Origin of the sequence: Telmatobacter bradus (assembly GCF_048629425.1) — a bacterium.
Classification (GTDB): domain Bacteria; phylum Acidobacteriota; class Terriglobia; order Terriglobales; family Acidobacteriaceae; genus Telmatobacter; species Telmatobacter bradus.
The window spans coordinates 228869-286539 of sequence record NZ_CP184532.1; the positions used below are offsets into that span (position 1 = coordinate 228869).

Sequence of the window (57671 nt, forward strand, 5' to 3'; positions counted from 1 at the left end):
GTGTTCGCACGCAATGAGTTCATTGTGAGATTCAATCTGAAGAATCGTGGACATGGATCACCCTCGGCTGTTCAACTCGGCTTCCAGCTTCATTGCATGCGGAAAGAGTACATCGTTTTCCAAATGCACATGCTGCTTGAGGTCGGCTTCAAATTCGCTCAGGCCCGCAAAGAACGCGATGTGCGTGGCGCACGCCCACTCCGGTGTTACAAAGCCCTCGGTAAGAGAATGAAGTTCAGCCATGATTCGATTGGCCAACTCATGCTCCTGCTCCATCATGAAAATGGGATGCGATACCGAGCGAAAGCATGCGTGGGCCGGCGGATAGGCGACAATCGCCTCCTGATCCATCTGAGCGATGAACGGGAACAAGACGTTCTCTTCTTTCTGGATGTGGGCGAACATATCGGTACGCAACTCGTCGATCAACTGCGCGACCTTCTTCAGTTCGGGAGCCCGATCACCGCGCTTGTCTGCCAGTCTCTGCGCCATCTCGGCGAGTCGTGGCAGTTCCTGGCGAACGCACTGATGATGGACACGAACGATATGCTGGATCAGTCGCTCCATCGAAAGCGTCTCGGGATTTGCGAATGAGTTGCCATGCTCCTGCGCATCCGCATTTGCCAGCTTTTCGAGCACCTGGTCGACGGAGAGCTGCAACTCCGCACACGCTTTGTCGAGAGACTTCTCCGCCTGCGTGCACAGATCAATTTCAAAGCGCTCAAAGACTCTGGCGGCCGATGGCTGGGTTTGGACGATTTCGCGGATGGACTGTGTTGAGGTGGACATGATGCACTCTCCACCTGCAACTGTAGAGAGCGTCTTATCCATCAGCAGTAACTTATGTCACTCGCAGGTCACGATGTTGCTTCGAGCAGTGCGCTCAGGCCCTTCATATCCTTGACCACAATCTGCCGTGCATCCACATCCAACAGACCTTCAGCCTGAAGTCGCATGAGGTTTCTGGAGATCAACTCCCGAACGGTACCGAGCTGATTGGCTAATTCCTGGTGGGTCGCAGGCAGCTGAAACTCGATGCCGCGCGCAGTCTTCGTGCCTTCGCTCTGCGCAAGCTTCACCAACGCAGCAATCAAACGCTGTCGGATCGTGGTGAAAGACAACTCCTCGATGATTCCCACCAGCCGCCGCAGCCGGGCGCCCACAACCTGGAGCACCTTGAGCGCGACCTCGGGATGTTCCATACAATAAGCCTGAAAATCGCGCCGCGAAATGTACGCAATCTCTGTGTCTTCAATAGCGACCGCGGAAGCCGGGAATGGCCCTCCATCGAAAACGGGCACTTCGGCGACGGATTCTCCCGGCGTGTTCACTGCCAGAACCTGCTCCCGGCCGTTCACGGAAGTCTTGAAGATACGGACCTTGCCCCGTGCAATGATGTGCAAGCCATGGCAGGGTTCTCCTTCAGAAAAGAGCAGTTCCCCTGTGCTGAAGAGCTTGCGCACGGTGCGAGAGGCGAGCGTCTGCAACTCGGGCTGCGAAAGGCCCGAGAGCAACGCGGTTTTCCCGAGGACTCCGACCAGGTCGATGCGTTCAGCGGTCACTCGGAGATTGTAGCAGCGCGACTAAAGTCACTGCATCGGGTGCTTCTATTGCGGTTCCATAGGTGCATGAACCCGCAGATCAACACGACCGATTTTGATGAGCGCCCATTCATTGCCATCTGGGAAGTAACGCAGGCCTGTGACCTCGCGTGCGTGCATTGCCGCGCCTCCGCGCAACCGGATCGCGACCCGCTGGAACTCAGCACGGATGAGGGCACGCAACTTATCGATCAAATTGCCGCGATGAAGGTTCCGGTCTTTGTGCTCACGGGGGGCGATCCCATCAAGCGGCCGGATTTGTTTGAGTTGATCGCCCACTCGCGCTCGGTCGGGGTGCGCGTATCTCTAACGCCCAGTGCCACGCCCCTGCTGACAAGAGATATTGTTGTCCGGCTCAAGGAGGCGGGACTGGCGCGACTTGCCGTCAGCATGGATGGTGCGAGCGCCGCGACGCACGATGCGTTCCGGGGGCTGAGCGGCTCCTTTGCGCGGACACTCAACGCCGTGCGTTGGGCTAACGAGGTTGGGCTTCCGGTTCAGATCAACACGACCTTCAGCCGCAGAAACATTGCGGAGATCGATGCCATCGTCGCCCTCATGAAGAGCCTTAGCATCACCCTTTGGAGCGTCTTCTTCCTGGTCCCGACCGGGCGCGGCAAACTGAACGATCTGCTCAATGCGGACGAGTTTGAAGCGCTCTTTGGGAAGATCTACAGCCTGTCAAAAACGGCGGGGTTCGACATCAAGACTACCGAAGCGCAACATTACCGACGCTTCCTTCTACAGCAGCGAGTCGCCGAACGCCGAGATGGAACAGCTGTCGTCGAGGCGCAGGAGAAAGCGGCCGATGCGATCGGTCGCGCACCACGTGGTCTCAATGACGGTAAAGGCTTCGTCTTTATCTCTCATAGAGGAGAGGTCTTTCCCAGCGGCTTTATGCCCCTCTCCGCCGGCAGTATCCGCCAGCAGGATCTCGATCTCATCTATCGCGAATCACCTTTGTTTCAGGATCTGCGGAACACGTCGAAGCTCGAAGGCAAATGCGGCGCCTGTGAGTTCAAAGCGATCTGCGGCGGGTCGCGGTCTCGTGCCTACGCACTGACAGGAAACCCGTTTGCTGAAGAACCATGCTGTTCCTACGTCCCCAAGGGCTATATCCAACCTGCTCAGCGGGTAAAGAAAGCGACAACGCTGCACGTGCTTCAAGGCGCATGAAATCTGAATATCGGCGACAATCGAATCAAGCGAGTGAAGGAGAAATGACTTGGCCGTACAAATTGGTGCAAAACCGGACAGTGGGTTCGACGATCCAATCGGCATGCTCAAGGACTGCCATAGGAGGATTGAGAGCTTTCTTGGCATTCTCTGCGCGGTGGCTGGCCGTGCTCAGGGCCGAGGCCTCACCAGCGAAGAGCGCGATGCAGTGAAAGCTGCGTTGCAATACTTCCGTACGGGCGGACAACGCCACACGGCGGATGAAGAAGAATCGCTATTTCCGCGCCTACGTAAATCCGACGCTGGCTCCCTTGCCGAGATTGACAGACTGGAGAGCGACCATCGCGAGGCAAACGACCTGCACAGATCGGTTGAGCGGTTGTACTCGACTTGGATTGCCGCTGGCGAATTAACACCAACAGATGCGCTTCAATTGCAGTCTGAGACCGAGCGGCTAAAGCAGCTTTACTCTGACCATATCCACGTTGAAGAGACCATCGTCTTTGCGCGTGCGTCACAGGTACTGGACAGTGATGCTATCGCGGCGATCGGGACAGAGTTTCGATTCAGGCGCAAATAATCTCTCCCGTTCCCATGGCAAGCTGTTTCGTTCACGCTAGTGTCCTGAGTCATTAATTCGCTTACAATATCGAGCGACTGAATCGAGGATCTGGTCGGCGGTTTTGTGCCAGATGAAGGGTTTTGGGGCGCGGTTGTGGTCTTCAATAAAGTCGTTGATGGCCGCTTTCAGTTCTTTGGTTGAGCGATGAACGCCGCGTCGAAGTTGACGTTCGGTGAGCAGGGCGAACCAGCGTTCCACCAGGTTCAGCCATGAAGCAGAGGTGGGCGTGAAGTGGACATGGAAGCGGGGGCGTTTGGCCAGCCAGTCCTGAATCAGCTTTGTCTTGTGCGTTCCGTAGTTGTCCATGATGAGGTGAATGTCCAGTTCTTCGGGCACGTTCTTCTCGATGGTGTCGAGGAAGTTGCGAAACTCCACGCTACGATGGCGTTGCTGGTTCTGGCCGATGATATTACCGGTCCTGGTGTCCAGCGCGGCAAATAAACTCGTGGTTCCGTGCCGCGCATAGTCGTGTGTGCGGCGTTCAATCTGCCCCGGACGCATGAGCAACAGGGGCGCGGTTCTATCCAGAGCTTGTATCTGGCTCTTTTCATCCACGCATAAGAGCAGCGCGCGCTCCGGAGGGTTCATGTAAAGTCCCACGATGTCGCGAACCTTGTCGATAAACAACGGATCTTTGGATAACTTGAACGTCTCGGAGCGATGCGGGGCGAGCGAAAAAGCGCGCCAGATGCGGCTGATGGCGGTTTGGTTGATGCCCGAGGCTTCTGCCATGGTACGCGTTGACCAATGGGTGGCGGCGGGCGGCTTGCTCTCCAGCGTACGCACGATCACCTGTTCGATCTGTGCGTCGCTCAGCTTGCGTGGCTGGCCGGGACGCGGCTCGTCAAGCAAACCGTCCAATCCCTGTTCATCAAACCTGCGCCACCATTTACTGACCGTTTGAATACACGCATGCGTTTCTGAAGCGATGGCCGTAGCGGTCAGTCCCTCGGAGGCACGCAATACAATCCGCGCACGCATCGAAAGAGCCTGAGCGGTCTTCCTTCTCCGCATCCAGCCCTGCAACGTCGAGCGCTGCTCTTCGCTCAGTTTCAACTCCGGCAATCGGCGTCCTCTTCTCATGACCTCGCTCCTGTCATGTTAGACGCCGCTCGCTGTTATATGTTTAATTAATTAATGACTCATGACACTAGAGCGAAACCAGAGTTCTTGTGGCCTGATTAGCTCTTGTTCAGGGTCGCCGCTCCCTGTTGGTCGCGTCGACTTGAGTGTCGTGCCTTCGGGATACATCGACTAAGGTTTCGCTATAGGCGAGAGAGGCGCAAGGAAGGAATATGCGATCTGCCCTTGCGCCATTTAATTCTGGATTTGTCCCCGCAAACGCCCTTCCGGCCGCGAATCGATAGCCGTCGGCAGTAGGTAGAAACCGGGACACTGGGCGACCTACCGTTACCATTTCTCTTGCATAGCCGTCCTCGAGTTTTCAGGGACAGCTTGCTCGATCGGTGCGCGGCTCAGCCGCAGAATAAAGCCTTCTGATCGTACGAAAATGACCCAGATCTCAACGGTTCAAAAGTGGAGCAATCCAGGCATGGCTTCCAACCGGGTGTCTCTCCGCACTCTCTGAACACCGACCCGTCCAACGGGTTACGATGCAAACAGGAGCCGTCCATGCTCAACGAAACCGCCCCCCTCAAGCTCATCCTCACCGGAGCCACCGGCTTAGTCGGCGAAGGTGTGCTTTTGGAAGCAATCGAACACCCTGCCGTTGGTCAGATTCTTATGGTCAGCCGCAGGCCCTCCACCTTGGTCCACCCGAGGCTTAAAGAACTTCTTGTCCCCGACTTCATGCACATCGAGAACGTCACTGCCCAGCTTACCGGCTACGATGCCTGCCTCTACTGCGCGGGCATCAGCTCCGCTGGCATGAACGAGGCTGACTACACTCATATCACTCACGACATCACCATGCACTTCGCCGAGGCGCTCGTCGCCCTCAATCCTCAAATGATCTTTATTTACGTTTCCGGTTACCTGGCCGATAGCACCGAAAAGGGTCGTGTTATGTGGGCTCGTGTTAAAGGCCGCACCGAAAACGACCTAGGGAGACTCTGCACAAGTCCCAATACTGCATTCTGCTTGGATAAAATGATAAGTAGAGGGCAAGGGCGATGCGGCAACGAACACTGGCGTCACAAGCGAGTTTTGAGCAGTATGGTCGCAAGGGCAAGCGGGAGCTTTTTCTGGATCAGATGGAGCAAGTGGTGCCGTGGGCGGAGTTATTGGCGCTGGTTGAGCCTCATTATCCCAAGGCTGGCAACGGCCGCCAACCAGCAGGCTTGTCGATCATGCTCCGCACGTACTTCTTGCAGCAGTGGTTTGGTTTTTCAGACCCCGGAATGGAAGAAGCTTTCTATGATTCGCCCGCGTTGCGGCGCTTCGCCGGAGTTGATCTGGGCCGTGCCTCCGCGCCCGATGAAAGCACCATTCTGCGCTTCCGCCACCTGCTCGAAGAACATGAGTTATGCGGCCAGATACTCGATACGGTGAACCACTTTCTAGCCAGCCGGGGCATTCGCATCGGCACGGGAACCATCGTGGATGCAACGATTATCAACGCTCCGAGTTCGACGAAGAACTCGACCGGCAAGCGCGATCCTCAGATGCACCAGACCAGGAAGGGACAGCAATGGTACTTCGGCGCGAAAGCGCACCTTGGCGTTGATAGCAAGTCGGGCATTGTGCACTCAGTCGGCACCTCTGCGGCCAGCGTGGCGGACAAACATATGCTGCCTGACTTACTGCACGGCGCAGAGAAGAAAGTCTGGGGAGACGCAGACTATCAAGGACAAACCGAGGCAATTCATGCGGCCGCGCCCGGGGCGCAAGATATGACCAGCCGCCGCACCAAGTTCAAAAATTATGTAGACGAAGAAGCCAAGCGCAAAAATACGACCAAGGCCAGAGTTAGATCGAAGGTGGAGTGGTGCTTCCGCATTCTGAAGCGCGTTTTTGGATTTACCAAGGTGCGCTATCGTGGCTTAAGGAAGAACCACGAGTGGCTTTGCGCGGCCTTTGCCCTGGTTAACCTTTACCAAAATCGCAAACGGCTGGTCGCGCTGGGGGCGTAGTGTCTCTGGATGCCGGAAAACGGCCTCCAGAGACAAAAAACAACCACGTAGAGCCCGCGCCTGGATGCAACTGAACCCGCAATTCTGGCTATAACTGCTTCCGAACCCATTGCATTGTAATTACACCGCAAAATCGTGGGTTGTGCAGAGGCTCCTTAATGCGCTTGCCTTTTCAGCACGTCTACAGCTTCCGCCCCGGCTTCATGAAGCCTTTTCCGATGCAGCGCAACGTGAAGGGCTATTACAAGCTCATCACCTTGCTCTACCCCGTTCTCGACAAGCTATTTCCCAACTACGTCAGCACCATGCAGGAACTTGGCCTCGCAATGATCAAGTGCATTCTGCGTGGCTACCCGAAGCAGATTCTGGAAGTCAAAGATATTAACCAGCTAGCAAACTCCTGACTACCCTCCTGACTACCCTATTGACACTTCCCCTTTTCTGGCGCGAGGCAAGATACTCGAGTGTTGGTTGGTGTTCGCGTTGCCGTTTTCATGAGCATCTCAGCGCTTCTAGTAAATGATTTCACACCTCATAGCAAACGTCTGAAAGTTACGCCAGCTTTTCAAAGAGTTGTTTCGCCGCTTGCTCACTGACAGCCTCTTTAGCTGGCTTCGCCTCTTTGACAGGACCTATGAAGCCAAATTTTGACTGGAGCCACTGTATCCAGCCGGTTTACCGCTCACGCGCACGCTCCGTGGAGCGCACAGCGCGAGGCGGTGTGTGACGAATCCGGGCGACGCGCATGACCTTCCGCAGCGCCCCGTTGCCGATCGCCAGCGAACCGGCGAGCGGACCCCGGATGATCGCCGCCACGAGCAGGTCCGACCACAATCACACAGTTGAAATTCAACAGGTAAACTTTACAGAAAACTGTCGATTAGATTACTCTCTTGGTATGGCCAGAACGACACTGAGCAAGGACGCGGCATTTGCATCCACGCTGGCAGCAGAGTTGCGTACTACATTCGGAAATCTCAAGCGGAAGCTTCGACAGCAGGGGGAACAGAACGATTTCACCTCTTCTCAGATCGCAGTGATTCTGCGATTGGAAAAGGACGGTCCGGCGACGGTGTCGAGCCTTGCCAGGGCAGAGGGGATGCGTCCTCAGTCGATGAGCGCGGTTATCTTTCCGTTGGAAGAAACGGGGTTTGTGGCGGGAGCCGCCGACCCGAACGACGGGCGAAAAACGCTCATTTCCCTGACAAAAGCTTGCAAGAAGTGGATCGAGGACGGACGTGCCGCTCGTCAAGACTGGCTGACGCAAGCCATCCAGAAGAAACTCTCTCCACAAGAACAGAAGCAGGTGTCTTCAGCCATACACCTGCTTGCACGACTCACTGAAGACTGAACTGACTGCCGCGAACCGGGTTTATCTGGCACGGCTTTCAAAGGAGGATCTCTTGCCACTCACCATCCTTGACCCTCAAACTGCGCTGATCGTAGTGGATCTTCAGAGGGGCCTTCGGGACACACCGTCTCTCCATCCCATTGCCGGTGTCATAGACCACTCCTGTCAGCTTATTGAGGCTTTTCGCAAGCAGAAGCTGCCCGTGATTCTGGCTAATGTTGCGGGGGCCGCTCCGGGAAGGACAGAGGAGCCTCGACGGCACCGGGAGTTTCCCGCCAACTTCAGCGAACTGATTCCCGAACTGCATCCGCAACCCGACGACATCCTCATCACCAAACGCACCTGGGGCGCTTTTGCGAACACCGATCTGGAAGCTCAACTGAAAGCAAGGGGTGTGACGCAGGTTGTTCTCACGGGCGTAGCCACTGGTACGGGTGTGGAAGCGACGGCTCGCCAGGCGTACGAAGCGGGGTTCAATGTGACGCTCGCCACCGACGCCGTGACGGATGTGCGGGCTGAAGCGCACGAATACAGTCTCAAGCATGTCTTTCCTCGCCTGGGCGAGACCGGTTCTACGCAGGACGTGCTTGATTTACTCGCTAAAGGGAGCGCCTAACAATGAACTGGCTACATCTGGTGTCCTACTTCTTTGGAGGCATGTTCCTGGCCAACGCCATTCCGCACTTCGTCAGCGGCATTATGGGAGAACCATTTCAATCTCCGTTCGCAAAACCTTCCGGCAAAGGGCTTTCCTCGTCTACGGTGAACGTTCTGTGGGGCTTCCTCAACGCCGTCGTCGGCTACCTTCTAGTGGTGTGCGTTGGCAACTTCGATCTCAGATCGATAAGTGACGTTCTTGCTCTTGCGGTCGGCGCACTCCTCATCAGCTTGTTCTCGGCGCGTCACTTCGGTCAGTTCCACGGCGGCAATTCTCCCGGAGATGTTCGAGGGGCGCGGTGACAGACATTGCGTCAGGTCCGTCCAGCGCGAGTGATCGGCTCGATCCGGTTATTTGGAAGATCTCATCCGTCGTCGTGCTCGGCTCCTTTCTTGCTCAACTCGATGCGACGGTCGTGAATGTGTCCCTCTCGACCCTCGCCGTGGAACTGCACAGCAGCCTTGCGGCAATTCAGTGGGTGACGAGCGGTTATCTTTTGGCGCTGACGCTGATGCTTCCGTTGAATGGCTGGCTGGTGGACCGCATCGGGGCCAAGGCCGTTTATTTGTGGTGTTTCTCGGCATTTACGCTTTCATCGGCCCTGTGCGCATTTTCCTGGTCGGCTAACTCGCTTATCGGGTTCCGTGTGCTGCAAGGGATGAGCGGAGGATTGCTGGCTCCGATGGCGCAGATGATGATGGCGCGCCATGCGGGAAAGCACATGGTGCGCGTGATGGGCTATGCCGCTGTGCCGGTTCTCTTCGCGCCGATCCTCGGTCCGGTGATCGCCGGAGCGATTCTGCAATATGCTTCCTGGCGCTGGCTCTTTCTGGTCAATCTTCCGGTCGGAGTACTGGCAGTCGTGCTGGCTGTTTTCATCCTGCCCAAAGATCGTGCAGATCTGAGGCCACGCGACCTCGACATGGTCGGTCTAGCCCTGTTGTCTCCCGGTCTTGTGCTCTTCCTCTACGGGGCGGATCATCTGGGCGATCGTGCAGGTCTTGGGACTCTCATTGTCTCTATTGTTCTACTGGCAACATTTTTCTCGACCTCTGCAAAAAAAGGAGACAGAGCCCTGATCGACCTTCGCTTATTCAAGGGCAAAGTCTTCTCGGCCTCCGTTGTCACGCAGTTCATGGCAAATGGCATTGCGTTTGCCGGCCAGATGCTCATCCCAATCTATTTGATCCGCGCCTGCGGACTGTCTCCGAGCGCCACCGGCTGGCTACTGGCGCCTCTCGGCTTCGGAATGATGTGCTGCTATCCGCTGTTGGGAACCTTGACGAAGCGCTTCGGCATTCGCAGAGTGTCGGCCGGTGGCGCGCTTCTGGCATTTGCCGGGACGCTACCATTTCTCTATCTGGCAAGCCACGGACTGGTTCTCGGTATACTCGCGTCCGCTCTCTTCATCCGAGGCATGGGCTTGAGTGCAGTCGGAATGCCGTCGATAGCATCCGCATACGCTTCGGTCAAGCGAGAGGAATTGCCCATGGCGACCACAGCTCTCAATATCATTCAGCGCCTTGGTGGGCCAACTCTGACAACTCTGTGCGCGACGTTTCTGGGATGGAGATTGGCGGCAGTCCATGTTCATGAAACGGCGCTTGGTCCGTTTACCGCGGCCTTTCTTCTTCTTTGCGTTTTACACGCCCTCTTGTTTGCGGCTGCGATGAGACTTCCTCTATCGCTTCCCAAGGCGGCTGAGCCGCGAGTGAACGAAGTCGCCGATGTTTTGGAAAACATTTCGGAGTGATACAGAGAGCCGTCGATGGGAAAACAACTATAGGCTAGTTTGCCCCAGCGATCTCACCTGGTTCATATGCTGCCGTGGCGGAGTTCCAAACATCCTGTGATACTCGCGGCTGAACTGGGAGGGCGAACCGTAACCCACCTCATAACCAGCCGATGCCGCATCTGTGCTCTTTGAAACCATGATGTTTTGTGCTTCTTGCAGGCGAACTTGCTTTTGGTATTGGAGCGGGCTCATCGCGGTCACAGCTTTGAATTGCCGGTGAAGCGATGCGGGGCTCATACTCGCCAAGCGAGCAAGAGCTGCGATGTGCAGCGGCTTGGCATAGTTCTTTCGAATCCATCCGATGACCCGTAACACCTGTAGGAGTCGGCTCTCCTGCAATGCGATCTGACGCAGCATGGTGGCCTGTTCTCCAGTGAGGAGACGATAGTAAATCTCGCGTACGACGAGAGGTGCAAGTGGGACGATATCTGCAGGTGAATCGAGCAGGCGAACGAGTCTTACAAACGCCTCCAGCAACTCGGGAGAACCAGGGCTTACGGCGATTCCGCGACTCAGGCCCGTCTCCTTTCGGCTTTTCGGCAACTCCAGCAAAATTGTTGCCAGCAGCTTTGGGTCGAGTTCTAGGCCCAAGGCCAGATAGGGACGCTTCGGTGTGGCACTTTTGACCCAACCGGAAACCGGCAGATCGACTGAAGTGACCAGATAATTCCCGACGTCATAGTTGAGCGTGGCATTCCCTACGGTTACCTGCTTGTTGCCCTGTGCAATGATGCAGACCATGGGCGGGTAGACTGCGGCGACCATGCAAGTTGAAACGGCATCAGCGCGCATCAGGGTCAGGCCTGGAATTTGTGCCGATATGAGCGGCCCAGTGGCATGGCGCTGGAGCAATCCCTGTAGTTCTCCCAACATGTTCACCCGTAACTCTCCATTTCTGGTCTGCCGTACGCCCTATAAACGCCAAAGTCTGCACGTCCTGATTGAGAGGATCGTGCAAGGATTGTGGAGCTTCAGTCTACCGTGCCTATGGACTTTAGGCCTACCTTGAGTCCAGCACCTTGGGAGGGTGTGACCTTTGGCACAACGAACATGGTTCATCACAGGAGTTAACAGCGGCTTTGGCCTGGTCACGACCGAGCTACTTTTGAAGCGCGGCGATCGAGTCGCGGGTACAGCCCGCAAACTCCACCAACTTGACGGTCTCAAGGCACAGTATGGGGAACAGCTCTGGCTGGCATCGCTCGACGTAGAAGACACCCAGGCCATCCGCAACGTGGTCGATGCCGCATTCGAGCATTTCGGCCACATCGATGTGATCATGAACAATGCCGGTTACGCCCTAATCGGAGCCGCCGAGGAGCTAACGGATGAGCAAATCATCCACCAACTCAATACCAACCTGATGGGCTCCATCCAGGTGGTTCGCGCTGCATTGCCTCATCTGCGCACCCAGGGTGGCGGACGCATTCTTCAGGTGTCCAGTGTGGGAGCACAAATCGGCGTTCCGGGTATGTCGATTTATCACGCAAGCAAGTGGGGCATCGAAGGATTCTTCGAGGCAACGACACAAGAAATTGCTCCGTTCAACATTCAAACTACCATGATTGAACCGGGTGGTGGACGCACAGCGATTTTCAATGCGGGGCGCTTAGTGCACGGCTCAGCGCTGTCTGCTTATGCCGGGACTCCCGCCAGACAGACCGGAGAATTTCTTGAAAGTGGCACCTATGTTCCTCCGGGAGATCCGGTCAAAATGATGCAGGCCGTGATCGACAGCGTGGATTTAGCCGAGGCACCCAAACGTCTCGTACTGGGCAGCGATGCTTATTCCGCGATCCATGAGGCGCTCACAAAGCGCTTGACAGCCCTCGAAGCTCAAAAGCAAATTGCTCTTTCCACGGACGCAGATGCGTGACACAGGTCGGAATCCGAGGGATTTCGGAATGCTTCAGAAAGAGCCCCCAGACCCACAAGGGAGTTGCCCTGAGCAGACTCCCTTGCAAATATCCTGAAGGTCGGTAACGGTAAACGATAGATCCCTATCGAAACTGCCCCGACTAAAAATCCGGGGACAAATTAGCACTGTCGCGTCGGGGCAGTCCCAATAGGAATCTATCGTTTTTCAGGATCGATTCTGGAGGGTTCCCGAAACACGCGGGCCGTTCCCCTCTCGTTTACGGCGTTCAGCCCACCCTTCGCTAGGAAAAAGCGAAGGATGGGGCACCCGGCATATCCTCGATGAGTGCCTCGATTATGCACTCATCGAGATCCGCCACGCCCAATGAGCTTTGCTGGGCCTAAGCCACACTGTAGTCCATGTTGCGCAGGTCGGTCAGCAGGTCCGGCCCGGTGAAGTTCCAGCCCAGTTGTTGGCGCGTCAGCGCGCTAGATGCCGCAAGATCGATCTGGACGAGGGGCGCCAACGGGCCGAAGTACCCCGTTGCCTGCTCCGGTGAGAGCGACACGACCGGCATCTTCAATCCCGCACCGATTACTTCGCATATCTCGCGCAGGGCAACGCCCTCCTCAGCGACCGCATGGTAGCGCGCGCCTGCTTGGCCCTTCTCGAGCGCCAACCGAAAAAGCCGGACGGCGTCGGAGACATGCACGGCCGGCAAGCGGTTCTTGCCCTCGCCGACATACGCCACTCTGCCCTTTTGCCGCGCCAACAGGATATGCTGTGCGATCCGGCCCTGATGGCGCGTGTCATGCACCTGCGCAAGCCGCACCACGATAACGTGCCCACCCTTGGCGAAGAGGGCGTCACCCGCCTCCTCGGTAGCTGCGCGTGCGAACTCGGCCGAGGTCGCGTGATCATCGGTCTCTACCACCGCGCCGCCGGTCTTTGATTGGGCGAGGCCTGTACCGGAGGCGATGACGAGCGGCCGGTCTGAACCGGCCAGCACCTCGCCGAGCGTCTCAATGACCTTGCGGTCTTCCTCGCTGTGCTGCTTCAATTTGGAGAAGTCGTGGTTAAAGGCCGCGTGAATGACGCCGTCGGCCGTGTCCGCAGCGGTGCGCAGGCGGTCCAGGTCGTTCACGTCTCCGCGAAAGACCTCCGCCTCGGCACGGGTAAGCGCCTTTGCGCCCGCGTCGGAACGGCTAAGTCCTAGCACGTGATGGCCTGCGCTTATGAGTTCCGGAACGAGATAGGAACCGATAAAGCCGGTGGCGCCCGTAACAAATACTCGCATTGTTTTAACCTTTGCTCTGTGAACTCGCGGCGCACTGCACCCTGCTCACTCTTATATCAGTCAATTGGAGCCGTTACGAACCGCTCGGAACCAATCTAGAAGCTTCTGGCCTGACGACTCTCCCGCATAGTACCGCTCTGTTGTAGATGGGGCCTCGAAGTGTGTGGCACTCACGCACACAGCAAGCTACTGTGGGTGCTACCAAGGCACAGTGCGGCCTAGATAATCCAGGTACTCAAGACCGGCATTGCCTTGTTTTTTGAGCAGAACGTTCACCAGGTTTGGAACGCTTTCTTCAATGCTCAGGTGTGCATCCGGTCCACCCATATCCGTACGGACCCAGCCTGGAGCCATCAAGACCATCGCACGCTGCGTATCGGAGTTGCGGGCGGTATAGCTGCGCATGAACTGGTTCAAGGCTGCCTTGCTACCTCGATAAACCTCGCGCATGCCGGTGACGTTGTTTGCAACGCTCCCTTGCCCAGAGGACATCACACCGATCAGGCCGTTTGCGGAGACGAGATCTTGCAGCGATTCGACGACCCGCATGGGACTGAGCGAATTGGTGACCATCATGCGAATGAACTCATCTGTTGTGACATCGGCGATGCTGTCAGAAATTCCTATGCCCGCGTTCACAAAAAGTATGTCGAAGATGCGTCCTGACAAGCGCTGCCGTAGTGCGTCAACCTGGGATTGTTCGCAGATGTCCACGGTCTCAATTTCAAGCCGTCCTTGAAATTGATCAACGAGGTCGTGCAGCTCCGTTCGGCCAGATCCCGCTCGAACGGTGCCAACCACGTTCCATCCCTTCTCCAAGAATTCTTCTGCCATGGCAAGGCCAAGCCCGCGCGATGCAGCAATGAGAAGGATGGCGCCGGCCGATTGTTCCGAGGAGTTGAAGGTCATGTCGTTTCCCCTTTATCTTCGCTACCTTCGATTATGGGCAAGTCTGTAGGGAAGCGCCAGACGCATAAAGTACAAACAATAGTTGCAGTAGACGCTATGCCATGAAACGTAAAGGCGATATTCTCGATCCATGAAGGATGTGGACCTCAATCTCCTCCCAGCACTTGACGCACTGCTTAGGGAAGGCAGCGTAACGCGAGCGGCGCGTCGCCTTGGTCTGAGTTTCTCGGCAATGAGTCGTACGCTTTCTCGGCTGAGAGAAACGACTGGCGATCCGTTGCTCGTGCGGGCCGGGCGCAGACTTGTACCAACACCGCACGCCATCGCGCTGCGAGACCGTGTTCACCTGCTGACAGATCAGGTTCATGCTGTTCTTCAGCCGGCGACAACCGATCTGGATACCTCCTCGCTCGATCTGACATTCACGATTCGTGCAGGAGGAGGATTCGTCGAAATGCTCTCGACTGCTGTGGTCGAGGCCATTGCCCACGCCGCACCGCGCGTTCGCCTTCGCTTCACGCCCAGACTGGATGGAGACCCAATGCCGCTCAGGGAAGGACCCGTTGACCTGGAGATCAGCAAGCGCGGCACAACAGCGCCGGAAATGCGAAGACAGTTTCTCATGCGTGATAGATACATGGGCGTTGCCCGCAAAGGGCATCCGCTCGTCACAGGCGGCAAAGTAACCCCCAAACGCTATGCCGCCTGCAGGCATGTTGCGTCCTCGCATCTCGGAGATTTCTCCGAGGCAGTGGACGACGCTTTAGAGGAGCTTGGACTCAGTCGAGCGGTTCAAGTCGTGGTGCCCGGATATCCAGATGCCATGCAGGTGGCAGCAAACTCGGACCTGATAGCGTTAGTGCCGCGGTCAAGCCTGGGCAATGCGTTCATGAAAGATCGAGCTGCGTCCTTGGGCCTTTGTAGCTTCGATATCCCGGTCCGCATGCCTGAGATTCTGATTTCTGCGTTGTGGCACCCCCGAGTGGACGCCGACCCTGCACAGCGCTGGCTGAGGCAAGTGGTGATCTCGGTGTGCAAGAGCGCCTACCCGGAGACGTAAACAGGTCTCGGGCTGATCCGGGATCTCCAATAGGGGGCAGTGATCATGGCTAAGCTGCTCGCTTGAGCATCAATAGCGTGATTCGTCGTTTGCCTGCCGGTCTGTTTCTGCTTGGTCTTCGATTGTTGGCTCCAGGGCATAGCGCTCATCCTGCTTGAGTTGCGCGCCGAAGACCAAGTTGGCATCCGTAAACGCCCATCCGGGCGGAATATGCTGCCGACAAGGGCAACCAGAATCCCGGACACTTGGCGACTCTACAGGACCAAAGAAAGGCGGCGCATATCTTCTAACTTATGGCCGCCTTCTCTTTGGATTTTTTCGATACGCGATATCTACCAGGAGTAGACACCGTCTTTATGGATGAAGCTACCGGATGGACCATCGTCCGGCAGTTGGGCTAAGCGAACTATTGCGGTGGCTCCCTCTTCTACCGTCTGGTGTCCGGTATGGTTGTTCAAGTCGGTCGAGGTAAACCCGGGGCAGGCAGAGTTGACCTTGATAGTGGTCTCGCGCAGATCGTATGCCAAGTCGACAGTGAACATATTGAGCGCTGCCTTCGAGGCGTTGTAGGCAAGAACCTTGGCGTCGTAGTACGGAGTATTCGGATCGCTGTTGATTGCGATGGAACCCAGTCCGCTCGACACATTCACAATGCGCGCACTTGCCGCGGCGCGCAGCAGAGGCAACAGCGGCTGTGTGAACGCCACTGTGCCGAAGAAGTTCGTTTCAAAAGTGCTTCGCAGCGTTTCGATGCTGACATCGCTTGCGTGCCCATCGCCCTTTTCGAAGACTCCGGCGTTATTCACCAGCACATCCAAATGACCGAACTCTGCGCCGATTTGCTTGGCAAGCTCTGTCGCACTTCCGCCTGCGTTGTTGAGGTCCGCTGCAACGAAGCGCACATCGAGGCCCTCTTCTCGCAGCTTGCTCGCAGCCTCTTCTCCTCGCGAAGCGTCGCGCGCTCCTAGTAGCACCGTAAAGCCGGCATGTCCCAATTGACGTGCTACCTCAAGGCCGATGCCCTTGTTGGCTCCTGTGATCAGAACTACCTTTGCCATGAATTTCTCCTGCATGGTTAATTTGGAAGCGATCCTGAAGGTGTACACCGTTCACCATGGTTATGTACAACCTACATCCTGGACTGACTGTGCGTCAAGATGTACAGTGTGATTGATGGCGTATCCAGCAAAGACAGACCGAAAGAGCATTCTGGCCGCGGCGTTGGAACTGGTCGAAAGCGAGGGTCTTGAGAACCTTGCCATTCGATCCGTGGCTGGAAAGCTGGAACTGGCGCCGAATGCTCTCTACCGATACTTTGAGAATCTCTCCGCTCTAGAGTTTGCCGTAGCTGAAGAGGTCCGCTTCCAGATGCTTGAAGTCATACAGAAGGTGATCGGCCGAAAAGGCCCAACGGAGTCGATTCGCGCCACCTCTGAGGCGTACCTACACTTCGCCCACGAACGGCCTCGCGCTTTTGCGCTGTACTTAAAGAATTCGGATTCGCAAACTCCACAGTGCGCAAGGAACACCGAATTTTTCGTAAAACAGGTAGCGCGCGTCTACGGAGAAGACCGAGCGCAGATGGCGGCACATGCGCTTTGGGCTCAGATCCATGGTCTGGCCGTTTTGGTCGGCGCCGGCGTTCTCCCTTGGGAAGAGGCGCACGTGCGTCTTAAGTTCGGTCTCAAGATCTGGATCGACGGTGCGGCGGCTTCGTAAGAGGATTTGTACTGGGAAGCGCCGACTCCAACTGTGCTCCTTACCCGAAATATTGCCCAACTTCGCCGCAATGGTTACCGCTGAAATCTGCGCGATACTCGCAATGCCTGTAAGTCCTTGCCCATTTCCTGTGTGCCACAGAAACGTGCTCAGTCGATGCCGCGCACGCTGTTAATCCGGCTCGGCTACCTCGCGCGCCCGCCCCGGATTTAGGAGCATCTGTGCCACTGTCAGATCTCCGGATCGATGGCTGCGCGCCAGATTCAAGGCATCCCGCCGATTTCTTTTGAACCGTCGTCAGTTTTGACCGGAGCCAGTGTCAGCGCAATAACCTCAACTATTACTGTTGGTTGCAGCAAAAATAGAGAGCAACCCGATAACTCCCATTTATCATCCGATAAATACGAAGTATTGGACACATACGGACCTCTGCGCCACTCTAGGCGCTAGCCTGCATTTTCTCGATGCCGCGTGAATTCTTTGCCGTCTTTCGAGGTGACTCATGGCCGTATCCTCTGATGCTTCCTCCTCCCACCTGGAGCCATTCGTGAACGCCAGGGAGGCCAGCAAGTTCGTCCAATTGCACCCTGTCACGGTGCAGAGACTCGCGCGCGAAGGATTGCTCCCTGGCCACCCGGTGAGCAACGGTTCGCGCCGGCACTGGAGATTCCGTCTTTCTGAACTCGGTCGATGGCTGCAAGAGCGAGAGAGCGGCAACAATCGATGATTTCTTCCGAAAGCGCCCATTTCAGTTTGGCGACTACGCATGGCTTCACCTTCTGAACAGTGGTGTTTGAGAAGGCTTAACCTGAGCCGTTGCAACAGGTGCCGAGTGGTCGAAATCGGGGACAGGAATTGCTTTTTCGGTGATGCTGCACGGGAGTTATAGTGTCATTACCGATGCATTCTGCGCCCTCAGCGGAAGGAGGACTTTATGAGGAATGCGCGGAAGCAAAATGGCACGCTTTACCTGGACAAGAACGGCAGCCGATCTCCGGTTTGGATGTTTAGCTGGCAGCATATTCTTCCCAACGGTCAGCGCGCCAGAAAGAAGAGACAAGTTGGCTCCCTTGACCAGTACAAGACGGAGGCAGCCGCGGAAAGAGCGGTGCGAAGCTGGCGACTGGCCATCAACTCAAATCAGGTACACGCATTCAGTGGAATCACGGTGAACGATGTGATCGAACACTTCCGGCTGAAGGAACTTATCGACAAAGGCGAGAACGGTCGTGCGTGGGCGACACGCGACCGGTATGAGAGCTATCTCAACCGGTGGATCGCGCCTCGTTGGGGCAGGGAGGAACTTGATTCCATCAAGACTCCAATTGTCGAAGAGTGGCTGGAGGATTTGAAGTTCGATCCGAACTGGCGGCTGAAGAAACAATCTCGCTCTTCCCAGGGGATAGCTGCGAAGCGCTCCAGAAAGAGGGACGGGATGCAAGTGCTGTCTCCTGCCAGTAAGACCAGGATTCGCGATCTGATGAGTGTGCTTTTCAACCATGCGATCCGGTGGGGCTTCACTGATCGAAACCCGATCTCAGGACCGGTAAAGGGTTCGGGCGTCCGCCAGGGCTCCAAACGGCAGCGCATCCCGGACATTCTTGATGTCTCCGAGATGCAGGCGATCATCGACGAACTTCAGTTGCGGGAGCGCGTATTGCTGTTTTTGGATATGGTGACCGGACTGCGGCGCGGCGAATTGGCAGGTCTACAGTGGAGCGATATTGATTTTGGCGAAATGCAAATCAATGTCACTCGGTCGGTAGTGGATCAGGTTGTGGGCCACTGCAAGACCGAAAGCTCGCAGAAACCTGTGCCTATGGACGAGTACACGGCGCAGGACCTGCAAGAGTGGTATCGCCTGACCCCCTATCGCGAACCGAGCGATTGGGTCTTCGCCTCCGACAGCAGCCGGGCTGGAAAGAAACGCGGGAAGCAGCCGCTTTGGTTGTCGACCATCATGCGTTATCACATCCAGCCGGTGATCAAGCGACTCGGCATCGACAAGCGGGTTTCCTGGCACACCTTCCGGCGCACCTACACGACGCTTTTGCAGGCGAACCGGGAAGATGTCAAGGTAGTGCAGGAGTTGCTGCGGCACAGCTCGGTGAAGGTGACCATGGACATTTACGCGCAGGCGCAAATGCCCGCCAAGCGTGCGGCACAGCATAAGGTGGTGGAGATGATTCGACCGGAAATGCCCCAAATGATGTGCAAAATAGGGGCTTAAATGCTCCGCGAAATGCTCCGCGACGAAAACGGGTAATTTTAGCTAAGTAGTTGAATCTATTTGGCGTCCCCGACGGGATTTGAACCCGTGTTATCGCCGTGAAAGGGCGGTGTCCTAGGCCGGGCTAGACGACGGGGACGCTTCTGTGGACGATTTTGGCGACCCTGGCAGGCCACATACGTCCATTCAAAGAGTATCAAGGGTTCACTCTTCTGTCAAAGTCTGGCGTCCGAAGCGCGGCATTTTAGGCGATCTTCTCATGCGTTTTGTCATGGCGGTTTGCCCGGCAGGTGGAATTTTTCGCTTGTGCGGGAGTCGCGGGATGCTGAGCAGCGATGGAATGGAAGATTTGTCGTATGTTTGTGTACAGGGACTGGCTGCAGATACGGGCTGGAGTTCTGCTTATTCCCACTCTGATTTTTCTTGCACAGGATTTGCTACGGAAGAGTGTGCATTCGGCCGATTTTCTCTGTATCCAATATACGTAGGGCCTCCTTGTTTTTCCCGTGGGGCGCCCAGCGGAATTTTTTCTCACAAGAGGGAACTGCGAAACGGTTTGTTTCGTATTACGAATAGGAAGAGTTTGTCTGAACGGAACTCCGGCTGGCCTACGGGGCTAGGCGTGAATTTTCGCGAGGTCGCTGGCTCACCGCCACAAACAGGATCAAAGCGGGCAGGCAATGGCCCGAATCGAGGTTGATACACGCGTGAAAACGAACGCATTTAGTGTTGCAAACGGAGTAGTTCTGTTGGCGGCGGCTCTGTTGGCTGCCGGCTGTCACTCAAAGCAGGCCGCACCCACGGCTGGCGGACCGCAGGGCATGCCGGTGCAGACGGCCACGATTTCACTGCAACCGGTGGCGGATAGTAGTGAGTATGTGTCAACAATCAAGTCACGCCGCTCGGCCACGTTGCAGCCTCAGGTCAGCGGACAGCTGACCGGGATCCGGGTGAAGTCGGGCGACCATGTGCGCGCCGGGCAGGTGCTGATGGAGATCGACAGCCGCCAGCAGATTGCCACGGTCGAGTCGCAGCGAGCCACCGAGCGGCAGAAAAAAGCCCTCTCGGACTATGACACGATCGAGGTAGAACGCCAGCGCAAGTTGTTTGAGGCAGGCGTGACCAGCCGCGACAGCTTTGATCAGGCCAAGCAGTCTTACGAGAATGCCAAGGCCGACTACGAGTCGTCGATCAATGCGCGCAAGACGCAGGAACAGTTGCTGGCCTACTACACGGTGCGCGCTCCTTTTGACGGTATTGTGGGCGATGTGCCGGTGCATGTGGGCGATTACGCAACGCCGTCGCTCACGCTGACCACGGTGGACGAAAACCGCGACCTGGAAGCCTACATCTATATTCCCACCGAGCGCTCGACCGAGATCAAGCAGGGGCTGGGCGTGGAGTTGACCGACAACAACGGCAAGCTGCTTGATAAGACGGCCATCAACTTTGTGTCGCCGCAGGTGGACAGCACGACGCAGGGCGTTCTGGTGAAGGCGCCGGTGCATGGATCGCTGGAAGCGCTACGCAACGCGCAGATGATCAAGGCACGCGTGATTTGGCAGACCCGGCCGATGGCAGTGGTTCCGGTGCTGGCGGTGGTGCGGCAGAGCGGTCAGCCGTTCGTTTACGTGGCCAAGCAGCAGGGGCCGATGACGTTGGCCCAGCAGGTTTCGGTCACGCTCGGCGATACGGTGGGCAATCAGTATGCGGTGCGTTCGGGTCTGAATCCCGGCGATAAGGTGATCGTGTCGAGCACGCAGTTCCTGGTGAACAATATGCCGGTGATTCTGATCGGCGGCGGACGATAGACAGGCAGGCCGCGCCCATGCGCGGTCTCCCCGTAGTGGACCCAAGCAGAGAAAAAGAGGTTTGCCTTGTTTGTTGATTTCTTTATTCGCAGGCCGGTTTTTGCCACGGTGTGTGCGCTGCTCATCATCCTGAGCGGCGCGGTCTGCATCCCGAATCTACCCATTGCCATGTATCCGCAGCTGGCTCCGCCGCAGGTTTCGGTCAGTTGTACCTACACGGGCGCCGATGCTGAAACCGTCGAGAAGGCCGTGACGATTCCGCTGGAAGAGTCGATCAACGGCGTCGAGGGCATGCGTTACGTCAGCTCGACGAGCACCAACGACGGCGCGAGCTCAATCACCACTACCTTCAAGACCGGCTACGACCTGGACATTGCTGCCGTTGACGTGCAGAATCGCGTGGCTAGCGTGGAAGGCCGTCTGCCGTCGGCGGTGAATTCAACCGGCATCACGATTTCGAAGTCGAGCAACGACTTTGTCTTCGGAGCGGGTTTTTACACGCTGGATGGTCGCTATTCGAGCGAGTTCATCTCGAACTACCTGGACGTCTATGTAAAGGATGCGCTCAAGCGCGTGCCTGGCGTGGGCGATGTGCAAATCTTTGGCGAGCGCAAGTACGCCATGCGCGTCTGGCTTGATCCGGTGCGTCTGGCGGCGCATGGCCTGACCGCGACCGACGTGGTGAGCGCTCTGACCGAACAGAACGTCGAGATTCCCGCCGGTCAGCTTGGTCAGCCGCCGGCTGATTCGAAGCAGGCTTTTCAGATTCCGGTGCGCGTGGTGGGCCGTCTGGCCAGCACGGAAGAGTTTGACAACATCATCGTAAAGAGCGCTTCGCAGGGACTAGTGCTGCTCAAGGACGTTGGCCATGCCGCAGTGGGTGCCGAGGACTACAGCTCAGCGCTGAAGTACTCGGGCCGCGATGCAATGGGTATTGGTGTGGAGCAACTCTCCAACGCCAACGCGCTGGAAGTGGACCGCGCGGCAAGAAAAGCGCTGGCCGAGATGGCCAAAAACTTTCCGCCGGGCCTGCAGTACGCTATAGCTTTTGATGCCACCACGGTGGTGAGCGACTCGATTCACGAAGTACTGGTCACCCTGGGTGAGGCCATCCTCATCGTCATTGTGGTCATCTTCGTCTTTCTGCTGGATTGGCGCGCAACCATTATTCCGGCCGTTACCATTCCGGTTTCACTGATCGGTACCTTCGCTTTCATCAAGCTCTTCGGCTTCTCCATCAACTCGCTCACACTCTTTGGCATTACGTTAGCCACCGGTCTGGTGGTCGATGATGCCATCGTGGTCATCGAGAATGTGCAGCGCCACATTCACATGGAGAACAGCGATCCGCATGCGGCCACCTCGCGCGCCATGGGCGAAGTCACCAGCGCAGTCATTGCCACGTCGCTGGTGTTGATCGCCGTTTTTGTGCCGGTTTCGTTCTTCCCCGGCACTACCGGCATTCTCTATCGCCAGTTCTCGCTGACCATTGCCTTTGCAATCGCGATTTCCGCCTTCAACGCGCTCACACTCTCGCCGGCGCTCTCAGCTCTGTTCCTGCGCGGTGAGGAAGAGCGGCCGCATCAGCTCGACTTTCTGCGCAGCAAGACGATTTCCAAGGCTTTCGGTGCGTTTGTGCATGGAACCGATAAGTCCATCGACTGGCTGGCCGGCAAGTATGCACGCTCGATTCATGTGGCTTTGAATCTGCGTTACGTATTGCTGGCCGTCTTCGTGGCGGGTCTTGGGCTGACGGGCTGGATGTATCAGCGCGTGCCTACCGGCTTTATTCCGCAGGAGGATCAGGGCTACCTGATGGTGATTGTGCAGGCGCCTCCGGGATCTTCGCTGGCCTACACCACGGCGTTGGCGGATCGTGCCGAGGCCGTGATTCGTACCAATCCCGACGTGCAGGGCTCCTTCTCGGTCATGGGATTCAGTATGGCGGGTAACGCGTCGAATGCGGGCATGATGTTCCTGAACCTGAAGCCGAGCGATGAGCGCCGCGGCAAGGGGCATACGGCCAAGGATGTAGTGGCTGATCTTTCGCAGCCGTCCAAGCTCGGAGGCATGCTCTTTGCGCCCGAGGGAGGTTTGGTGATGGCCATTGAGCCGCCCGCCGTCAGCGGCGTGGGCAGCTATGGTGGCTTCCAGTTCATGCTGCAGGATCAGGGCGGTAATACGCTTACGGATCTGGACCGCATTGCGCACCAGATTGTGAATACCGGCGCATCCGACAAGAGCCTGACGGGCCTGTTGACCACCTTCTCGGCCAACGATCCGCAGGTGCTGGTAACGATCGACCGCCAGAAGGCCAAGGCCATGAGCGTGGGGCTTTCGCAGATCACCACTACGCTGAGCGTCTTCATGGGGTCGGAGTACGTGAACGACTTTGACTACAACAACCGCACCTATCGTGTGTACGTGCAGGCCGACCAGCCAGGGCAATCGCATGAAGAGAAGGCGAAAGTGAAAAGAGCACGACGGCGCGTTCCGATTATTGGAGTCCGAGTAGATGGGCGCGGTAGTTGTCGCTTGTGGCGGCGATGATTCGTCGGGCTTTGATTCCGCCTTTTCGTTTCACCGGATCCATGCGAATCAGATTCAAGGTGAGCTGCTTCAGAGCGGCCAGATTGTGTGCGGCGTGGCGTGAGCGGGCGCGCATCTGATCATCGTTGAAGGCAACATCCATGCACCAATGCAAGCGATTCTCTACCGACCAATGGGCGCGCACCGTGACCGCCATCCTCTCCGCGTCCGGCGCCAGGCTGCTGATGTACAGCCGCAGCTCGTGCGTCGTCTTGGCTGCGGAGGCACGCTCGGATTCGATCACCGCAAAGGATTTCATTCCCGGCCATTGTTCCGGTTTCGACAGGCAGTTCAACTGATCGAAGACGTAACAGCGGCGCGTTTCCACGCGGCCATGGCCCTTCTCCACGCTTTCAAAAAAGCCGTGCGCCGTCTCGGCCGCCGGATGGGCTATGAAACTGGACCAGAAATCCTTGATGGATTCGGCCAGCTTCGGCTGATTGTCTTTGACGGCCAGCACATAGTCGGCGCCACGCGCCCGGATGGCCTCGGCAATGTTAACTTGTGTTCCCATGGCGTCGATCGTTACCGTCGCCCCTTCCAGCGCCAGTGTGGAAAGTAACTCCGGAATGGCGGTCTTCTCGTTGGATTTTTCCGCCGTCCCGCGTTGGCCCAGCACCAGCCCGGCGCCGGCGGCAAAGGCCGAAACCAGATGCAGCGCGGTGGCGTCGATGCCTGCCGAACGACGGCTGGTCTTGCCATCGATGGCCACGACCTCGGCGCTCAAGGCCGGCAATACGCCGCGCATCCAGCGCCGGAAAGCCTGCTCGAATTGGCCGGGATCGATCAATCCAAAGACTCGGCCAAAGGTGTCGTGCGAGGGAATGCCGTTCTGCAAACGAAGATAGCTCCTGAGCCAATCCTGCTTCTCGTTGGCCCACAGTTCGATCTCTTCAAAGGTGTCGGCCCCGACCAATACCCCGTTGACCGCCACCACCAGCAACTCGACAAAATCGTGCTTGACCTTGCCAGGCTGCCGGGGATCGGGAATGGACACAAAAACCTCGGACAGGCGCAGCGGTTGTTCGGTTTCCATCAACACCTCCTGGAAACAGAAAACCTGGACAACATCACTTGCAGAAGTATCTACCTGTATCCCTGTATCCCTTTCGTCAACGCCGCCTGCCACACCTTCGCCTTTTCTTCATGCGATGCCCCTGGCCGACCAGCCGTTCCGCAAGACGGCGCAGGATCTGCACAACTACTATGTGCGCTCCGATACGGGGCAGATGGTTCCGCTGGACAATCTGATTACCATCAAGGAGAGCTCGGGTGCGCCGGTCATTTCGCACTACAACCTCTTCCGCGCGGTGGAAATCGATGGTTCGCCTGCGGCTGGCGTAGGCTCCAGTACGGCACTTACTGCCATGGAGAATCTGGCCACCAAAAACATGATGCACGGCATGAGCTATCAGTGGACCGGCCTGACGCTGGACGAACTTGAGTCCAGCGGCAAGGCGATGCTGATCTTCGGGCTTGGCATTCTGGTCGTCTACCTCACGTTGTCGGCACAGTATGAGAGCTTCGCGCTGCCACTCATCATTCTGATGGCCGTGCCCATGGCAATTCTGGGCGCGCTCGGTCTGGTGTGGGCGCGTGGGCTGGAAAACGACGTCTACTGCCAGATCGGTCTGGTCATGCTGATCGGTCTGTCGGCTAAAAACTCGATTCTGATTGTCGAGTTTGCCGAGCAGTTGCGCAAGCAGGGACGTTCGATTGCCGAAGCTGCCATCGAAGCTGCTGAGCTACGTCTGCGGCCCATCCTGATGACATCGTTTGCCTTCATCCTGGGCGTGCTGCCGCTGGCTTTTGCCACGGGCGCAGGCGCTCTGGGTAGGCGCTCGGTGGGCACTACGGTGGTGGGCGGCATGCTCTTCTCTACCGTGCTCAACCTCTTCTTCATCCCCGTGCTCTATGTGCTGATGAGCAAACTGCTCAAGCGTGATGCGCAGGAACCGGAGGCTACGCCCAGCGAGGTATAACTCTGCCAAACTGGAGAACTGTACTGGAACGGGGTCGCATCTGCGGCCCCGTTCGTGTTTTGGCCAAGGGTAGAGAATTTTGTGCGTTCTCTTAAAAGCCAGTTTCATCTTCCTGTTAAGGTTGATCTTTGAGGAAGCTTCTGATGTCGGCATTGAACGCCCCCCCACAGGTCTTGCAAAAAATACTTGCCTCCCGCAACTGGCTGGCGGGCATTTTGCTCTTCGTCGCCACTGCTGCGGTGGTGTTGTGGCAGAATGCACACCTGACCGTGCTCTGGGACCTGAGCTATGTGCTGGAAACTTCGTTGCGCTTCAGCCAGGGGCAGATGCCCTATCGCGACTTCCCTCTCGTCCATCCTCCGCTGACCTTTGCCGTGCAGGCGGTGCTGATCAAGCTTTTTGGCCGCCATATGATTGTGCATGCGCTCTACGCCGCCTGCGCTGGAGGCCTCGGAACGGTACTCAGCTGGAGGATTCTGCTCGGCCTGCTGGGTGGCTCTGAAGAAAAGAAAAAATTTGTAGGCTGGCTCGGTTTGCTGCTGGCCGCGCCGCTCACGGTCGTGGGCCTTTACTGCATTTTTCCGCACCCTTCCTATGACTGCGACACGGCGCTGGCTGTGCTGCTCTCGCTCTATCTGCTGCAGCGGCTAGACCGGCCCAAGGCAGGCGCAGAGGCGGGCTTTCTTGCTGGCGCGGTCGCGGTTCTGCCCTCGCTTTACAAGCAGAACATTGGTCTGCCTTACCTGTTCGCAGTGGTGGTTCTGATCGCCCTGCTGCTGGTCAAAAGCTGGCTGCATTTTTCTGAGGCCCGTGCCGAGCGCAGGAAGTTTTTCTGGTTTTTGGCGGGTGTGGCGGCAACTCTGGCGGCTTCGTTGCTGGCCATTGAGCTGACTGCCTGCCTGGGCAATTACCTGCACTGGATCGTCCGTTTTGCCGGTGAACGGCGCATGCCGGGGCTCTCAGTCATGGTGGGTGTTTATCAGTGCCTGTATCTTTTGTGGGCTTTGCCCTGCACTCTGGTTGGCGCGCAGTTGTTGCGGGCATCGGCTCCGTGGGCGCGTTCGCTCTGGAGCAGGCTTGGGGCGCTTGCGCTGCTGGCCGCGCCGTGGCTCTACGTGTTGGCCCAGCTGCCCGAAAATCTGGACGATCCCGACAGCTTTGGTGATTATTTTCTGGGGCTGTGGCCCCTGGTGCTGGTTCTGGCCGAGTTGCTGCTCATGGTGCGCATAGTGCGCCTCTTCCGCGACCGCACTGCAAAAACTGCCGTGGCGCCGCTGCTGGCACTGGCCTCGTTGGGCGCAATTCACGGCACCATGATGAGCCAGCAGTTGTGGGGTTCCACCTATTCACTCTGGCCCTTCCTGCTCTTTCTGCTGGCCGACTGCCTGCTCTGGCTGCACGGTCCGCACCGTACGCAAAACACGCCGCCCACCTGGCTGATTGCCGCTTCCACCGGAATTGTCAGCCTGGTTCTGCTGGTCTGCGGCGGCTATTACATGGCCAGCGAAGAGCGGTTGAGCTATGTGAACCTGCCCGAAGGCCCGGCGTTGCACTCCGCCACGCCCGCGCTGAACGCGCTGGCCACGCCGGGACCGTACCTGGCCAACCTCGATGAGCTCGTGCGCTACACGGACAAGAACATTCCCATGAGCGATGCGATTGTGCTGCTGCCCGGCGAAGATCCCTTCTACTTTGCTACCGGGCGCACGGTGCAATTTCCGGTGCTGCTCTTCGATCCTTCCACCGATCCGTACACGCCCGCCGATGTTCTGCGGCTGGTACATGAGCGGCCGGTGAAGTGGCTCATCGTCAAACGCGTGGAGCAGATCCACGCCGACCCCACGCCGGAACGCGCCGCCACATTGGCCGTCCTCAGTACGGAGTTCAAGCTGGCCGCACAGCTAACGGGGTATGACGTTTACCGGCGGTGATCAGGCTTTCGCTTTGCCTGAGCGTTTGAGCTGTTCCCAGTCCTTTTCGGTCTGGTCGGCGTAGAGGCTGCCAAAGCGGGCGATGGCCTCGGCAAAGCCATTGCCGGAGCCGAGGTAGCCGGCCAGCTCGATGGGGTCGGCAGAGCGTGCGTGGCCCCGAGCCAGCAGTTCGCCACAAACCTCGGCGTAGGCAAGCAAACCGCCTCCGGCCAGGTCTTCCATCTCAATGGAGCCTTTGTGGTCGTTGAGTTGGCGCACCAGATAGTGGCGGCCGTCCATCTCTGTCCAGCCTAAAAATGGATCGGACTGCATTTGCAGCTCGCGCTGGCCCAGCACCACGCGTTCGCCATTGTGCGCGGGCGGATGCGCCTCGGGCAGGTAGGTGGTATAGGCCGAATCTGGCTCTTCTTTTACTTGCAAAAAGAGCGGGTCTTCGTGGCCGTTTCCCTCAAAGTAAATGCAGTAGTCGCGCAGGCCTACTGAACCGGTTCCCACCACCTTGAAGGCTACGTCGACCGGCTTGTAGAAGCTGAGCAGATGCTGGCGCTGGGCTTCCAGGCGTTGCTGGTAGGGAACGAGCGCGGCCAGCACTTCTGCGGCCTGTGCTTCGCTGACCCGCGTAAGCACCGGAGCACTTTCCTTGAAGCGCCGATCTTCGGCAGGCACGGCCAACTTGAGGAAGGTCTTCTTGAGCACGGCCTTTTTGATGGCCATCTTCTCTGGTGCGGCCTGGGCGGCGGTGTTTTTTTCGGCGTGCACAACTGCGGTCAGTTGCTCTAGCGTATGCTGTGGCGTAGCCCGCTCGGCCTTGAACAGCGCGGCGTGCACGGGATGGTTATGGTTGATGCCGTGCACCTGATGACGTGCCACTTCTAGCATGGGCATCATGGCTAGAGCGCGCATCTCGGCGCAGTAGTGGGCGATGCAGAGCTCGGCTGCGTGGCGGGCGGCGGATTCCTTATGCCCGGCCTCGCGTCCGGCCAGCACCAGAGAAGCGGCCATGCGCTTCAGGTCCCACTCGAAGGGACCGCGGATGGTTTCGTCAAAGTCGTTCAGGTCAAAGACCAGTCGGCCGTCGGGTGCGGCATACGCGCCCAGATTGCGCACATGCGCATCGCCGCAGAGCTGCGCCAGAAGCCCGGTGGTGGGCAGCGCCGCCAGATCGGCAGCCATGACGGGTACCGCGCCCCGAAAATAGCCAAAGGGCGACTCGGCCATGCGTTGATATTTGAGCGCTACCAGCGGCTTGACGCGGTCGCGAATGGAGAGTTCCACCAGTTCGAGGGCCGTGGCCGTGCGGGTCTTGATTTTTGCTTCGCCGTGCTGCTGGCGACCCACCTGTTTGCGCCGCGCCTGACCAAGCGCGCGCCGTTCCTGTGCCGTTCTGTATTCCATGGCCGGAAGATACACCGCCAGCCCCGCTTACGCAAACCCGATCCTTACGGAAAAATTGCTGGTTGCCGCCTACAATATGGAGAATAAAGCGCCGGAGCAGCGTCTCCGGCCATGTGCCGCGCTCTGAACCCCATCCCTTTGCGGCCCATCTTCCACCGGAGGATCTTTCTTGCGCTTGAACCTGTTTTGCCTTGCCTCGCTTGCCCTGTGTGCTGCCCTGCCCGCAGTTGCGCAAAAGCCGCTCACTGTTGAAGACATCTTTGCCCACGGTCGCATGACCGGCAAACCACCCGAGAATCTGACATGGTCGCCCGACGGCAAGCGCCTGACCTACATGGAGGCCGGTGAGTTGCTCACGGTGGACGCTGCCTCGGGTCGCACCCATACGCTGGTGGACCGCGCCACGATTGAAAAATTTGCCACACGCGAGGCCAGCGAGAAAGACCGCGACCATCGCGAACGCTACAAGGCTTCGAGCTTTCTGTGGGCGCCCGATTCGACGCACGTACTCTTTGATGCCAGCGGCCTGCTCTACCTCTATGACCTGAAGAGTGGCGCATCGCGTCTTGTGGCGGACACAGGTTCTGCTTCCGGTGAAGATCCGAAGTTTTCGCCCGATGGCCGTGCGGTTTCTTTCCTGCGCAATCATGGCCTGACGGTGGTGCGGCTGGATCAGCCGAGTGCCAAGCCGCAGGACGTGGCTGCCGCGCCCAACGCCACGACGCTGCGCGGTGAGGTGGACTGGGTCTATGACGAAGAGTTGAACGTGCGCAGTAACTACTTCTGGTCGCCCGACGCGCAGGCGCTGGCCTTTCTGGAAGCCGACGAATCTGCTGTTCCCGAGTACCCGATTACCGACTGGATTCCGACGCATGCAACCATTGATGCGCAGCGCTATCCGCAGCCCGGAGACCCCAACCCGGCGGTGCGCGTGGGTGTTGTGCCTGCCTCCGGTGGCGCTCCGGTGTGGGTAAAGCTGCCGATTCAGGCCGGGCAGGACTACATTCCGCGCTTTGGCTGGGCCGATGCCAAGACTCTGTGGATTGAAACCCTCAGTCGTAGCCACAAGCATCGCGCGATTTACTTTGCCGATGCCGCTACCGGCGAGTCGCGTTTGGCCGTGGCCTTTGATGACGCCAAGTTTTTCGACGAACATTATGATGTGGCCGTGGGCGCGGGTTCGATTGTCCTCTCTAACTGGACGGATGGCCATCAGCATCTGTATCTGTACAGCTACTCGACGGCCCAGCCCGGCGCGGCCACACTGGAACGCCAGTTGACCAAGGGCGACTTCGACGTGATCAAGGCCGATACCGATACGAGCAAGGATTTCACTGTCGACTTTGCCGCGCATCATGTGCGCTATGCCTCGAACGAGGGCAGCGTGCTCAATCAGCAGCTGTGGCAGGTGGACTTTGACGGCCATCGCACTGCATTGACGCAGGCTGCCGGAGAGCATGAAGGCAATTTCGCACCCACCGGCGAGGCTTTTGTGGATCGCCACTCCACACGGATCGCTCCGCCTGTTGCCAGCCTGTGTAGCGTGGGCGGCAAGTGCGCCGAGTTCTGGCACAGCAAATCGCTGGCCGAGTACGGTCTGCGCGGGCCGCAGGCCTTTACCGCAAAGGCGGCCGATGGAACCACGCTCTATGCCACGTTGCTGCTGCCTGCTGGTGTAAGCAATCCGGCCAGTGTGCCTATGATCGTGAATCCCTACGGCGGACCCGGCGAACAGACTGTGGCCAACCGTTGGAACGACGCTCTGCTCTTCGATACGGTGCTCTCCGAGCACGGATTCGCTGTGTTGCACGCCGACAATCGTGGCAGCGCCGCTCGTGGTCGCGACTTTGCCCAGGCCTGCTATCACAACTTTGGCCCCGTGCAGCTGACCGATCAGTTGGCGGCTGTCGATGTGGCCTTGGCGAACAATCCAGTGCTCGACGCCAAGCGCCTGGGCTGGTGGGGCTGGAGCTGGGGCGGCAGCTTTACGCTGTATGCGCTCTCCCACTCTGACCGCTTCCGTGCCGGAGTCAGTGTTGCGCCCGTTACCGACTGGCATAACTACGACTCCATTTATACCGAGCGTTACATGAGCGAGCCGAAGGACTTTCCCGAGGGCTACAAGGAGCAGTCGGTGGTGAGCTCCGCCAGTCACCTGCACGGGCGGTTGCTCTTGGTGCATGGCACGGGCGACGACAATGTGCACATGGAGAATTCCATCCAGTACATTCAGCAGCTGATTGAGGCGCAGATCCCCTACGACCTGCAGCTCTATCCGCGCAAAACTCATTCCATCAGCGGTCCTGACGTGCGCACCCACCTGTTCGAGCGCATTCTGAACCACTTTGAAAGCAACCTGAAGTAGAGAAGAAACCCCTCCCCGGTGTGGAATGCGTCGGGGAGGGGAATAGAACAAGAGAAACTTCCGGCCGACCGATCCTCCCTCCCTCCTTCCGAAATCTCCCTGAAAGAATCGCTCTGAAAAATTCGTAGCTTCGAGCGACAATAAAAGCGCATGAGTTCGCAGAAAAAATTAGCTGCCGCGCTGGACGTGATTACCCGCTTGCAGGCCGAAGGCCATCAGGCCTACTTGGCCGGTGGATGCGTGCGTGATCTGCTGCTGGGCCGCACACCCTCTGACTACGACGTAGCCACCAGTGCCACGCCTGACCGCGTGCTGCAGCTCTTTCCCCGCTGCTTTGCCGTGGGAGCGCACTTTGGCGTGGTGCTGGTCTCTGCCAGTGGGGGGGAGGACAGCTGTCAGCTGTCAGCTCTCAGCTCTCAGCCGTCCGCCCCACCGCAGGTGGAATTGGCCCCACCGCTGGTGGCGCAGGTGGGGCAGGTGGTTACGGAGGTGGCAACCTTCCGCAGCGACGGTGTTTATTCCGATGGTCGCCATCCCGACGCAGTGCGCTATACGCTCAGTGCTGCAGAGGACGTGCAGCGGCGAGACTTTACCGTCAACGGTCTTCTGCTTGACCCACTGCGTGGGGGCGGAGTTTTGGAGGAGATTTTTACCAATCCGCAGAAACTTCGCGCGACCGTCGAAGACCATGTGGGCGGACTGGCTGATCTGGATGCGGGCGTGGTGCGCGCCATTGGCCAACCAGCGGACCGCTTTGAGGAAGATCATCTGCGCATGCTTCGCGCGGTGCGTTTTACCGCCCGCCTTGGTTTTGCGCTTGATCCTGCCACGGCCATGGCGATGCGCACGCTGGCCTCGCGCATTGCCGCCGTCAGCCGCGAGCGGGTGCGGGACGAGCTGACCAAAATGCTGGTGGAAGGCCACGCCCGCCGTGCCTTTGAGTTGCTGGATGAGACTGGATTGCTCGGCGAAGTGCTGCCCGAGGTGGCCCGCATGAAGGGCGTGGAGCAGCCGCCGCAATATCATCCAGAGGGTGATGTGTGGCAGCATGTTTTGCTGCTTTTGGAGCAGTTGGAGCCGGGCTGTAGCAAGACGCTGGCTTGGGCAGCCCTGCTGCATGACGTGGGCAAGCCTGCCACCTTTCAGCGCGCAGCGGACCGCATCCGTTTTAACGGCCATGCGGAGGTGGGTGTGGCCATTGCCAGTGAGCTGTGCAGCCGCTTTCGATTTTCGAATGAGGAGACGGAGCAGATTGTGACGCTCGTGGCCCACCACATGCGTTTTATGGAAGCGTTGCGCATGAAGGAATCCACCATCAAGCGCTTCCTGCGTCTGGACCGCTTTGAGGAGCATCTGGCGTTGCACCGCATGGATTGCCTGGCAGGGAGCGGCTATCTGGAGAACTGGAAGTTCATGCAGGAGCGCTGGCAGAGCACTTCTGCAGAGAGTTTCCACCCCCAGCCGCTGCTGACTGGCCATGATCTGATTGCCGCTGGCTATCGGTCCGGACCGGAGTTCCGCGACCTGCTGAACGCCGCCGAAGACGCGCAACTGGAGGGTCGGATTCATACCGTTGAGGAGGCGCTGGCGTTGTTGCGCAGCAGCTTTGGCGAACCCGCTCTGCGGAACGCGCCCAAGGGCTGAGACTCCGCCCGCGCACGTCCTGCCCGCAGTGCTTTACCATGAGGTTCAACCGTGTGATCGGGCAAAAGCAAAACCAGAGCGCTGCACGCAGGTCCTCTGGCGTTGCTCTAAAGGAATTTCATGGATCTGAGCCGTCTCTGTTCGAGCATTCTCTCCGCTTGCTGCCTCTCCATTTTTGCTTTGTCCGCACACTCTGGTGCTGCACAAACTGCGCCGCCCGTATGGCCGCTGGATGGTGCTGCGTTCAGCGCCGCACCGGCCGATTTGCTGAAGTCTGCGGCCGCCGTGCCTGCCGAAAAATTCACCGACGCGACCGTGCTTTTTGAGCGCGACAGCTATGTCCTCGACGCTGAGGGCCGGGTGCGCTACCGCCATCTGTTTGTCTATCGCATTGAGACGCAGGCCGGCGTGGATGGATGGTCGCAGGTGAGCTCTCGTTGGGAGCCGTGGTATGAGCACGAGCCCTCGATCCACGCCCGCGTGGTGCAGTCCGATGGCCACGTCAGCCAGCTGGACCAGAAGACCATCACTGACGGTCCGGCCAGTGCCGATGACGAAGACACCTTCACCGACGCGCGCATCCGCAAGGCACCGCTGCCTGGCCTGATGATTGGAGCCATCGTCGAGGAAGAAACCGAGGTGGACGATGAGCAGCCGCTTTTTACCGGCGGTGGAATCTATCGCAACAACTTCGGTCATAGTGTGCCGGCAGTGCGCTCGATTTTGAGTGTTGAAGTGCCTGCTGGCTCGCCCCTGCAGTTCCGCACCTACAATCTGCCGCAAGCCAAGGTCAGCGATCAGACGCAGGACGGGGTACGCCGTCTGGTCTTCGATGAGCCCTACACGGCGGGCTTTGTGAGTGGCGATATTCGTCTCTCTTCGCATCACTATCTGCTGCCCACGGTGGAGTTCGCTACTGGAGCAAGCTGGGCGCAGGTGGCGCGGGTCTATCGTGAGCTGGCCGAGCCCCAGATCGATCCGCAGACCGCCAAATCCCTGCTGCCTGCACTGATTGCGGACCGCATGGAAAACATTCGCCGCATTGTGGCCCGCCTGCACAAGGAGGTACGCTACACCGGCATCGAGTTTGGCCAGTCCAGCCTGAAGCCGCATTCCGCGGCCGAGGTGCTGCAGCAGCATTATGGCGATTGCAAGGACAAGGCCGCGCTGCTCGTCTCCATGCTGCGCGCGGCGGGCATTCCGGCGAATCTTGCGCTGCTCAACACTGGTCCGGGCGTAGATGTAACGCCGGAGCTTTCCGGCATGAATCAGTTTGACCACGCCATTGTGTTTGTGCCCGGCGCAGGCAAAAGCGGAGAACCGCTGTGGATTGACGCAACGGCGGAATACGCCGAGGTGGGCACGCTGCCGTCGATGGATCTGGACCGCCATGCGCTGGTGATTGCCGAGGGAACCACTGGCCTGACGGCAACGCCCGAGGCCCGTTCAGCCGACAATCAGCTCGTAGAGAAGCGTGAAGTCAGAATGGCCGAGTACGGTCCGGCATTCATTAGCGAAACCTCGCTCACCCACGGTCCGGTCGATGAGGAGTACCGCAGTGAGTTTGGCAATGCCGAAAGCCGTGGCTTGAAGACGAACCTGGAGAGCTACGCCAAAAACTATTACCTGGCCAAGGCGCTTACTCACGTGGAGCAGGGCGATGGCAAGGATCTGACCAAGCCATTCTCACTGCGTTTGGAGATGGCCGAGGCCAAGCGTGGCAACACCGGCATTGAGGACGGAGCGCTGGCCATTCCCTTCAGCAGCATCTTCAATCGTCTGCCGGAATGGTTCCGCAGCGATCCGCAGACCGAGGGTGAAAAGCTCACTCCGCAGCAGGAAGAGGATCGTCGCCACGCCGCGGCTGTTCGTCTGCCAGACTACGATATGAATCCCTTTGTGGTGGAGTGGCAGTACACCATTACGCCGCCCACCGGCTTTGTGCTGCGTGCCCTGCCACAGGACAAAGCCACAGCTATGGGCCCAGCCAGCCTTACCCAGCACTATGAGCAGAGCGCGGACGGTGCGCTGCATGCCACGCTGCGCTTTGACACTGTGAAGCCGCGCTACACCGCCAGCGAAGCCCTGGCCTTGCGGGATGCCGTACTGGCGACGTACAGGCAGGACATGATCTTCGTGCTCTTCGATCAGGAGGCAGCCAAACTGGTGGCTTCCGGCAAGATCCGTGAAGGTTTGGCCGCCGACCGTCAGTTGATTGAGCGTCATTCGGGCGAGGCGATTCATCATGACCAGATGGCCTACGCGCTGCTGAAGGCCGGCATGGGCGCACGCGCCCGTCAGGAGGCCGAACGCGCTACCCAGCTTGACCCTCAATCGCCGGTGGCCTTCCGCACACTGGGCTGGGTCTGCGAGTTCAATGAAATCGGCATTCAGCGTAGTAATGGATTTGATCGTGACTGCGCCGAGGCCAATTTTCGCAAGGCCATGGTGCTTGATCCCGATGATCTTTCGCTGGCCATTGATCTGGCTCTGATCGCCGAGTTCGACCCGAATGGTGAGCGCTATGCCGCCGACGCGCATCTGGCCGAGGCGGCGCGGATCTATCGCATGGTGCGCGAAAAAGACAAGGCCACGGGCGAGCCTTACATCGATAATCTGCTCTTCGTGCTGCTCTACGACCATCGCTATCAGGAGCTGCTCGACGAGCTGGGCAAGCTGCCCTCCACCGTGTTGCGGGATGGTGTGGGTATTGCTGCAACAGTGGCGCTCAAGGGCGTTCCCGCCGGCATTGACAAGGCCGATCACCTGCCCGCCGGAGCCAGTGAACGGGCCTCGGCGCTGAGTGTGGCCGGCAGCCATCTACTGCATCTGCGCCTCTACAAGCAGGCGGCCGACATTCTGGAAGCCAGCGCCGAGGGCCAGTCGAATGCCGCCGCCGTTTTGCAGCAGATTACCATCTTCCGCCAGCTCAAGCCGTGGATGGACGAGTTCTTTCCGCCAAGCGATCCGCGTTTCGCAGTGCAGCGCATGATCGTGAGTATGCTGGAAGGCAGGCTGGATGAAACGCTGGCCGCTGAAGTGATCAGCCGCCACGCCTACGGCAGCGACGCGGAGTGGAAGAGCAACCTCGAAAAGGTGCAGGAGAGTCGTGGCATGATGCGCCTCGATGCTGCCCGCGCCGGTCTGCCTTTCAATGTGCTCATCGATGCCACGGTTGGCAACATGAAGTTCAGCGCCGAGGGCGATGACACCAAGGGCTATCGTGTGTCGCTGCTCAACCTGGGCGTAAAGCCGCAGCAGTTCTTCGTCAGCAAGGACGAGGGCGCATACCGCGTGGTGACCGATGGCCAGAAGCTGAGCGAGGCGGGCAACGAGCTTCTCTACCTGCTGGATGCGCATCGCGACGACGAAGCCGCTTCGTTGCTGGACTGGATGCGTGACCGCTTGCACAAGGGCGGCGGCGACGATCCGCTCTCCGGTCCGCTCTTTCCGCGCTTCTGGACGATTGGCAGCACGAAGGGGGAAGATGCGATGCGTCTGGCGGCTGCCTCGCTGGTGGCCTACACGCCCGCTGTCAAGCCGTTGATCTCCGTGATTCATGCCGCGCTGGACAAAGCCACAAGCGACGAGGAACGCGACCGTCTGACGCTTTTGATGGCGACTGCCGAGTACCAGGCTGAAGACGGAGCGGCAGTGAAGGCCAGCAGTGCAAAGCTGCTGGAAAAGTATCCTGACTCCTATGCTGCGCTTGCCCTGGCGGGTGAAGGCTTTGCACTGTTGAAGGACTTCAAGAGTTGGGATCAGTTGCTGGACGGCCAGATTGCCCGGCACAGCGACGACGAGCAACTGCTGCGCATGAAGGCTGAAGAAGGCAATGAAAATCGCAACTTTGCCGAGACGCGCGCCGCTGTGCAGAAGATTATCGATGCAGGCAAGGCTACGGCCAGTGACTACAACCTCTACGCGTGGTCAGCTCTCTTTGATAATCATTTTGACGCCGATGTAAACAAGGCGGCGCAGCAGGCTTCCATGCTTACGCAGAACGACTCGTTCAGTGTTCTGCATACGATGGCCTGTGTTTATGCGGCGCAGGGCAAAACCGCCGAGGCTGGTGAGCTGCTGCAGAAGGCCATGGCTGCCGACCATCTGCTTGAACCCAACTCTTCCATCTGGTTTGGCTATGGGCTCATCTATGAGCAGTATGGTGTGAAGGACGCAGCTATCGAGGCCTACCGCAAGGTGGAGCGTCCCGAGGGCCGCATCGGCCCTGATGACACGTATGTGCTGGCGCAGGCTCGCCTGAAATCTCTGGAAGTGACCAGGCAGTAAAGCTTTAAGGATGCTGTCGATACTCTCGATCCAGAAGCGACATCAGCACCAGCGAAAGATATTGCCCATCGCGCAAAATGGTTTCGCGCAGCAGGCCATCTTCCTGAAAGCCAAACTCCCGGTAAAAATGCTGGGCGCGGGCGTTGTCTTCGAAGACATAGAGCCAGACGCGGTGCGCGTGGCAGACCGTAAAAGCCTGCTCCAAAAGAAAACGGAGGAAGGTCTTTCCCATGCCTTTGTCGGGAGTCGTAACGACAATGCGCTTGATTTCCAGTGCATGATGCTTGGCCTGCAATCCGCTCAAAATGCAGAATCCTGTAACGTGACCGACAGAATTTTCGGCAACCCAGTAAGCCGCATCCGGGTCCTTCAGCATGTCCCGATGCTGTTCCTCGGGCCAACTTCCCACCAGCGCATGAAACTCGGGGATTTTTTCTATCTCCGCGATGGCGGGAATGTCCGCCGACTGCGCTCTTCGGATCGCAACGATCTCCATCCCGGCCGCATTCGTCATGATGCCCCATTGTAGGGCCAATTCTTCTGCTTGAGCCGAAAATGCTTATAGCAAAATCAGGGATGCTGTGCCCGCAAGCCACAGGTCCAAAGTTGCCGTGACCATCAGGGAACGGCAACCTTGCACGATTTTTCTGGGACTACCTTTCCTGATTTTGCTCTAATCGAGCCGCGTCAGAAAGGCCGTGCCTTCTTCCGGTTTCAGCTTGCGGGCAATCGTCTCGGCCTCTTTGCGGTCGTCGCCTTCCGGCCGGATGCGCACCCAGTAGCTGTTCTCGCCGGGGAACTCAATCACGTTGGCTCCGGGATAGTGGCTCAAAAGCTGCTTCTTCAGTCGCACAGCCCTGCTTTCCGCAGTGAACGCGCCGATCTGCACACACCAGCGGCCACCGGTATCGATGGGCTTGGGCGTGCGGTAGACGTCGATGCGTACCCTCTGCAGTCCCGCGCGGTAAACGCCGGTCGCCTTGGCCGAAGCAATCGTCATATCCAGGGAGCGGCCTTCGATGAACGGTCCGCGATCACTGATGCGCATGGCTGCGGTCTGGCCAGTCTCCATGTTGGTCACTTTGATCAGTGAGCCCATGGGCAGGGTGCGGTGCGCGGCCGTCATGGAGCGGTCGTCAAAGACCTGCCCATTGGCGGCTTTGCGGCCCTTGTAGGGCGCGGTGTACCAGGTGGCGTACCCTTCTTCGCTGCGGATCGGCTTGTGTTTGGCGATGAAGCTCAGATCTTCGTCGCTGATTCCGCCCGGCGGCAGCGGTGTGACCGGAATTCGCCCGGGCCGACTGGACTCCGGCGAGCTTTCCTGTGGCGCGTAGGCTTCGTTCCGCTCAGGAGGCAGTCCCTCGTCCGGCGGCAGACTCATCTTCACATGGTGGCCGCAGCCGGTTACGGCGGCCAGCAGAATCGCCAGAGCGCCCAGGTGCATTCCCTTGTTTGGAAGCTGCATTCTCATTCTGCCCGTAACTCCTGGGGCGGCTGCTCCATGCGGTTGGCCAGTCTGCCCAGCGTCTCCGCCATCAGGCGCAGCCGGGCCAGCGAATCGGCCTGCATTTGCGGGGTCTCCGCTCCATGGACGTACTGGACCGCCAGCCGCATCTTGCCTTCAATGCAGCGCAAGGCTTCGTCCATGTTCCAGTTGTTTTCGGGCGTATTCACGATTTTGCTAACCTTTGAGCAGTAACGGGCCTATTATGACCCGACTACAGTCTTATCGGCGGCTTGTGTCGCGTCAACTGCTGCCAATGGGTGTGGAACCGAGCTGGTCAACAGAAGAGACTGATTCAGGAAAGAGATCTGGCGGGTCAGAGGGAAGGTTGCAGCGATAATGGTGCAAATTCCAATTCTCCTCTTTTTGCCCATTCCATTCGCTGCCCCACTGGCTCCATTCAACCCCAAAATTCCCCGTCTGCTGCCAAACTCTTGGGTTGATTTTCCTGTGCCAGTACTCTGGTAATGGAATTTTATACGCGGGGATCGATGCATAGCCCGCGTTCTAGCCGCGTCCGGCTTACCCCGCCGGCGGCTTCTTAGAAATACTCAGAGGAGATTGCAAATTATGTCCAAAACGGTCAAGTACGCCGAGAAGGCACTCGTTTACGCGGCCAAGGGAGCCTGGGCTGTTTTTGAACGCCTCAACCGCATCAGCCCCAACCCTTCCTTTACCCCGAAGTGGAGCGACAAGCCCCTTCTGAAGAGCTGGGAAAAAGAGAAGCCGCAGCTGGGCTGGCCCCGTACCACCGATTCGCTTTGCCCCAAGTGCGTCCCTGAGATCCGCAAGCAGATCCTGGACGGCAAGCTGCCCCACGAGATCCTGCTCAACGAAAAGGTGGGTGAGATCAAGGCTGAGATCATCGAGCGCGATGGCCAGATCTGGATGGTCAAGGATTGCCCCAAGCACGGCCACTTTGAAGACATCATGTCGATCGATGCGGAATTCACGACGCGCATCCAGTCGATGTTCCCCGGCCGCGACATCCGTTCGCACAATGCCGCCACGCTGCGCAATCATGGCACTTCGACCATGACCCATGGTCGCGGCGCGGTGCTCACCATCGATCTGACCAACCGCTGCAATATGATGTGCGATCCCTGCTTCATGGACGCCAACCAGGTTGGTTTTGTGCATGAACTCAGCTGGGAAGATATCAAGAAGATGCTCGACGACGCCATCACGGTCAAGCCGAAGCGTCAGATGAGTGTCCAGTTCTCCGGTGGTGAGCCGACGCTTTCGCCGCACTTTATTGAAGCCATTCGCTACTGTCGTAAGGTCGGCTACAACTCGGTGCAGGCTGCTTCTAACGGCATTGAATTCGCCAAGAGCAAGGAGCTTTGCAAGCAGGCGGCCGAGGCTGGCCTTCGCTACGTTTATCTCCAGTTCGACGGCATTGGCAACGCGGCCAATTCGCACCGCAAGATCGGCAACCTGTTTGACGTCAAGCTGCAGGCCATCAACAACCTGCACGAAGCCGGCGTCGATATCGTTCCGGTGACCACGCTGATCAACGGCATCAATAACGAGCAGGTTGGACACATCATCCAGTTCGCCCTTGATAACCCCAAGAAGATCAGCTTTCTCAGCTTCCAGCCGGTCAGCTTTACCGGCCGCGATGAGGAGATCACCGACGAGCGTCGTCTTGCCCAGCGTTACACCCTCTCGCACATGGCGCACGACATTCAGAAGCAGATGGGCTTTGGTATTCCCAGCCGCGACTGGTTCCCCATCGGCTTCATGAGCACCTTCTCCGACTGGGCCGATATGATTCACGGACCCAACGCCGAGTGGGGCCAGCTGAGCTGTGGCTGCCACCCTGACTGCGGCATCGGCATGGCGCTGATGGTCGACAAGGAGACCAAGGAGTCCGCTCCCGTGACTGCTTTCCTTGATCTGGCTCAGGCCGCCAAGGACATTGCCAAGGTCAATGATGCTGCCCGTGGCAAGTGGCTTTCGGTTGTCGGTTTCGCGCTGGCTCTGATGCGCAACTACGACCCCTTCATGTCGCCCACGCACTTCAAGATCACCGATATGCTGGCGAAGGTGGATAAGACCTTCAACGCTACCGGCAAGGACTATGGTTCGATCAAGGCTGGTCGCAGCATGGAAGACATCAAGAAGCGCCGTCAGGATCGTTGGAACTTCCTGTTCATCGCGGGCATGTGGTTCCAGGATCTCTTCAACTACGACTTCCGCCGCACCGAGCAGTGCATCATCCCCTACGCCACCCAGCAGGGTGAAATCAGCTTCTGCGCCTACAACACGGGCATCGGCTGGCGCAACATCGTAGAGAAGATGCACATGACGGCTACTCTGACCAAGTGGTACGAGGAGCACGGTCGTCACGAGATCTTTGCCGGCGGTAAGAAGGTCGATATGTCCTACGTAGGCCACGATCTGAATCTGAACATGGACCACGTCAACGCGGAAGCCAACCATACGCTGGACGATCTGGGCATTGCCAAGAACGCCCGCGAGGAAAAGATCCGCGCCCGCGATGCCAAGGCCAAGCAGCTGAGCCCTGAGGAAAATGCCCGCATGGCCAAGCTCTATCGCGAGCACATCATGGGCGAAAAGCCGGTGGAAGGCGTGGTGGCTGTGGCCGACATCGCCCCCGCTCCCAAGAAGAACTAGCCGTCCAGGCAACTACGCCTTCGGCGTAAAAGACACAGGCCGCCCGTTCGGGCGGCCTGTGCTGTTTGTGCGGAACACTACCAGACTTCCAGCTGAAACTCGGCGAATTTGCAGATCAATTCGAAGTCGGCGCGGTTACTGGTAATCAGGCGTGCGTCGTGGGTGCGAGCGGTCAGGGCGATCAGTACATCGAAGTGCAGGTCGCGTAGCTTGGGGGCTTCGTAGCCGGTCTTTTGGCGGATTGCAGCCAACACCCGGCCAGAGTTGAGCCAGTCTCCCTCGCTGGGTGTCAGAATCGGATGCTGTTTTTCAAAAATAGCGAAGAATTCCTGTTCCTGACGGGTTTTAACGCCGCGGGCAAGCTCGGCCAGCACCACGGAGGAGTGGCGTACCGAGGCGCTGAGTGCGGCCATGCGCGCTGCGTGACAGTTGCTGCGCAGGTGGTCGATCAGGACCGAAGTGTCGAACACGACGAGATTATTCGTCATAGCCTTCGAAGTGTAGCTTGCCGCCGTACTTCTTCATCGTGTCCTTAAAATCCTGCAGCTTGACGACCTCTTCGAGGGCCATATGCACGGCCTCGGTGCGCGACTTTGCACCCAGGATGCGGGCAGCCTTGTCGGCCAACTTCGTGTTCAGTCGGATGGAGGTGAGGGGAGCGGCCATGGGAACTCCTTGTATATATTGATTGTCGGTAATGTATATACCGCCGTCAAGAGTACTCCGGCAGAAAACATTGCGAAAGTATTGCCGCACCAGCCTTCAGGTTTGCCGCAAAAGAACTATGGGACAGCCAACTGCCCGATAACGCTGTCGCGCAAACCGCTAAAATAGAAAGAGTATGTCTACCCGTGGTCTTATTCTGGCGATTGAATCCTCTTGCGACGAGACGGCTGCGGCCGTGGTCGAGCGCGGCAGCCGCACGATTTCCTCGGTCGTTGCCTCGCAGATTCCCACTCATGCCCGTTACGGTGGTGTGGTGCCGGAACTGGCCAGCCGCGAGCATCTGCGTGCGGTGGTTCCCGTGGTGCGCGAGGCCCTTGAGCAGGCTGGCGTGGGGTTTGCCGATCTGGACGCGCTGGCCGTAACCAGTGGACCGGGTTTGGCCGGAGCCCTGCTGGTGGGCATCAGCTATGCCAAGGCGCTCAGCCTTGCTTGCGGCATTCCGCTGGTGGCCGTCAATCATCTGGAAGGCCACATCCATGCCGTGCTTTTGAATGAGCGGGAGATGGAGCGGGCGGCGGCTATCGAACAGGGCCTTGCGCCGCAAGCCACGGACGATGAGCCCGCGTTGGCGCTGGTGGTCAGTGGTGGCCACACGCATCTTTATCATGCACAACCGGCGCATGGTTCCTGGAGCTACAAGCTGGTGGGGCGCACCCTGGACGACGCTGCAGGCGAGGCCTACGACAAGGTGGCAAAGCTGCTCGGTCTCGGCTATCCCGGCGGGCCATGGATCGATTCGCTCTCGCGTTTCGGCAATCCGAAGGCCGTGCCTTTTGCTTTTTCGCAGATCAAGACCAAGGTCCATCTGAACGGCAAAGCGCCCCGCACCAAAGCGGCTCGCACGGCTCCTATCGCCGAACTCGATCCACATCTGCTCTTCTCGTTTTCCGGCATCAAGACGGCTGTGCTGCGCTACGTGGAGCTGAACGAAATGCGCGCCGCAGCTGAAGCGCGACTGCCGCAGACATTGGCTCACCCTAAGCCTTGCAAAACCCGCGAAGAGGCTCTTGCGCTTTGCCCGCAGGCCACGCTCGACCTGATTGCCAGCTTTCAGCATGCGGTGGTGGGAGACCTGATGAAGAAGACCTTTGCCGCGGCTGAAAAGCTAGGGGCCAAACGGATTCTGGTGACCGGCGGCGTAGCTGCTAATCGCGAATTGCGAGAGCGGCTCACGGCCGAGGCCAGCAAGCGCGGCATTCGTTCGGCATTCCCCACCATGGCGCTTTCCACCGACAATGCGGCGATGATTGCCACAGCAGCCTGGCCGCGTTACTGTGCGGGGCAGTTTGCCACATCGGAGCTTTCCGCAGATCCGGCTTTGGCGCTGGGAATTTAGAGTTGCTCAGAGCTCAAGGCCTGAGTCATGAATACGTTTAGAATATCGAGCGACGGAATCGAGTATCTGGTCAGCTGGATGCACGCGTTCCCTGCTGTCATGCGCGATGCTTCAAGCGGTAAAATTGGCACGGTCAATATTCAGTAGTAAATTGCACTATCTGATCGTTACAGTATTTTCTGTTTCAGCCATGGAGCTTATCATGACACGCTTTCTGCGATTTTCTCTTCTTCTTTTACTGTTTCCCGGGCAGGCAATTCTGGCCGAGACTGCATCGCCGGTTTCTGCGCAGGTGGAACGGGAAACCATTACCGTACACAATGGTCTGATTGAAATCGTGGTGGCGCGTCAGGACGGCGTTGTGCGGGCGCTACGCTCTTTCGACGGCAAGCACTATCATGACCTGGGCGTGACGGCGCACAAGGCTGCATATATTGCGCCCAGCGATGGAGAAAAAAACGATCCCAGCGCGGCACTTTATTGGGATGCAAATGCCGATGCGGATATAGTTCCGGCGGGATTGAACCCTGACAAAAAAGGCTACTATCGCATTCGTCCCGGCGTAGGTCGCACCGAGTTGGCGGTCAACACGCCAGAGCGGGTTGAGGTTGTTACAACGGCACTACCCACGCCGCTCTTTCCTTTTGCAGTCGAGGTACATTACACAATCTTTCGCGGCCAGAGTGGCGTTTATGCCTATGCAGTTTTGCGCCATGGTGTGAAGGATGCGGCAGCAACGCTTTACCAGACGCGTTTTGTGGCCAAAACCGTGATGGATGGAACCTTCGATCAATGGGCCGTGGGAAACTATAAATTTGTTCCCATTCCGCAGGCCGCAGTTACAAAAAAACTGACCGACGCAACCTTTGAGCTGGCCGATGGAACGGTAAAAACCAAGTACATGAATTCCGTTTATTGGGCCGACGTTCCGGTTTACGGCTACGTGGGCAAGCAGGATGGTTTGTGGATGATCGAGCCTAGTTCTGAATACCATAACGGCGGCCCGATCAAGCAGGGACAGACTGTACATGACAATGTGTTACTGCGTGTTCTGCAATCGGTGCACTTCGGTGCTTCGCCGGTGAAGGTTGCGGATGGAGAGCAGTGGAGCAAGGTGTATGGCCCATTCCTCGTCTATGCCAACCACGGTTCCAGCGCGGAAGAACTTTGGCGCGATGCCGAACTGCAGTTAGGAAGGCAGCGGCAAAGCTGGCCCTACGCCTGGGCCGATGCGCCGGAGTATAGTCAGCAACGTGGCGCGCTCAGTGGGCGCGTATCGCTCAATCATGCGGCGGCAAGTGGGGCCACGGCAATTCTTTCTGCGCCGGGTGTGGAGTGGAACTTGGCCAGCAAAGGTTATAACTACTGGACAAAGATTGAAGCCGACGGTAGCTTCCACATCAAGAATATTGTGCCCGGGAGCTATACGCTCTCGATTACTGGCGCGGACCAGCCACATGACTTTGTGTGGCAGAAGGTGCGCATTGAGCCGCGTGCCAACAACGACCTTGGCGATCTTGACTGGAAGCCGGAGACGCATGGCGAGCGCATCTTCCAGATTGGCCGTTTTGATCGCAGCGCCGGAGAGTTCCGCAACGGTAGTGATGCGCGTTCCTTTGGTATGTATCATCGCTATCCAGCGCAGTTTCCGCATGACGTGCGCTTTGTAGTGGGGCAGAGCGATCCGGCCAAGGACTGGAACTATGCGCACTGGACCATCTACAACGAAAAACCTGCATGGAGCATTGTCTTTCAGACGCCTGCCCGTACGGGAACGGCAACGCTTACCATTGGCATTGCCTCAGCTCAACCCGCACAGGGTGAGTTGACCGATCTTCGTGTTTCCATCAACGGTAATCAGGTGGGGCGCATTCAATTGCCGAAGACCGGCACGGCGGGCTACCGCGGAGGCACACAGGATTCACCGTATCATCTGGAAGAAATCAGTTTTCCCGCAACACTTTTGCACGCGGGGGAAAACACCATTGAGCTACGCCATGCCGATGCGCAACCCGTCTCGCAGTACCTTTCAAAAGATATGCAACAGGACGTGCCTGCGGCAGGCATTCCGGGGCAGGTGATGTACGATGCAATTCGGCTGGAGGTGCAGCCGGATTCTGCGGCGAAAGCGCAGGCTTCCACGCCTTCTTTGATTGGTGCGGACGACTTTGAGCATGGTCTCGATCAATGGCGCATTGAAGCCGAAAAGCCTGCCGCGATTACCGCCGAGAAGGGTACGCTGGAGATTGATGCGCCCGCCGGAGTTACGCTCTGGTGGAAGCAGAAATTGCATGGGCCGGTGGCCATTGAGTATCGTGCCACAGCCGTGCAGGCCGGTGGACTGCATGATCGGGTGAGCGATTTGAATTGCTTTTGGATGGCGACGGATCCGGCACATCCCGAAGATATTTTTGCCGCGCCACGGCAGGGATCTTTTCACGAATATGATCTGTTGCGCACGTACTACGTTGGCCTTGGCGGCAATCATAATACGACCACGCGCTTTCGGCGCTATATTGGCGCAGCCGGCGACCGTCCGCTTCTGCCAGAGAATGATCGCACTGCCGCACCTGATCTGCTTACCGCCAACCATGAGCAGACCATTCGCCTGATTGCAGATGGCTCAACCATTACCTATGAACGCGATGGCCAGCGCCTGTTTACTTACCAGGATCAGGAACCCTATCGCGATGGATGGTTTGCCCTGCGCACAACCGACAGCCATCTGCGCATTCGCCAGTTGCGCATCTATGCACTACCACCGCAAGACGGAAAACTGCAGTAGTCCATCGCCGCGTCTACAAGCAGACCATCCTCTATTCGGCTCTGGAGATATGAGCAGATATAGAGTGGTTTTTTCTTGTCGCGACTTATAAAAACTTATCCAATCGGACGAGGTTTTCTGGGTATCGAAATTGAATAAGAGCTGGGTAAACATGGATTCTTTTCGCTTTGATCTTCCCCCCCCCTGCCGTGCTCACCTCATGCGATTCCGAAAAGCACCGCTCTCGTGGTGCTCTGTGGCCTATTTTTGCTCCGGCGTTCATACTTGCTGGAAAGTGAACAAGCGGTTACTGAGAAAGAGCTTTTCATCTCCCTGTACTCAGATGGCACCTCATTGAGGCTGATTGCAGATCAATTTTTCTCATGAGCTATGTAGAGCAGTTTAGAGCAATGGTGTGCTGTAGCGTGATTCAGAGATAAGGATAGAATCACATGACAGATGAAAAGGTTCAAGGAACTCCCAGAACGAATCCCGGTGCACTGTTAGCGTCGATTGCAGTGGCGGGGCTTTTGGGCCTGGGTGGAATTGTCTGGAGCTACACGCTGAACAGCAAACTGTCTGCTCAGCAACAGCTTCTGAGCGATGTCGCGGCACAGAACACCAAGCTGACTGCGGCGCAGCAGAATACCAGTGCAAGGCTGGATGTGGCCACTGACGAGTTGAAGAACTCGCTTGGACTGACACAGAAGCAATTGGACACACGAGCGGCTGAACTGAAGGTCCGCGAGGTGCGTGGGGAGCGGACGACAGCCCAATTGGCAACTGAGCAAAAGCAGACGGCTGGTCAGGTAGCAGCGGTTTCCAGTGCTGTGACCGATGTGCAGACAGATGTCGGCGGCGTCAAGACGGATGTGGCCAAGACGCAAAGCGACTTGGCCAACACCAATACCCAATTGACGTCCATGAAGGGCGATCTGAACGGCCACAGCACCCTGATTGCCCGTAATAGCGACGAACTGGAGATCTTGAAGCACAAGGGCGATCGGAACTACTATCAGTTCACGCTGGTGCGTGGGAAGAAAAGTCCGGTTGGGACTGTGACTCTGGAACTAAAGAGAGCAGACTCGAAGAAGAGCAGGTACACCCTCGCCGTCTATTCTGACGACAAGGTATACGAGAAGAAAGACAAGAGCCTGAACGAGCCGCTTCAGTTCTTCAGTGGCAAAGATCCCATGTTGTTTGAGATCGTGGTCAACAATGTGAGCGCCAAGAACACGGTCACAGGGTATCTGTCTTCTCCAAAGGGCGCGTCAGTGCCCACGGTGGTTGCTGAGCGGTAGTGTTCCTGAGGCGGGATTTTGCTGGTTCTCAGATTGAGCCTCAGTAGAAAAGAGCTCTATACCTCGGAGAAACCCCTTGCATTTATCCGGGGCCAACGCCGCACATTCACCTTTCTGGGACTGCTGAGAACGGCAGTCTCAGAAAATTACGGATAAAACCTTGATGTAATTACATGTTTTCCCTTGCACTGGCCCTTGCGAACTCTCAGGTGAAAACACCGAGGGGGCCTGAAACTGAAATTGTGTGGCGAAGCGTGTAGCAAACACCATCTAACTCCAGGTGGAAACCTTCCTACGTTAAGGCGGAGCTAAAATGTATTGAATCAATAAGATGCTATCTCAATGTGTATTTCATAAAGAAAAACGCTAGCATAGAAAAGTAAATAGTGCTTAATGGTTGTCACGTAAGTTTCGCATTATAAGTAAGATTAGTTGTTGGTGGAGGCGGCGGGAGTCGAACGACTTTTCAGTCTTTTAAATTCAATAATATGAGTGTTTTCAAGTGCTTACAAAAACTCCAAAATGCCCAAAATGACGGTTTCTTGGTACAGTTTTGGTACAGTTTTCGCTCGTTTTTTTATGCCGATCTTCGCTTTTTCTTTCGAATGCGGGAGGCGGCGGGCGTCCTGCTCGCCTTCAGCAAAGGTGATTCTGGCATACATTTCGGGAGGCGGCGGAGAACCCGCCCGCGCCACCATTCACCATCTGCATTCATTGTCGCGAGGTTGGTACGGTTTTGGTACGGCATGATCTGTGATTACCGGAGATTGCCAGTAAGACCAGCGACGAGCATCCCAACGAGTATGAACAGCAAGAGCGATGTGCCTAGGAGTGCTAATGCGCCCGTGAGAATCGGTTCCATAGACCCGAACCCAGATGCAAAATAAGATTGGTCAGGATCGACGGGGTTCACGAAGATCGTGATCTGGTCCCCCTTGGTGTAATCGCAAGCAAGTGCATTAGCTGCCGCTGAGTCAAAAACACATTCTCGCACCATCTCTCCAAAGTGGTGCTGTTGGTTGAAATGATATGAGTATCTAAGCTCTGCGCGAATAGTTTCTTTGTACCCGCCTTTAGTCCTATAGCCACTCTCGACGGTTGCACTAGTGGGAACCCATTGCCTAGCCGCTCTAGATAGACGCCATTCTTTCAGCCAATAGTATGGAACTGACCAGTACAGGAAACTTCCACTATGTTCCGGTTCCTTCTCGTTTTCGATGTCCGTCTCAAACATTTGGAGATCCCTCTGACAATCAAAAGTTGGCTCTTGACGAGAATGTGTAAAGGCCATCGTTTTACGCGGCTTTCTGAAAGGCGACGAGTTGGGTTCTTGTGGCGGCCAGCCGTTGCGCTTTCAGCAGCAGGTAGTTGAGATTGCGGTAGCCGCGTCCGCGTCGCAACAGCGCTTTGATGTTGCCGTTGACTGCTTCGACCACCCCCAGGGGAACCTTTGTTCTGCAGTAGTTCAGGATTCCCTCCAGATGGCGAAGCAGCATGTCGGCCAACTTCTCCATGGGCTTGAGCCGCTGCCAGCGCAACTGATCGATCCAGTTCTTCAGGTAGCGCAACATCGCGCCCTCATATCTGTAGCTCCACAGCCGATCCAGACTTTCCTTGAGCAGGTACGCCTTCATCACGCGCCGGTTCAGCGCAAACAGTTCGTTGAGTTGCTGTTTTTGGCGCGCGGTCAGATGCACCCAGCGCGTCAGCAGCAGCCAGCGCTTGCCCTTGACCAGTTCCCGCGCCGGCCCGCCCTTGCGGAAGAACTCCTGGCGGCGCACCTCATCCACAGCCGCTCCGGCGTGCTTCATGATGTGAAATTTGTCATAGATGATGCGGCAGTTGGGCAGCCACTCGGCGATGCTCTGCTTGAACGGTTCCCACATATCGACGCAGGCAGCCTGCACCGCGCCACGTTGAAAGGGGCTCAGTTGCTTGGCGAAGAACTCGTCGAGCGTTTCCTTCTTCCGCTCCGCGCCGAACCACAGAGGCTCGGCGGTCCCGAGGTTGCTCACCACGGTGATGAACTTTTGCTTTTTGCCCACAAAGATCTCGTCCACACCCATCTGCCGCAAGGCCGGCTTGCGCCGCGACTTTGCCCAACGCGCCAGATACCGCTGATCGATGGCCCGCACCGTGCTCGCCGCCAGACCAAACTGCCGCGCTACTCGGCTGGCTGCGGAGCTTTCGCAGGCTTGGCCTACCGCATCCTCGAAACGCTTGCTGAAGGGCGCTTTGCCAGGAAGCAGCGGCACCTTCTCCGCCTTGACGCCGCAGTCCAGGCAACGAACCCGGTACAGCTCGATCACCACCGTGGTCAGATACTCGAAGCACGGCAGATCGCGCACTTCCCGCTCATAGCTGGCTACCATTTCGCCTGTTGGCCTGCCGCAGCCGGAACAGACCAGCAACTTGTTGGCCCGCTTGCGCCGAACCCAAAGCTTCAGCCTTTTGCCAGGCTCGTCAATCTCATGCCGGTAGACCTTGTAGCCCGGCCATCCCAATACCCGCGTCCAATCGTTGTCGCGCATCGGGAGGAGAATAGCCGATTCCACACCTCAAGCAAAACCCGCGAAAATCACGCTGCCTTACAGATTCCTGCGCAGAGCCCAAAAGTTTAACCTGCAGGCGATCAATTGCGCTCTCTCACCTGAGTGTATCGTCGGCAATCTGGATAGAGTACATTTCAAAGCAAGTTCGTAAGCGTCAAGGAAACAGAAGTATTTGTGCATGCGCAAATACCCCTGACCAATTTTATGGCCTGATCCATGAAACCAAGTTCGCTAGTTGTCGGATTGCCGACCAATCCGACGCAATATAATCGAGTCAACTTTTATGTCAAGCAAGAATGCATTTGACGGGCACTATCATACCCTTAGCGACGCGGCGCTCTTAAAGCTTGCGGCTGAAGGTGGTTTCACAGCGGAAGCCGAGCAGGATCTGGGCAAGGAACTCGCACATCGCAAACTCTCGTTCGATGATGCAAAGCGACACTTTGCTCCCGAATGGCTCGATAAAGCAGACGCGGGTGCCCTCGGTGTCCTATCGCTTGCAAAAGGCGAACGGATTACTGTGCAAATTGTTGGATTGAACGAAGAGGGAAATCGTCTCTCTGTCCAGGTAATTCCTACAGAAGGCTTCACTCGAAAGGGGCTTCGGACGCACCGGAGTCATCGTCACATCCCGCTCCACCGCATTGCTTCATTCGAGCCGCGCCCTGATTTGATGGAGCAGTGGCCATTCTCTGATCCGTGCCGACACCAGAGCTCGGGTCTGCGACTCCTGTTAATGTCGGCGATCTTTCTCTGCATGACAATAGGCAGCCCGATCGCCATGGCGGTACTGAGAGATTTGCCCTACAGAGTGCAATTTGTATCGCTCATCGCCTACACTTTTTTCGTGTTGTTCTTCACGTTTGCTACAACGGGTAGCAGAGGCGGCGGTAATGTTCCCGGTTACAAATTCACCTGCCCAGCCGTAGAGCCGCAGATTCCCCGTCTGCTTTTGCGCCATCTTATTTTTCTTGTAGCGCTGTTCGTTCTCGAAACAGCGGCGCAGTCGATCCACTCCCACTTGTCTGACTGGTGGAATATTCAGGACAAGAGAGGATCTACGCCTTTCGAAGGTCTTCTATTGTTACTAGGTATAGGTCTGGCAATGGCGCAAATTCTTACGAACAAGTCCCTCCTCAACCGAGCACACCGAGAATTTTCAGCCTGAATATGTGGGATGACAGACAATGTAGAATCTGTCCGCTGTCCATATCTCCGACTCCGATGGCATGGCCGCGGCTCGTGTCCGCTTGCTTGAATTGTTCCCGTTATCCTAGCCTAGCCCACAAGCTATAGCGGAATCAGATGCTCCGCGATGCGATCCTGCTGACAGTGGAAATATGGGCCTGTCGGGCGAATTGCGACCGGTTATTGATGGCGGCGCGAATATCGGCTAAAACCTTCTCGGGTCTTCTGACGCTGAAACGATTCACCACAGCGAGCAAATCCGCTCTGGAGATGGCATCGAATTTTTGATTGATGCATCATCTGACGTAGTGCCTTTAGGCACGAAGGTCAAGCACGGTGATGGGTATTGCAATGCATCGAAATGCGCTTAATATTAAGCGGCAATATGATGCCCTTTATAGTTAAAAACCGCTGTTATAGGCATTATTATGCCTATAACAGCGGAGCATATAGGAAATGTCGATTGATGTTAACTTTAGTCGCTTCCCTGACGTACAGGCTCCCATACATATTTCCCGGTTTTGTTTAGGTAGCCCCACTTGCCATCTTTGGTCACCACCTGTGCCAATCCGTTGTGAAATGCTTCTGCGCGATTCAGTTCTCGTGGTTCGATTACCATCTTTCCTGTTGTGTCGATGTAGCCCCATTTTCCGCCGATGACTACAGCCGCTAATCCTTCAGAAAAACTGCTTGCCACTTGGAATCGTGGCTCGATGACGGTCTTGCCTGTATGGTCTATATAGCCGAACAAGGCGCCAAAGCGCCAACGCCCCAGTCCTTCGGAAAAATCTCCCCAGACTCTTGCGCAATCGTTCTCACCAGCGGGTACCTCCGGGCGTAGAACATATTTACCAGAGCGGTCAATGAATCCGCAGTTCTGGTAGCGATTGACGGCTGCCAATCCATCGCTAAATCCGTTGGCCCAATCGAACTGCGGCGGGATGGCCCACTTTCCGGTATGGTCGATATAGCCCCAAACAGTATTGCCCGCATCAGATTCCGTGACTGCTGCAATGCCATCGGAAAATGGTTCAGCAAAAGTGAAATGCGCAGGGATTATAACCTTGCCCGTTTTGTCAATGTATCCTGTGAGCGGAAATCCAGACTTGCTGTCAACCTCGATCTTTACCAAGCCATCATGAAAGGCGGCATCATCACCATCGTCAGTCATCATGCGCTTATAGATGGGCGCAATTGCTACTTTGCCAGTTTTGTCGACGAATCCCCAGCGGCCATCGTAGCCTAATGCTGAGCCAGTTACCTGCACCCGCGCCATGCCCTCGCGAAAATCTTCAGCCCAAGGAAATTGTGGTTGAATGACCACGGCTCCGGTTGAGTTCAGATAGCCCCATTTGCCGTCACGCTCAAAACGCGCAAGTCCATCTGAGAATTTGCTGACAGTATCAAAGCAAAGAGGAATAACAATCTTTCCTTCGAGGTCAATGAATCCACCGCGACCGTGATCCATTACATTGAAAAGCGCATCGGGCAAGAGTGCTGGCAGCGGATACTGTGCGCGATAGGCGGCAACGCACGCTTCATCGCGTGGCCTCCCATTGGGCACGAGCGTTCCGTCTGGCCGCACTTCGCTGCCGGAGCAGCCGCCGTCATTCTCAGGATAGGCACCGCATCGACCTGCGGGAAAGTCCTTGTCGGTCCACTTCAATAATCCCGAGGGCAACGAGTAACGCCAAAGCATCAGATGTTTGTCTGGAAAGATAAGCCAGTCCGCCCCATCGATCTTTATGAGCGCTATATCGGCTTGCTGAGAGCGTACTTTTTCGATGAGTTCTTCACGCCCACGTACCTTCATGTCCTGCGTGAAACTACGCATTGCCTGGTCGCTGAATGACTTTCCGTGAACATAGAAAAGAAAGGCATGTGCCTTGGGGTGCGTGCGTAGCCAAGTCATGAGCCACGGAATGGAAAGAACCATCTTTTCGTATCGTGAACCTGTTTGAAGAAATTGATCGATTCCCTGTATCTTTCCGGCTTCGCTGAGCAAAATGGCTTCAACTGCGAGGTTGAGAGGAAAAGAAGCTTTATGCAATGTTGCGTGCATATTTTCCTCGTGAGGCGCGTTGCTATCCCATGAAACGCCATATTCTGCATTGTGATAGGAATTGATGTCTGTGCGTTCGACTGTATAGACGCCGCGTAGAGACGCCAGCGAATCACCAGCATGATCTTCTACGCCAATCATCTCCCAATGCTCTTTGATGTGGTTCATGGTTGCCTCGGCCAATTCCGAGGCAAAGCCCTCGCCCGACAATCGCTCTTTATTGGGGCTCTTGCTGGGCAAGAGCGCGGAAACGGCACGAGAGATTGCGGCATTGTAGGTCTTTAGGCTCTGAGCGCCTTGTACCTTCCAGGGAATCATGAAAGCGTAGTAAGAGTTGGATTCAGCCGTTAATTTGGAGCCATCAATAAAATGCACTTCGATCTGTACATATGGATAATCGTCAGATTTCCAATATTTAAAAAGTGAAGCCGTAATATCAGCCATTCGCTGTGGATCGGCAAAGGTGCTCTCGAAGAGGTCCTTCTGGCGAGCGGTGGCGTCAGGAATAGAGCCGGGCATTTCGGCTTCCACGGCTGTGAGTTGCTTCTTAAGCCAGACATGCGTGATTCCGAGATTCGCAAGTTCAGGTTTTGTGATCTGAGGGGCTCCAAGTGCAGTCACAACCGTTTGCACGAGCTTCGCATCAACGGGCTTGCCGTCACACTGAAATCCACGTTGCTCACGATGGATAGTTACAGTTGCATTTTGTGGCGTTTCCAAGCCGCCCCAGCCCGAGTGAATCGTGATCTCGCGCACCTGCTTTTGTGCTTGGGCAGTATATGTGGAGAACGACAAAACGAGAAGCAAGATAGTGCAGAACCAGAATGAACGCGCACAGGAGAGCATGGCCTACATTATCTACTCCCGTACTGGGCTGTCCAGATTATCGATATAGATTTTAAATCGAATACGAAGTGCGAGAAATGTCCTGGTTTGTCCAAAAATGGTTGCTAGGCAAGTAGCGGTCTATGCGAAATAGTGGAAGGATGCTCTGCGGGCCTGAAAGCCATAGCGCCGCCGTACGTTTTTGAGCATTCCATAGAAATCAAATTTGTCGGTCTTCTTTTGGACCTGCGAAATTGCACGGTGCTGGTACTGCCTGACTGGTCTGGCTGGTTCTGGACAAGTTCCCATACAGTGGGGGATTGTGGCATAAAGTGCCAATAAAAAAGCATTTATCGCTTTTTTAGTTGAAGCGCCAAGCCCGAATCTAGCTAATATTAAAAATTCAGGCCGCTTCATGTTCTCAATTGGGGTACAATTGTTCCTGTCATGAGTACAGGAGTCACATCCACCGGCGATTTGCTCTTTGGCCAGACCAGAGGCCGGGTGTTGTCTCTGCTTTTTGGCGCACCGGACGAATCCTTCTATATTCGTGAGATTGCCCGCCAGATTGAAACGAGTGTGGGGACTGTGCAGCGGGAGCTTACGCTGTTGGCCGAGGTTGGGCTTGTCAATCGCTCGCAAAGGGGCAATCAGGTTTTCTATCAGGTCAACCAGGAGCACCCGGATTACCCGGAGTTGCGCGCCCTGCTGGCGAAGACTCTTGGCGTCTTCCAGTTGCTCAAAAACGCGCTGGCACCTCTTAAAGCCCGCATCGATTTTGCTTTTGTGTACGGCTCGGTTGCACGCGGCGAGGACAAGGCAACGAGCGACATTGATCTGATGGTGATTGGTGTGGTCTCTCTCGACGATGTGCTCGATGCTGTGGGGCCGCTCGAAAAGCAGTTGCGGCGGCCCGTCAATCCGACCATCTATTCCCGCGAGGATTTGAAAAAGCGGCTTCACGAGGGCAACCACTTTCTGCAATCATTGATGGACAGCATGAAGGTCTTTTTGATCGGCGACGAGAATGAGTATAGAGAAGCTTGCACAATTCGGCTGGTACAAGGCTGAGCCGAGCAGTCCGAAGGAGATTGCCGACCTGTTCAGCATCGTGGACCGCTCACAGGCGGACTCGAAGGTGGAAAGCATCTCCGACGACCTTCGCTTTCAGGCGGCGTACAACGGCATTCTTACGCTCGTGAACATTGCTTTGCGGGCCAGTGGCTATCGGGTTTCGATTGGCCAGGGCCACCATCAGCGCGTAATCGAAAGTCTCGAATATACGCTGACTACGCAGGATTCCACCGCACGCGAGAAATGGGTGCGCAAGATCAAGTCGCATTCACAGAAGAGAAACACGACGAGCTATGACTTGGCAGGCGGCGTTTCTCCGACCGACCTCGCGCAGATCATGAAGGATCTGCCCGTTTTGCAGGAGCAGGTGCGGGCATGGTTGCAGGAAGTCCACCCGGAACTTCTCACGCACGCAGCGAAGTAAAGTCCCCATGTCCCAGATTCGCATTGTCTGCATCAGCGATACGCACGGCCAGCACGCCAAATTGAGCGTGCCGGACGGCGACATCTTGATTCATGCCGGAGACTTTGCCGCTTTCGGCGATACCCCAATCGAGATCATTGATTTCAACCAGTGGCTTGGCACACTGCCCCACCGGCATAAGGTCGTCATCGCTGGAAACCACGATTGGATGTTTGAGCGCCACCCCGGCGCTGCCAGAGAACTGCTGACCAACGCCATCTATCTCGAAAACTCCAGCACGGAACTTGCGGGCCTGAAAATCTGGGGATCGCCGATTCAGCCCGAGTTCAACAACTGGGCCTTCAATGTCGCGCGCGGCGCTGCGATTCGGCGATATTGGAAGATGATTCCGGCGAGCACTGATGTTCTGATTACGCATGGACCGCCGCATGGCGTGCTGGATACCGCGCGGCCCACTACTGCCCATCTCGGCTGCGAAGAACTGGCGGAAGCTGTCCAGCAAATCAGGCCCAGGCTTCACGTTTTTGGCCATATTCATGGCGGGTATGGTGCAGCTAAGGCCAACGACACGCAGTTTGTAAATGCTTCTGTTGTCGATGAGGCATACCGTCTCGTAAACGCGCCGCAGGTTATCGAGATCGACGTTTTGTCAGAAAAATGAGATTGGCATATAGCCGGCCAATCAACGGCGCTCAGCGCAAAACTGACATTCCCCGAATCGCAGCAGTGTAGCCGAGGCGCGGCCCGCGTCAAGGCTCTACGACCGCATAGCGGCGGGCTGCGGCCCGGCCTTGACACGGACCTTATCCGCCTTGGCTTATCATTCCAACTATTCCGGGGAATGTCGCCAACTATGAACAGTTATTGATAATCGAAAGCAACCAACTGCGGTGCGTCGATAACAGTTTCAATTAAACAGTTTTGATTAATGACCGCTGACGGCCAATATGTCATCCATGCTCTTGCTTACAGTAGCCCCGTTGTCAATCAGCTTTACCTGCTTACCATCAGTCCAAGTAATCACTCCGTTGCGCCTCTTGCCTTTATTAGTTCTATAGGTGACAATTTCGCCTTTCTGAAATAAATGCCGCTTGGTCGATTCACTGGCACTCAGTTCCGCAACATTCCCATCTGCACTCGATAACACCGCACTCTCAGCTTCAGAGAAGTGAGAAGATTCAACCGCACTTTCCTCTATTTCCAATTCAAGATGAGCAGCACTGGGTTCGCCATCGTACGCATCTGCCCCGTTAGCATTCGCAGATTGCTCGGATCGCAAATCTAACGTATCTGATTCAGGCTTGAATACACGTTTTTCGACGATGCGGGAAGCCGTCTCGATAGCGCCTAATGGTTCGATCCCCATTCGGTTAAGGAACTGAACAAGCTCCTCCATGACCTCATCTTTGCGAAGTACCCAAGTAGAGGCGAAGCAGCGCCAGAACACCCACCCCGCACGTTCAAGCACACGCTGACGGCTGAGGTCATGCTGCCATCTATCAGGCCCGTGAAATTCATCTCCATCGCATTCGATGGCTAGGCGAAGATCGCCCTGTCCCTCGACAACCATATCGATACGATAAGCGCCGGTCTTGACCTGCGGCGTAACGCGATAGCCACGGGATACGAGTTCCGAATAGACTTGCTTCTCAAACCCAGATTCGCATCGGTCAACAAGCAGCTCTGCCTCTGCCTTATCGACCACCAGTGGATTGTCAAAGTGCGCCAGAAGCCCCGTTCGCAAATCCTTGTCCGAAAGGTCCGAGAGTTGGACGGACCGCACCAGATACATTCGATCACGTGCGCGGCTGGCGGCAACGTTGAAACGCTGTTCCGCGTCAGTGTTTGAAAGCGCGTGGCAATCGGTAGCATCGACGACCAACGAAAGGAACATAATATC

The 57671-nt window shown here is 57.0% G+C and carries 49 protein-coding genes and 1 tRNA gene (2 of these 50 running past the window's edge); 28 read left to right on the forward strand and 22 right to left on the reverse strand.

Translation table 11 applies throughout. The features are described from left to right. From ACOBR2_RS00930 to ACOBR2_RS00940, 3 genes are all read right to left on the reverse strand, one after another. Nucleotides 1-54: the start of a hypothetical protein gene (locus ACOBR2_RS00930; RefSeq protein WP_420238206.1), read on the reverse strand. It extends 1275 nt beyond the left edge of the window; the window shows 54 of its 1329 coding nt (coding positions 1-54); it begins with the start codon at nucleotides 52-54; its stop codon lies beyond the left edge, outside the window. 3 nt (nucleotides 55-57) lie between these two features. Next, nucleotides 58-789 carry a DUF542 domain-containing protein gene (locus tag ACOBR2_RS00935; RefSeq protein ID WP_420238207.1) on the reverse strand — a complete coding sequence of 244 codons (732 nt, stop codon included), beginning with the start codon at nucleotides 787-789 and terminating at the stop codon, nucleotides 58-60. A gap of 68 nt (nucleotides 790-857) precedes the next feature. Beyond that, the gene (locus ACOBR2_RS00940) at nucleotides 858-1562 is read right to left on the reverse strand and encodes a Crp/Fnr family transcriptional regulator (protein WP_420238208.1); all 705 of its coding nucleotides are present in this window, start codon (nucleotides 1560-1562) and stop codon (nucleotides 858-860) included. Between the two features lie 66 nt (nucleotides 1563-1628). Here ACOBR2_RS00940 and ACOBR2_RS00945 point away from each other — a divergent pair, with 66 nt between their 5' ends. Together ACOBR2_RS00945 and ACOBR2_RS00950 are read left to right on the forward strand one after the other, a co-directional pair. Next, the gene (locus ACOBR2_RS00945; protein WP_420238209.1) at nucleotides 1629-2777 is read left to right on the forward strand and encodes a TIGR04053 family radical SAM/SPASM domain-containing protein; all 1149 of its coding nucleotides are present in this window, start codon (nucleotides 1629-1631) and stop codon (nucleotides 2775-2777) included. 49 nt (nucleotides 2778-2826) lie between these two features. Then, complete coding sequence (locus ACOBR2_RS00950) at nucleotides 2827-3357, forward strand: hemerythrin domain-containing protein (protein ID WP_420238210.1); 531 nt, start codon at nucleotides 2827-2829, stop codon at nucleotides 3355-3357. 36 nt (nucleotides 3358-3393) lie between these two features. Here ACOBR2_RS00950 and ACOBR2_RS00955 read toward each other — a convergent pair whose 3' ends face one another. Both ACOBR2_RS00955 and ACOBR2_RS00960 read right to left on the reverse strand, forming a co-directional pair. Next, nucleotides 3394-4482, reverse strand: a complete 1089-nt coding sequence (locus ACOBR2_RS00955; protein ID WP_420238211.1) for an IS630 family transposase — start codon at nucleotides 4480-4482, stop codon at nucleotides 3394-3396. Between the two features lie 600 nt (nucleotides 4483-5082). After that, entirely contained in the window at nucleotides 5083-5319 is a 237-nt protein-coding gene (locus ACOBR2_RS00960) for a hypothetical protein (protein WP_420238212.1), read from the reverse strand. 212 nt (nucleotides 5320-5531) lie between these two features. On the opposite strand from ACOBR2_RS00960, the gene ACOBR2_RS00965 reads away from it, so the two are divergent. The 6 genes from ACOBR2_RS00965 (at nucleotide 5532) to ACOBR2_RS00990 (ending at nucleotide 10253) form a co-directional block, all read left to right on the forward strand. Beyond that, nucleotides 5532-6491 carry an IS5 family transposase gene (locus tag ACOBR2_RS00965; RefSeq protein ID WP_420238031.1) on the forward strand — a complete coding sequence of 320 codons (960 nt, stop codon included), beginning with the start codon at nucleotides 5532-5534 and terminating at the stop codon, nucleotides 6489-6491. A gap of 158 nt (nucleotides 6492-6649) precedes the next feature. Further along, nucleotides 6650-6895 carry a hypothetical protein gene (locus ACOBR2_RS00970; RefSeq protein WP_420238213.1) on the forward strand — a complete coding sequence of 82 codons (246 nt, stop codon included), beginning with the start codon at nucleotides 6650-6652 and terminating at the stop codon, nucleotides 6893-6895. A 494-nt stretch (nucleotides 6896-7389) separates the two neighbouring features. Beyond that, a complete protein-coding gene (locus ACOBR2_RS00975; RefSeq protein WP_420238214.1) occupies nucleotides 7390-7842 on the forward strand; it encodes a MarR family winged helix-turn-helix transcriptional regulator in 453 nt (150 codons plus the stop codon). A gap of 52 nt (nucleotides 7843-7894) precedes the next feature. Beyond that, nucleotides 7895-8458 (forward strand): cysteine hydrolase family protein, encoded by a 564-nt coding sequence (locus ACOBR2_RS00980; RefSeq protein ID WP_420238215.1) that lies wholly within the window; start codon nucleotides 7895-7897, stop codon nucleotides 8456-8458. Nucleotides 8459-8460: 2 nt separating this feature from the next. Then, nucleotides 8461-8802, forward strand: coding sequence for a hypothetical protein (locus tag ACOBR2_RS00985; RefSeq protein WP_420238216.1), 342 nt, complete (start codon nucleotides 8461-8463; stop codon nucleotides 8800-8802). Continuing rightward, nucleotides 8799-10253, forward strand: coding sequence for a DHA2 family efflux MFS transporter permease subunit (locus tag ACOBR2_RS00990; RefSeq protein WP_420238217.1), 1455 nt, complete (start codon nucleotides 8799-8801; stop codon nucleotides 10251-10253). The genes ACOBR2_RS00985 and ACOBR2_RS00990 overlap by 4 nt, the downstream gene beginning before the upstream one ends. A 27-nt stretch (nucleotides 10254-10280) precedes the next feature. Here the strand turns inward: ACOBR2_RS00990 and ACOBR2_RS00995 are convergent, their stop codons facing one another. Then, the gene (locus ACOBR2_RS00995; protein ID WP_420238218.1) at nucleotides 10281-11168 is read right to left on the reverse strand and encodes an AraC family transcriptional regulator N-terminal domain-containing protein; all 888 of its coding nucleotides are present in this window, start codon (nucleotides 11166-11168) and stop codon (nucleotides 10281-10283) included. A 163-nt stretch (nucleotides 11169-11331) separates the two neighbouring features. On the opposite strand from ACOBR2_RS00995, the gene ACOBR2_RS01000 reads away from it, so the two are divergent. After that, entirely contained in the window at nucleotides 11332-12171 is an 840-nt protein-coding gene (locus ACOBR2_RS01000; RefSeq protein WP_420238219.1) for an SDR family oxidoreductase, read from the forward strand. Nucleotides 12172-12553: 382 nt separating this feature from the next. On the opposite strand, the gene ACOBR2_RS01005 is transcribed toward ACOBR2_RS01000, so the two are convergent. Then, on the reverse strand, nucleotides 12554-13450 hold the full coding sequence (locus ACOBR2_RS01005) for an SDR family oxidoreductase (protein WP_420238220.1): 897 nt from the start codon (nucleotides 13448-13450) through the stop codon (nucleotides 12554-12556). Between the two features lie 198 nt (nucleotides 13451-13648). Beyond that, nucleotides 13649-14359, reverse strand: coding sequence for an SDR family NAD(P)-dependent oxidoreductase (locus tag ACOBR2_RS01010; RefSeq protein ID WP_420238221.1), 711 nt, complete (start codon nucleotides 14357-14359; stop codon nucleotides 13649-13651). Nucleotides 14360-14489: 130 nt separating this feature from the next. On the opposite strand from ACOBR2_RS01010, the gene ACOBR2_RS01015 reads away from it, so the two are divergent. Beyond that, a complete protein-coding gene (locus tag ACOBR2_RS01015; RefSeq protein ID WP_420238222.1) occupies nucleotides 14490-15419 on the forward strand; it encodes a LysR family transcriptional regulator in 930 nt (309 codons plus the stop codon). A 332-nt stretch (nucleotides 15420-15751) separates the two neighbouring features. On the opposite strand, the gene ACOBR2_RS01020 is transcribed toward ACOBR2_RS01015, so the two are convergent. Continuing rightward, a complete protein-coding gene (locus ACOBR2_RS01020) occupies nucleotides 15752-16477 on the reverse strand; it encodes an SDR family oxidoreductase (RefSeq protein ID WP_420238223.1) in 726 nt (241 codons plus the stop codon). A 115-nt stretch (nucleotides 16478-16592) separates the two neighbouring features. Between ACOBR2_RS01020 and ACOBR2_RS01025 the strand changes: the two genes are divergently transcribed. From ACOBR2_RS01025 to ACOBR2_RS01035, 3 genes are all read left to right on the forward strand, one after another. Next, complete coding sequence (locus ACOBR2_RS01025; protein WP_420238224.1) at nucleotides 16593-17138, forward strand: TetR/AcrR family transcriptional regulator; 546 nt, start codon at nucleotides 16593-16595, stop codon at nucleotides 17136-17138. Between the two features lie 502 nt (nucleotides 17139-17640). Continuing rightward, a complete protein-coding gene (locus ACOBR2_RS01030) occupies nucleotides 17641-17865 on the forward strand; it encodes a helix-turn-helix domain-containing protein (RefSeq protein WP_420238225.1) in 225 nt (74 codons plus the stop codon). Nucleotides 17866-18072: 207 nt separating this feature from the next. Further along, on the forward strand, nucleotides 18073-19368 hold the full coding sequence (locus ACOBR2_RS01035; RefSeq protein WP_420238226.1) for a tyrosine-type recombinase/integrase: 1296 nt from the start codon (nucleotides 18073-18075) through the stop codon (nucleotides 19366-19368). A 61-nt stretch (nucleotides 19369-19429) separates the two neighbouring features. Here the strand turns inward: ACOBR2_RS01035 and ACOBR2_RS01040 are convergent. Beyond that, nucleotides 19430-19507: transfer RNA gene (locus tag ACOBR2_RS01040), tRNA-Glu, on the reverse strand. 568 nt (nucleotides 19508-20075) lie between these two features. Here ACOBR2_RS01040 and ACOBR2_RS01045 point away from each other — a divergent pair. Continuing rightward, complete coding sequence (locus ACOBR2_RS01045; protein ID WP_420238227.1) at nucleotides 20076-21179, forward strand: efflux RND transporter periplasmic adaptor subunit; 1104 nt, start codon at nucleotides 20076-20078, stop codon at nucleotides 21177-21179. 66 nt (nucleotides 21180-21245) lie between these two features. Beyond that, nucleotides 21246-23729: an efflux RND transporter permease subunit gene (locus ACOBR2_RS01050; RefSeq protein WP_420238228.1), complete on the forward strand. Its 2484-nt coding sequence runs from the start codon at nucleotides 21246-21248 to the stop codon at nucleotides 23727-23729. On the opposite strand, the gene ACOBR2_RS01055 is transcribed toward ACOBR2_RS01050, so the two are convergent. Then, a complete protein-coding gene (locus ACOBR2_RS01055; protein ID WP_420237194.1) occupies nucleotides 23677-24804 on the reverse strand; it encodes an ISAs1 family transposase in 1128 nt (375 codons plus the stop codon). The two genes, ACOBR2_RS01050 and ACOBR2_RS01055, sit on opposite strands and share 53 nt — an antisense overlap. 115 nt (nucleotides 24805-24919) lie before the next feature. On the opposite strand from ACOBR2_RS01055, the gene ACOBR2_RS01060 reads away from it, so the two are divergent. Next, on the forward strand, nucleotides 24920-25750 hold the full coding sequence (locus ACOBR2_RS01060) for an efflux RND transporter permease subunit (protein ID WP_420238229.1): 831 nt from the start codon (nucleotides 24920-24922) through the stop codon (nucleotides 25748-25750). A 143-nt stretch (nucleotides 25751-25893) separates the two neighbouring features. Further along, nucleotides 25894-27681: a hypothetical protein gene (locus tag ACOBR2_RS01065; protein ID WP_420238230.1), complete on the forward strand. Its 1788-nt coding sequence runs from the start codon at nucleotides 25894-25896 to the stop codon at nucleotides 27679-27681. Here the strand turns inward: ACOBR2_RS01065 and ACOBR2_RS01070 are convergent, their stop codons facing one another. Next, nucleotides 27682-29076, reverse strand: a complete 1395-nt coding sequence (locus ACOBR2_RS01070; RefSeq protein WP_420238231.1) for a DUF2252 domain-containing protein — start codon at nucleotides 29074-29076, stop codon at nucleotides 27682-27684. Between the two features lie 169 nt (nucleotides 29077-29245). Between ACOBR2_RS01070 and ACOBR2_RS01075 the strand changes: the two genes are divergently transcribed. The 3 genes from ACOBR2_RS01075 (at nucleotide 29246) to ACOBR2_RS01085 (ending at nucleotide 37375) form a co-directional block, all read left to right on the forward strand. After that, nucleotides 29246-31441, forward strand: a complete 2196-nt coding sequence (locus ACOBR2_RS01075; protein WP_420238232.1) for a DPP IV N-terminal domain-containing protein — start codon at nucleotides 29246-29248, stop codon at nucleotides 31439-31441. A gap of 150 nt (nucleotides 31442-31591) precedes the next feature. Next, nucleotides 31592-33085 (forward strand): CCA tRNA nucleotidyltransferase, encoded by a 1494-nt coding sequence (locus ACOBR2_RS01080; RefSeq protein ID WP_420238233.1) that lies wholly within the window; start codon nucleotides 31592-31594, stop codon nucleotides 33083-33085. Between the two features lie 180 nt (nucleotides 33086-33265). Continuing rightward, on the forward strand, nucleotides 33266-37375 hold the full coding sequence (locus ACOBR2_RS01085; RefSeq protein WP_420238234.1) for a DUF3857 domain-containing protein: 4110 nt from the start codon (nucleotides 33266-33268) through the stop codon (nucleotides 37373-37375). A gap of 4 nt (nucleotides 37376-37379) precedes the next feature. Here the strand turns inward: ACOBR2_RS01085 and ACOBR2_RS01090 are convergent, their stop codons facing one another. The 3 genes from ACOBR2_RS01090 to ACOBR2_RS01100 form a co-directional block, all read right to left on the reverse strand. Further along, complete coding sequence (locus ACOBR2_RS01090; RefSeq protein WP_420238235.1) at nucleotides 37380-37889, reverse strand: GNAT family N-acetyltransferase; 510 nt, start codon at nucleotides 37887-37889, stop codon at nucleotides 37380-37382. 159 nt (nucleotides 37890-38048) lie between these two features. Further along, complete coding sequence (locus ACOBR2_RS01095; protein WP_420238236.1) at nucleotides 38049-38846, reverse strand: septal ring lytic transglycosylase RlpA family protein; 798 nt, start codon at nucleotides 38844-38846, stop codon at nucleotides 38049-38051. Further along, nucleotides 38843-39049: a hypothetical protein gene (locus ACOBR2_RS01100; RefSeq protein WP_420238237.1), complete on the reverse strand. Its 207-nt coding sequence runs from the start codon at nucleotides 39047-39049 to the stop codon at nucleotides 38843-38845. The genes ACOBR2_RS01095 and ACOBR2_RS01100 overlap by 4 nt, the downstream gene beginning before the upstream one ends. 400 nt (nucleotides 39050-39449) lie before the next feature. Between ACOBR2_RS01100 and ACOBR2_RS01105 the strand changes: the two genes are divergently transcribed. Next, nucleotides 39450-41519, forward strand: coding sequence for a radical SAM protein (locus tag ACOBR2_RS01105; protein ID WP_420238238.1), 2070 nt, complete (start codon nucleotides 39450-39452; stop codon nucleotides 41517-41519). A 77-nt stretch (nucleotides 41520-41596) separates the two neighbouring features. On the opposite strand, the gene ACOBR2_RS01110 is transcribed toward ACOBR2_RS01105, so the two are convergent. Further along, on the reverse strand, nucleotides 41597-42007 hold the full coding sequence (locus ACOBR2_RS01110) for a type II toxin-antitoxin system VapC family toxin (RefSeq protein WP_420238239.1): 411 nt from the start codon (nucleotides 42005-42007) through the stop codon (nucleotides 41597-41599). Further along, on the reverse strand, nucleotides 41997-42185 hold the full coding sequence (locus ACOBR2_RS01115; RefSeq protein ID WP_420238240.1) for a type II toxin-antitoxin system VapB family antitoxin: 189 nt from the start codon (nucleotides 42183-42185) through the stop codon (nucleotides 41997-41999). Before ACOBR2_RS01115 ends, ACOBR2_RS01110 begins: the two co-directional genes overlap by 11 nt. Nucleotides 42186-42360: 175 nt before the next feature. On the opposite strand from ACOBR2_RS01115, the gene tsaD reads away from it, so the two are divergent. The 3 genes from tsaD to ACOBR2_RS01130 all read left to right on the forward strand — a co-directional run bounded on the left by tsaD (nucleotide 42361) and on the right by ACOBR2_RS01130 (nucleotide 47646). Continuing rightward, nucleotides 42361-43581, forward strand: a complete 1221-nt coding sequence (tsaD, locus tag ACOBR2_RS01120) for a tRNA (adenosine(37)-N6)-threonylcarbamoyltransferase complex transferase subunit TsaD (protein WP_420238241.1) — start codon at nucleotides 42361-42363, stop codon at nucleotides 43579-43581. Nucleotides 43582-43783: 202 nt separating this feature from the next. Beyond that, complete coding sequence (locus tag ACOBR2_RS01125) at nucleotides 43784-46366, forward strand: DUF6250 domain-containing protein (protein ID WP_420238242.1); 2583 nt, start codon at nucleotides 43784-43786, stop codon at nucleotides 46364-46366. A 431-nt stretch (nucleotides 46367-46797) separates the two neighbouring features. Then, the gene (locus tag ACOBR2_RS01130; protein ID WP_420238243.1) at nucleotides 46798-47646 is read left to right on the forward strand and encodes a hypothetical protein; all 849 of its coding nucleotides are present in this window, start codon (nucleotides 46798-46800) and stop codon (nucleotides 47644-47646) included. A 506-nt stretch (nucleotides 47647-48152) separates the two neighbouring features. Here ACOBR2_RS01130 and ACOBR2_RS01135 read toward each other — a convergent pair. From ACOBR2_RS01135 to ACOBR2_RS01145, 3 genes are read right to left on the reverse strand one after another with little or no spacing between them, the layout of a single operon-like run. Beyond that, nucleotides 48153-48344, reverse strand: a complete 192-nt coding sequence (locus ACOBR2_RS01135; protein WP_420238244.1) for a hypothetical protein — start codon at nucleotides 48342-48344, stop codon at nucleotides 48153-48155. A gap of 59 nt (nucleotides 48345-48403) precedes the next feature. Next, a complete protein-coding gene (locus ACOBR2_RS01140) occupies nucleotides 48404-48937 on the reverse strand; it encodes a DUF3592 domain-containing protein (RefSeq protein ID WP_420238245.1) in 534 nt (177 codons plus the stop codon). Nucleotides 48938-48941: 4 nt separating this feature from the next. Beyond that, nucleotides 48942-50177, reverse strand: a complete 1236-nt coding sequence (locus tag ACOBR2_RS01145) for an ISL3 family transposase (protein WP_420236124.1) — start codon at nucleotides 50175-50177, stop codon at nucleotides 48942-48944. A gap of 304 nt (nucleotides 50178-50481) precedes the next feature. On the opposite strand from ACOBR2_RS01145, the gene ACOBR2_RS01150 reads away from it, so the two are divergent. After that, nucleotides 50482-51366, forward strand: coding sequence for a hypothetical protein (locus ACOBR2_RS01150; RefSeq protein WP_420238246.1), 885 nt, complete (start codon nucleotides 50482-50484; stop codon nucleotides 51364-51366). Between the two features lie 495 nt (nucleotides 51367-51861). On the opposite strand, the gene ACOBR2_RS01155 is transcribed toward ACOBR2_RS01150, so the two are convergent. After that, entirely contained in the window at nucleotides 51862-54294 is a 2433-nt protein-coding gene (locus ACOBR2_RS01155; protein WP_420238247.1) for a WG repeat-containing protein, read from the reverse strand. A gap of 426 nt (nucleotides 54295-54720) precedes the next feature. On the opposite strand from ACOBR2_RS01155, the gene ACOBR2_RS01160 reads away from it, so the two are divergent. Genes ACOBR2_RS01160 through ACOBR2_RS01170 form a run of 3 tightly spaced genes read left to right on the forward strand, consistent with a single transcriptional unit; the run spans nucleotide 54721 to nucleotide 56432 of the window. Then, nucleotides 54721-55344, forward strand: coding sequence for a nucleotidyltransferase domain-containing protein (locus ACOBR2_RS01160; RefSeq protein WP_420238248.1), 624 nt, complete (start codon nucleotides 54721-54723; stop codon nucleotides 55342-55344). Further along, the gene (locus tag ACOBR2_RS01165; protein WP_420238249.1) at nucleotides 55301-55771 is read left to right on the forward strand and encodes a hypothetical protein; all 471 of its coding nucleotides are present in this window, start codon (nucleotides 55301-55303) and stop codon (nucleotides 55769-55771) included. The genes ACOBR2_RS01160 and ACOBR2_RS01165 overlap by 44 nt, the downstream gene beginning before the upstream one ends. A gap of 7 nt (nucleotides 55772-55778) precedes the next feature. Further along, nucleotides 55779-56432 carry a metallophosphatase domain-containing protein gene (locus ACOBR2_RS01170; protein ID WP_420238250.1) on the forward strand — a complete coding sequence of 218 codons (654 nt, stop codon included), beginning with the start codon at nucleotides 55779-55781 and terminating at the stop codon, nucleotides 56430-56432. Between the two features lie 264 nt (nucleotides 56433-56696). Here the strand turns inward: ACOBR2_RS01170 and ACOBR2_RS01175 are convergent, their stop codons facing one another. Beyond that, nucleotides 56697-57671, reverse strand: the 3' end of a protein-coding gene (locus ACOBR2_RS01175; protein WP_420238251.1) for an AAA domain-containing protein. 3927 nt of this gene lie beyond the right edge of the window; the window shows 975 of its 4902 coding nt (coding positions 3928-4902); its start codon lies beyond the right edge, outside the window; it ends in the stop codon at nucleotides 56697-56699.

Coding starts and splice junctions, on each gene's coding strand:
- ACOBR2_RS01150 (WP_420238246.1), top strand. CDS start 50,482: ATGTCAAGCAAGAATGCATTTGACGGGCACTATCATACCCTTAGCGAC.
- ACOBR2_RS00935 (WP_420238207.1), bottom strand. CDS start 789: ATGTCCACCTCAACACAGTCCATCCGCGAAATCGTCCAAACCCAGCCA.
- ACOBR2_RS01145 (WP_420236124.1), bottom strand. CDS start 50,177: ATGCGCGACAACGATTGGACGCGGGTATTGGGATGGCCGGGCTACAAG.
- ACOBR2_RS01020 (WP_420238223.1), bottom strand. CDS start 16,477: ATGGCAAAGGTAGTTCTGATCACAGGAGCCAACAAGGGCATCGGCCTT.
- ACOBR2_RS01130 (WP_420238243.1), top strand. CDS start 46,798: ATGACAGATGAAAAGGTTCAAGGAACTCCCAGAACGAATCCCGGTGCA.
- ACOBR2_RS00955 (WP_420238211.1), bottom strand. CDS start 4,482: ATGAGAAGAGGACGCCGATTGCCGGAGTTGAAACTGAGCGAAGAGCAG.
- ACOBR2_RS00965 (WP_420238031.1), top strand. CDS start 5,532: ATGCGGCAACGAACACTGGCGTCACAAGCGAGTTTTGAGCAGTATGGT.
- ACOBR2_RS00995 (WP_420238218.1), bottom strand. CDS start 11,168: ATGTTGGGAGAACTACAGGGATTGCTCCAGCGCCATGCCACTGGGCCG.
- ACOBR2_RS00975 (WP_420238214.1), top strand. CDS start 7,390: ATGGCCAGAACGACACTGAGCAAGGACGCGGCATTTGCATCCACGCTG.
- ACOBR2_RS01035 (WP_420238226.1), top strand. CDS start 18,073: ATGAGGAATGCGCGGAAGCAAAATGGCACGCTTTACCTGGACAAGAAC.
- ACOBR2_RS00945 (WP_420238209.1), top strand. CDS start 1,629: ATGAACCCGCAGATCAACACGACCGATTTTGATGAGCGCCCATTCATT.
- ACOBR2_RS01080 (WP_420238233.1), top strand. CDS start 31,592: ATGAGTTCGCAGAAAAAATTAGCTGCCGCGCTGGACGTGATTACCCGC.
- ACOBR2_RS01140 (WP_420238245.1), bottom strand. CDS start 48,937: ATGGCCTTTACACATTCTCGTCAAGAGCCAACTTTTGATTGTCAGAGG.
- ACOBR2_RS01065 (WP_420238230.1), top strand. CDS start 25,894: ATGTCGGCATTGAACGCCCCCCCACAGGTCTTGCAAAAAATACTTGCC.
- ACOBR2_RS01170 (WP_420238250.1), top strand. CDS start 55,779: ATGTCCCAGATTCGCATTGTCTGCATCAGCGATACGCACGGCCAGCAC.
- ACOBR2_RS01010 (WP_420238221.1), bottom strand. CDS start 14,359: ATGACCTTCAACTCCTCGGAACAATCGGCCGGCGCCATCCTTCTCATT.
- ACOBR2_RS01060 (WP_420238229.1), top strand. CDS start 24,920: ATGCCCCTGGCCGACCAGCCGTTCCGCAAGACGGCGCAGGATCTGCAC.
- ACOBR2_RS01160 (WP_420238248.1), top strand. CDS start 54,721: ATGAGTACAGGAGTCACATCCACCGGCGATTTGCTCTTTGGCCAGACC.
- ACOBR2_RS00970 (WP_420238213.1), top strand. CDS start 6,650: ATGCGCTTGCCTTTTCAGCACGTCTACAGCTTCCGCCCCGGCTTCATG.
- ACOBR2_RS00985 (WP_420238216.1), top strand. CDS start 8,461: ATGAACTGGCTACATCTGGTGTCCTACTTCTTTGGAGGCATGTTCCTG.
- ACOBR2_RS01030 (WP_420238225.1), top strand. CDS start 17,641: ATGGCCGTATCCTCTGATGCTTCCTCCTCCCACCTGGAGCCATTCGTG.
- ACOBR2_RS01090 (WP_420238235.1), bottom strand. CDS start 37,889: ATGACGAATGCGGCCGGGATGGAGATCGTTGCGATCCGAAGAGCGCAG.
- ACOBR2_RS01115 (WP_420238240.1), bottom strand. CDS start 42,185: ATGGCCGCTCCCCTCACCTCCATCCGACTGAACACGAAGTTGGCCGAC.
- ACOBR2_RS01125 (WP_420238242.1), top strand. CDS start 43,784: ATGACACGCTTTCTGCGATTTTCTCTTCTTCTTTTACTGTTTCCCGGG.
- ACOBR2_RS01095 (WP_420238236.1), bottom strand. CDS start 38,846: ATGAGAATGCAGCTTCCAAACAAGGGAATGCACCTGGGCGCTCTGGCG.
- tsaD (WP_420238241.1), top strand. CDS start 42,361: ATGTCTACCCGTGGTCTTATTCTGGCGATTGAATCCTCTTGCGACGAG.
- ACOBR2_RS01105 (WP_420238238.1), top strand. CDS start 39,450: ATGTCCAAAACGGTCAAGTACGCCGAGAAGGCACTCGTTTACGCGGCC.
- ACOBR2_RS01005 (WP_420238220.1), bottom strand. CDS start 13,450: ATGCGAGTATTTGTTACGGGCGCCACCGGCTTTATCGGTTCCTATCTC.
- ACOBR2_RS01055 (WP_420237194.1), bottom strand. CDS start 24,804: ATGGAAACCGAACAACCGCTGCGCCTGTCCGAGGTTTTTGTGTCCATT.
- ACOBR2_RS01070 (WP_420238231.1), bottom strand. CDS start 29,076: ATGGAATACAGAACGGCACAGGAACGGCGCGCGCTTGGTCAGGCGCGG.
- ACOBR2_RS01155 (WP_420238247.1), bottom strand. CDS start 54,294: ATGCTCTCCTGTGCGCGTTCATTCTGGTTCTGCACTATCTTGCTTCTC.
- ACOBR2_RS01110 (WP_420238239.1), bottom strand. CDS start 42,007: ATGACGAATAATCTCGTCGTGTTCGACACTTCGGTCCTGATCGACCAC.
- ACOBR2_RS01165 (WP_420238249.1), top strand. CDS start 55,301: ATGAGTATAGAGAAGCTTGCACAATTCGGCTGGTACAAGGCTGAGCCG.
- ACOBR2_RS01025 (WP_420238224.1), top strand. CDS start 16,593: ATGGCGTATCCAGCAAAGACAGACCGAAAGAGCATTCTGGCCGCGGCG.
- ACOBR2_RS01015 (WP_420238222.1), top strand. CDS start 14,490: ATGAAGGATGTGGACCTCAATCTCCTCCCAGCACTTGACGCACTGCTT.
- ACOBR2_RS01135 (WP_420238244.1), bottom strand. CDS start 48,344: ATGGTGGCGCGGGCGGGTTCTCCGCCGCCTCCCGAAATGTATGCCAGA.